The sequence below is a fragment of the Stenotrophomonas sp. PI_27 genome (assembly GCF_027854495.1).
GTDB classification, from domain to species: Bacteria; Pseudomonadota; Gammaproteobacteria; order Xanthomonadales; family Xanthomonadaceae; genus Stenotrophomonas; species Stenotrophomonas pavanii.
In genome coordinates this window covers 1-55,247 of record NZ_JAJNOF010000004.1, presented here as the reverse complement: position 1 = coordinate 55,247, position 55,247 = coordinate 1, and the positions used below count along the sequence as shown (strand labels likewise).

Sequence of the window (55,247 nt, the reverse complement as noted above, 5' to 3'; positions counted from 1 at the left end):
CATGGTCGGCACGTCCGCCTTCCGTGCGGCGCGGCGTCTGGCCGAAGCGCCTGCGCAGGTTCCCGCGGGCACCTTGAGCGCGCGCGAACGTGAAGTGCTGCGCTGGGTCGCGGCTGGGCGGCGCCAGGCGGACATCGCGGCCACACTGGGGCTGTCTGCGCGCACGGTGGAGAACCACCTGCGTCGAGCGCGGCAACGGCTGGGCGTGGCCACCACCGCGCAGGCGGTGCGCGCGGCCGGCCGCCGAGGCGAGATCGACGACTGAGCCCCGCGCGGTGGCCACCGTCATGCGCGCCGCGGCGTCAACGTACCGATGAAGTCGACCGGGATGGCAAAGCCCTCCAGCTGCATCCAGGGTGCTGGCACCTCCTGCACCGACAACTCGAAATCGCGGGTCACCAGCGCGCAGAACAGCAGCAGCTGGGCATGGCCGACCGCGCTGCCGATGCAGGCACGCGATGAGAATCCGAACGGGACATAGGCGCCCTTGTTGGCCTGGCGGCGCTCGGGCAACCAGCGATCCGGATCGAAGCTGTCCGGGTTCTGCCAGTACTCCGGCGAATGATGCTGGAAATAGGATGACAGCTCGTATGCCCCACCCTTGCGGATGCAGACACCCTCGATGTCGATATCGTGCGAGGCGGGACGATGCAGGGCGAACAGTCCCGGCCACAGCCGCAGAGTTTCCTTGACGAAACGCGACGTGCACGGCAGGGACTTGATCGGCAGTGCATACAGCTGCTCCAGGCTCAGCGCCGAGGTTTCCTCGCGAATGCGCGCATGCCAGTGCGGAAAACGGTGCATCGCGTAGAGCAGGCTGGCGGCAGTGATACCGGGCAGGCCCGACATGCCGGCCAGCACCATCGACACCAGATAGGCCACCCGGTCCACCCCGACCCGTTCTACCAGCGGCAGCAGCGATTGCAGGAAGTCCTCGCGCGGCGCGCTCTCCCGCGCACGACGCCGGATGTGCCGTGACACGGTGCGCGCCGCGCGGCGGGAAAGGTGGAAGTCGATGATCCGCCGCCAGAACGAGAAGTTCTGCAGCACGATGGCGTTGTAGCGGGTCTTCTGTTCGCCGATGAGGGCTTCGACGTCGGCGCGGCTGAGGCCATCGATCAGCAGCGGCAACAGCGACTGCGAGATCGTCCACCAGCTCAGTTCGCTGAGGTCATGCGCACGATCAGCACGCTGGGCGAGAAAGCCGTGCATGCGCGCGTAGAGATCGCGCATGTGCCCGGGGCTGGCCAGGCGTCCGGCCTGTTCGCTCAGCAGTCCACGCACCTCACGCCATGCGACCGGGTCGCGGGCACGGCGCAGGCCAAGATAGTCAATCAGCGAATCCGGTACCGTGTGCCGGTCGGTATTGGCCTTGTCGACCCTGACCGCCAGGGCCGGATCAAAGATGCCGACAACATCATTGTTGAAGCGCAGGACCGGCCCTTCGCGGCGCACGCGATCGAGCAGATCGTCGATGGAAACCACTTCCGCATCCGCTGCACGCTCATCCATGCCCTGCCCCCCGATGCCAGGGAAGATCATCGACCTTCCCTGGCGATGTCATCGAATATGTGGCGTCCTACCGGTCAGAAGATGTTCCAGTAGCGATACTTGGAACGGATGCACTGGGTGGAATTGTCCGAACGCAGGTTCAGCGACACCTGCAGGGCGCGAATCAATCGTGTCATGGCACAGCTCCTTGTGGTTCCGTTGTGGGTTTGCTGCTGCGATGCCGGGTTCAATGGCCGGCACGGCCGTTCTAGCACGCAGGCCCGGCCTGAAGGGTCAATGCGCCGTCAAGGCCAGGCTGAATACGCCCCATTCCCGACGGATGCCGCCAGCGCGTGCACAGCCATCCACCGGCAATCCGTGCGATGCTCCGTGAAACCGTTTTCATGGAATGGAGGGATTCCACGATGTTGTCGCGTTTCCGTCGCCCCGCGCTCTCTGCGCTGCTGGCGCTTGCCCTGCCTCTCACCAGCGCCTGGGCGGCTGCCCCCGCGCCGTTGAAGGTGATGTCGTTCAATGTGCGCACCCCGGCCGATACCGAGCCCGGCAAGCGCTGGCCTGACCGCCGCGACGCAATGGTGAAGGTCATCCTCGATGCGCACCCCGCAGTGATCGGCACCCAGGAACTGGTGCAGGAGCAGGCCGACTACCTGGCCGGGCACCTGCCCGGCTATCGCTGGTTCGGCGAGGGCCGCCGGGGGGGCAGCGGTGACGAGCACATGGGTGTGTTCTACGACAGCAATGTGCTGGCAATCGAGCAATCAGGCAACTTCTGGCTGTCCGACACACCGGACGTGCCGGGCAGCATCACCTGGGGCAACCTGTATCCGCGCATGGTGACCTGGGCGCTGTTCCGCCGCATCGACGACGGCCGCCGCTTCTACTTCATGAACACCCACCTGCCCTACCGCGACGAAGACGAACCGCGGCGGGTCAAGGGTGCCGAACTGATCGGCACGCGCGTGGCCAAGCTGCCGGCCGATCTGCCCGTCGTGCTGACCGGCGACTTCAACAGCGAACCCGGCGGCGACACCTACAAGGCGTTCACCCGCGTGCTGCAGGACACCCGTACCCAGGTGAAGGCCCCGCAGGGCCCGCGGCTGACCTTCCATGATTTCACCGGCAAGGCCACCGTGCAGCTGGACTGGGTGCTGGTGCGCGGCTTCCATGCGCGCAGCTTCCTGACCGACGACCGCCGCATCGATGGCGTGCTGCCGTCGGACCACTTCCCGCTGGTGGTCGAGCTGGACTGGCCCAAGCACTGAGCAGCCACGGCAGCCGCCGTTACAGCGGTGGCTGCCGCGACAGCAGGCGATACAGCGCCTGATGCTGGTCGCGCGCCTGGCAGATGCGGGCGCCGATCGCCAGGAACACGGCCACACCGATCAGGCCCAGCCCGAGCATCGAATCCTGCAGGCGCAGGAAACCGACCGCAGCGGCCATCGTCGCCAGCACCAGCAGCACCACGACCGCCACCGACAACCCGGCACCGGGTGGGCCCGGATCGCCGAACAACATCCGTTGGGTATCCCGCCATCCGTCCGCCATTGGTTGTCCTCCCAGGTGCCTGACCCACTAGTTACACGGCGGGACGCCGTTTCGGCAGAGTCAGAAACGTCACGGACGTGAAGATGTCCACGCCGGGCACCGCGCTACCCTGCCGCATCCCCCTGGACCGCGGAGCAGGACATGGCACACCAGAGCCGGCTGGCCGGATTCATCATCGACTGCCAGGACATGCCTGCCGACGAGGCTGCCCGCTTCTGGGCCGCCGCGCTGGGCCTGCAGGCGCAGGCGGCGCGTGCCGAAGACGGCGCCGAGTACGCCGACCTGCTGGGCGCGCCGGCAGGCTTGGACGTGGAGGTGCAACGTGTCGATCACCCGTCACGGGTGCACCTGGACATCGAGAGCGACGACATCGATGCCGAGGCCGACCGCCTGGAAAAACTCGGCGCCCGTCGCATCGGCTTCGTCAAACGCTGGTGGGTGATGGAAGCGCCCAGCGGCCATCGATTCTGCGTCGTGCACATGCGCGACCGCGCGGTGCCGGCCAACCAGTGGCCCTGAAAGAAGAAAGGGACGGAAGCCAGCGCTCCCGTCCCCCGGTTCTACTGCAGTTGCGCCACGCTGGGCGGCTGCGGTGATTGCCCCCAGCCCCCCAGTGCCTTGTAGACGCCCACCACGCTGACGTTGACTTCGGCCTCGGCCGCCGCCAGGGCATCGTCGGCAGCCAGCTGAGTGCGCTGCGCGTCGAGCAGGGTCAGGAAGTCCTCCGAGCCCTCGCGGTAGCGGATCTGTGCCAGCGATTCGGCACGCCGTGCCGCCTGCGCCTGCTCGACCACGATCGCCAACCGTGCCTGCTGCTTGGAATAGCGGGTCAGCGCGTTCTCGGTGTCCTCCAGGGCGAGCAGTACCGCCTGTTCGTACTGCGCGGCCACGCCTTCGGCTTCAGCCTTGCTGGCACGCAGGCGCGCACGCACGGTACCGAAATCGAACGCTGCCCAGCTCAGCGACGGGGTCAGCGACCAGGCCTTGTTGTTGCCGTTGACCAGGCCGCTGGCATCGCCCCCCAGGAAGCCGACGAAACCGGACAGCGACAGCCGCGGGAACAGATCGGCGGTGGCCACGCCCACGCGCGCGGTGGCGGCCGCCAGGCGCCGCTCGGCCACGCGCACGTCGGCGCGCTGGCGCAGCAGTTCGCGGGTGTCACCCAGCGGCAATGCCTTGGCGAAGGCCGGCACGTCGTGCGGCGCAAGCATGTCGGTCAGTACTTCCGGACGCTGTCCCAGCAGCACGGCCAGCCGGTTGCGCGACTGTGTCTCGGCCACTTCCAGCAGCGGGATGTCGGCCTCGATCGCCTTCAGGCGCGCGCGGCTGCTCTGCACGTCCAGCTCGCTGCCGGCGCCCAGTTCCCAACGCGCCTCGGTCAGCTTCTGCGTATCGCGCAGGTTCTCCAGCGTGTGCTGGGCCACGGCGATGCGCTTCTGCGTCCCACGCAGCTCGAAGTAGTTGCGTGCCACTTCGGCGGCGACCAGTACCTGCGCGTCGGCCAGGTTGGCCTGCTCGGCACCGAGGTCTGCACGCGCGGCTTCGGCGGCACGGCGCTTGCGGCCGAACAGATCCAGCTCCCAGCCGGCATCGAAGCCGAGCTGGTAGCTTTCACTGAACACCCGCTGCCCACCCAGCTGCGGATCGGGCTGCTTGCGGCGGTCGTAGCTGCCGCCTGCGGTGATGTGCGGGGCCTGGTCAAGGCGGCTTTCGACGAACACCGCGCGGGCCTGGCTGACGCGGGCCACGGCCACGCGCAGGTCCAGGTTGTCCGACAGGGCACCATGGACCAGCTGCTCCAGCACCGGATCATCGAACTGCGCCCACCAGCTGGCGACCGGCGAGGCCGTGCTGAAGACCGGCTGCTGTGCACCCTGCAGGACCACCGGTTCCTGCACCGGGGCCTTGTAGTTCGGGCCGACGCTGACACAGCCCGCCAGCACCAGGCTGGAGACGGCCATCGCCAACGTGCGGATCACCATGGCAGCACCTCGCCCAGGTAGGTGAAGCTGCCGCTGGCACCGGATTCACCGATCAGCGCCATTTCCACGCTGGAACGCGCGCCTTCGCTGATTTCGATCTCGCCGTTGCCGCCGTTCATGTCAGTCTTTACGTAACCCGGATGCACGGTGTTGACCTTGATCGGCGTGTTGCGCAGCTCATAGGCCAGGCTCAGGGTCCAGCTGTTCACTGCGGCCTTGGACGCGTTGTAGGCCGGAATCTTGAAGTCGTAGATGCCCGACGAAGGATCCGCGTGCAGGGTCTGCGAGCCGAGCATGCTGGACACATTGACGATGCGTCCGGACTTGGACTGCTTGACCAGCGGCAGGAATGCCTGGGTTACCGCGACCAGCGCATAGACGTTGGTGTCGAAGGTGCGCTTCCAGGTGTCCAGCGACTGCTCGGACGGCGCCTGCGCCGGGTTCTCGATCATGATGCCGGCATTGTTGACCAGGATGTCGAGGCGACCGTGGCGCTGGCGCACCTGCTCGACCGCTTCGGCGATGCTGGCCGCGTCGGTCACGTCCAGCTGCAGGGCTTCGACCGGCAGGCCTTCAGCCTGCAGCTTCAGGGCCAGCTCCACCGCGGTATCGCGCTTGCGACCGGCCAGCAGCGTGTGCACGCCGGCCTCTGCCAGCTGGCGCACGGTTTCCAGGCCGATGCCACGGGTGGCGCCGGTCACCAGCGCGATCTTGTTCTGATGGGTGTTCATGGATGCATGCCTTGTCTGTGGGGAGAGTGGCCGCCGGCCAACGACCGGCGGCGGAGTTCCGTATCAGTGGTGGATGGTCGGTTCGCCGTGCTGCACCAGCTGGCCGCCACCGTTGCGGGTAACCAGCTTGCGCAGCGCCACGTAGAACACCGGGGTGAGGAACAGGCCGAACAGGGTCACGCCCAGCATGCCGGCGAACACGGTAATGCCGGTCACCGAGCGCACCTCGGCGCCTGCACCGTGCGACAGCACCAGCGGTACGGTGCCGGCGATGAATGCGATGGAGGTCATCACGATCGGGCGCAGGCGCAGGCGGCAGGCTTCCAGCGCGGCTTCAACGATGCCCTTGCCGCCCATCTCCAGCTCTCTGGCGAATTCGACGATCAGGATCGCGTTCTTGCACGCCAGGCCCATCAGCACCACCAGGCCGACCTGCACGAACACGTTGTTGTCGCCGCCGGTCAACCACACGCCGAACAGCGCGGACAGCAGGGTCATCGGCACGATCAGGATCACCGCCAGCGGCAGCGACCAGCTTTCGTACAGCGCGGCCAGCACCAGGAAGGCCAGCATGATCGCCACCGGGAACACGATGAACGCGGCCTTGCCCTGCGTGGCCTGCTGGTAGCTCAGGTCGGTCCATTCGGTGGCCATGCCCACCGGCAGTACCTTGCCGGCGATCTCGGTCAGCTTGTTCATCGCCTCGGCCGACGACAGCAGGCGCGGATCGGCTTCACCGGCCAGGTCAGCGGCCGGATAGCCATTGAAGCGCAGCACCGGGTCCGGGCCGAAGGTCTGCTTGATGGTGACCATCGAACCGATCGGCACCATCTCGCCGCGGTCGTTGCGGGTACGCAGCTTGCCGATGTCCTCGACCGTCTCGCGGAACGGACCGTCAGCCTGGGCGATCACCTGCCAGGTACGGCCGAACTGGTTGAAGTCGTTGACGTAGGCCGAACCCAGGTAGGTCTGCAGGGTGTCGAACAGCTCGGTGAGCTGCACGCCCTGTGCCTTGGCCTTGACGCGGTCGACCTCGGCATCCAGCTGCGGCACGTTGGCCTGGTAGCTGGAAATCGGGAAGGCCATGCCCGGCGTCTGCGCCACGGTGCCCTGCATCGCCTGCACGGCGTTCTGCAGCGCGCCGTAACCCAGGTTGCCACGGTCCTCGATGAACATCTGGTAGCCGTTGCCGTTGCCCAGGCCGAGGATCGGCGGCGGCATCATCGCGAACGCGAAGCCTTCCTGCAGGCCGGCGATCTTCTGGTTGATCTCGGCGTTGATCTGCGCGGCGGTGCGGCCATGGCGCTCGGCGAACGGCTTGAGCGGGATGAACGCCACACCGGTGTTGGGCGTGTTGGTGAACTGCAGCGCGTTCAGACCGGGGAACGAGATGGTGTGGGCGACGCCATCGGTTTCCTGGGCGATCTTGGCGACCTTGCGCAGCATTTCATCGGTGCGTGCGATCGACGAACCTTCCGGCAGCTTCACACCCGCAATCAGGTACAGCTTGTCCTGGGTCGGGATGAAGCCCGGCGGCACCAGCTTGAAGATCACGCCCGTACCGACCAGCAGGATCGCGTAGACCACGAATACCGCGCCACGACGGCCGAGGATGCGAGCCACGCCACGCTCGTACTTCTCCGAGCTGGACTTGAAGAAGCGGTTGAACGGGCGGAACACCCAGCCGAACAGGCGGTCGATCAGGCGGCTCGGGCCGTCCTTCGGTGCGCCGTGGGCCTTCAGCAGGCGTGCGGCCAGGGCCGGCGACAGGGTCAGCGAGTTGATCGCCGAGATCACCGTGGAGATGGCGATGGTGACGGCGAACTGCTTGTAGAACTGGCCGGTGACCCCGGACAGGAACGCCATCGGCACGAACACGGCACACAGCACCAGCGCGATCGCCACGATCGGGCCGGACACTTCACGCATGGCCTGGTGGGCCGCAGCGGTGGGCGACAGGCCTTCTTCGATGTTGCGCTCGACGTTCTCCACCACCACGATCGCGTCGTCGACCACGATGCCGATCGCCAGCACCAGGCCGAACAGGCTCAGCGTGTTGATCGAGAAGCCCAGCAGGTACAGCGCGGCGAAGGTACCCACCACCGACACCGGCACCGCGATCAACGGGATGATCGACGCGCGCCAGGTCTGCAGGAACAGGATCACCACCAGCACCACCAGCGCGATCGCTTCCAGCAGCGTGGAGACCACGGCCTTGATCGAGTCACGCACGAAGATGGTGGTGTCATACACCGCTTCGTACTTCACATCGGCTGGCATGGTCTTCTGCATCTCGTCCATCGTCGAGATGACCTTGTCGCGGATTTCCAGCGCGTTGGCGCCCGGCGACTGGAAGATACCGATACCGACCGCGTTCTTGCCATCCAGCTGCGAGCGCAGGGTGTAGTCACCGGCACCCAGTTCAAGGCGGGCCACGTCGGCCAGGCGCACGATCTCGCCATCGGTGCCGCTCTTGAGCACGATGTCGCCGAATTCCTTTTCGGTCTTCAGCCGGCCCTGGGCGTTGATCAGGGTCAGGAACTTGCTGTCCGGCAGCGGTTCGGCGCCAAGCTGGCCGGCCGAGACCTGCACGTTCTGCTCGCGCATGGCGCGCACCACGTCGCTGGCGGTCAGGCCGCGCGAGGCCACCTTGTCCGGGTCCAGCCAGGCACGCATGGCGTAGTCGCCGCCACCGAAGATCTGCGCGTCACCCACGCCCGGAATGCGCGCCAGCGCATCCTTGACGTGCAGGCGGGCGTAGTTGCGCAGGTACAGGGTGTCGTACTTGCCTTGCGGCGAGGTCAGGTGCACCACCATCAGGAAGGTGGGCGACTGCTTCTGCGTGGTCACGCCCTGCCGGCGCACGTCCTCGGGCAGGCGTGCCTGGGCCTGGGCCACGCGGTTCTGCACCTTCACCGCCGCCGCGTCCGGGTCGGTGCCCGGGCGGAAGGTGACGGTCATCTGCAGCACGCCGTCCGAGCCGGCAACCGACTTCAGGTACATCATGCCTTCGACGCCGTTGATCGCCTCTTCAAGCGGCGTGGCGACGGTCTCGGCAATGACCTTGGGATTGGCGCCCGGATAGACCGTGCGCACGACCACCGACGGCGGCACCACTTCGGGGTACTCGCTGATCGGCAGGATCGGAATCGTGATCAGGCCTGCGGCGAAGATCACGATCGACAGCACCGCCGCGAAGATCGGCCTGTCGATGAAGAAACGGGAAAAGTCCATGGAGGAATTCCTGGGAAAGGCGTCCGGCGGGCAACAGCCACCCTGCCCCTCGCCGGGATGACGAAGGCAGGAAAGGCTGCCGCTGGCGCCGGCAGCTAAGCGGGGACGCGGATCAGGAGCCGGCGGATCAGTGGTTCAGCGCAGCGGTTGCATCGCGGCCCGGTGCCGGCGCCGACTGTGGCTGCATCGCCACGGTCTTGGCCTGCACCGGCATGCCCGGCATGAAGACCTTCTGCACGCCGTCGATGATCACCTTGTCACCGGCGGCAAGGCCGTGCTCGACGATACGCAGGCCATCGGCGGTGCGGCCGAGCTGGATGTCGCGGCGCTGGGCCTTGCCATCCTTGTCGACCACGTAGACGTACTTGCGGTCCTGGTCGGTCAGCACGGCCTTGTCATCGATCAGCATGGCCTGGAACTGGCCGCTGCCGAGCAGCTGCACGCGGGCGAACAGGCCCGGCGTGAACTGGCGGTCGGCGTTGTCCAGCAGCGCGCGGACGCGGATGGTGCCGGTGCTGCGGGCCACCTGGTTGTCGAGGAAGTCGACCTTGCCCGCATGCGGGTAGCCCTCTTCCCCGGACAGGCCGACCTTCACCGGCAGCGCGCTGTCACGCTCGCTCGGGCGCTCGCCCTTGCGTGCCATCTGTGCATAGCGCAGGAAGGTGCTTTCGTCGGCATCGAAGTAGACGAACACGGTATCCAGCGAGACCAGCGTGGTCAGCACGCTGGCGCTGTCGCCGGCAGTGACCAGGTTGCCGGCGGTGACCATCGCGCGGCCGGCGCGGCCGTCGATCGGTGCACGCACCTTGGTGAACTCCAGGTTGAGGCGGGCGGCATCCAGCGCCGCCTGCGCGGCCTGCACGGCGGCCCCGGACTGGTCGGCCGCGGCACGACGCTGTTCGGCGGTCTCGGTGGAGATCGCCTGCTGCTCGGACAACCGCTTGGCGCGCTCGGACTCGCTGCGCGCCAGCGTGGCCTGGGTGCGGGCGCGGGCCAGCTCGGCGGCGGCGCGATCGTACTCGGCCTGGTAGCTGCGCGCGTCGATGGTGAAGAGCACTTCGCCCTTCTTCACTTCCTGGCCTTCGACATAGTTGACCTTGTCGATGTAACCGGACACGCGCGGGCGCAGTTCAACGCTCTGCACCGCTTCGACGCGACCGCTGAACTCGTCCCATTGGCTGACCTGCTTGACCAGCACCGGTGCCGCGCTGACCTGCGGCGGCGGCGGCGCACCGGCTTCTTCGGCATGGCCGCCGCTGCAGGCCGCAAGCACGGCCGCGGCGAGGATCGACACGCCGGCCATCGCGATGCGATGGCCGAAACGATGTGGGGTGGTATTGGGGGAAGTCATGGCATGCATCCGTACGGAGGGGTGGTACAGCAATATGAGAACGTGTTGCAAAAATCAGCGGCGCATCCTGCGACCTCAACCGTGGTCGAGGTCAAGCAACACCTGCGGTATCGCGCCACGAAGGGGGAACGTCCAGGTGCAGCAGCCCGCGTGGCAGTTCGGCATCGCTGCTGTCACAGCGGACGATGGCGCGGTTGTCGCGGCAACCGTCGAGCAGCGAAACCACGCGACGGCCAACCAACAGCGAGCTCGGCCACTCGATGCAGGCGTTGGCGGCATTGGCCGGGGTGCACACCGGGCTGCAGACTTCCAGCATCTGCGCGCGCACGCCCAGTGCCTGCGCTTCCTGGTGGACCACCTGCGCGTACATGCGCAGCGCCGCAGTGGTGATCGAGGTCTCGCCGTAGCCGGCCCACGGCTTGGCGCTGGCCGGGCTGCCGATCATCACGTAACGCCGCGCATGCACGTTGTCCTGCAACAGCGGCAGCAGGTGGCGTACGGCGTGCACGTGCGGCATCAGATCGGCCTGCATCGCGCCCAGCAGTTCATCGCCGTTGCGGTCGATCACCCGGCCGCGGCGGTAGGGCCCGCCCATTGCCGCGATCACGGCAGCCAGGGGACGCGGGCGCTGCACGATGCGCCCGGCCAGCGCGCGGGCCGAGCCGTCGTCGCTGAGCGAGCCCAGCATCGTCTCCAGGCCCGGCTCATCGGCGAACTGTTCATGCAGTGCGGCCAGCCGGCCCGGATCGCGACCGACGACCAGCACCGGGCTGCCGGCTTCCAGCAATGCGCCGACCACGCCCTGGCCGACGGCACCGGTGCCGCCGAGGACCAGGACTTCGGGCGTCAGTATCCCATTCACGGGACATTTCCTCCCAAATCCGGGATAGTCCCAATCCGGCGCAGCCGGTCGCCCTTGTGCGGGACCAGGCGGAGGGCACCGCCACGCTGCTGACGCATGGGCGCGGTAAACTCACGGAAGTCCTTGTGCACCAAGGAACTGGGACGTGCTTCGACGGTCATCGCCAGGTCCAGGGCGTTCTGGCCGACGTGCCGGAAGCGGGCAAGAATGTTGCGCAGGCTCATGGCGAGGGGGCTCCATTTCACGAATGGCGCCACGATAGACCTCAAACCTTTACTTGATTAGTCCTGATTAAGGGGAATAATCATCCCGCACCCGGTCCAATCGTTCTGTCACGATTGTCCCATCCCCGACGTCCAGGATCCCCGACCATGTCCCACGATCTCAACGAGACACTGATCTTCGTCAAGGTGGTCGAGCAAGGCAGCTTCATTGCCGCTGCCAAATCGCTCGGCCTGCCCAAGACCACGGTCAGCCGCAAAGTGCAGGAACTGGAAACGCGCCTGGGCGCGCGCCTGCTGCACCGGACGACCCGGCGCCTCGGCCTGACCGAAGCCGGCTCGATCTACCACGAGCATTGCCAGCGCATCGCGCGCGAGCTTGAAGAAGCCGAGAGCGCGGTGAGCCAGCTGCAGTCCGGCCCACGCGGCTGGCTGCGCTTCACCGTGCCCTATTCGATCGGCATCACCTGGATCGCGCCGCTGCTGGGCCAGTTCCACGCGCAGTATCCGGAGATCCGCCTGGACATGCACATGGGCAACGAGAAGCTGGACCTGATTGCCGGCGAAGCAGATCTCGCGTTGCGCGTCGGTGCCCTGCCCGATTCCAACCTGGTCGCGCGCAAGCTTGGCAGCCTGCGCACGCAGGTGTTCGCCAGCCCGGCCTACATCGAACGCTATGGCGAGCCGCTGCATCCGGAAGAACTGCAGTTCCATCGCATCCTGGCAATGCGCAAGCCGTACCACACCGGCAACTCGCCGCGCTTCACCTGGCAGCTGGGCGAGAACGGCGGCGAGCTGCGCGACTTCCCGGTCACCCCGCTGATGACCGCCAACGACATGTCCGCATTGAACGGTGCATTGGTATGCGGCGAGGGCCTGCTGCTGACCGGCGACGTGATGGCCAAGCCGTTCGTTGAATCGGGCATGGTGCGTCGTGTACTGGCCGGCTGGACCGGCCCGGAAGTGGACTTCAACGCGGTGTTCGCCGGCGGTCGCCTGGTCTCGCCGAAGGTGCGTGCGTTCGTCGATTTCCTGGTCGAGAAGCTCAACTTCGACGCCAACTACATGCTGGCGCAGTGCCCGGGTGCGAAGCTGGCGCAGCAGCAGAAGGCGCAGGAAGACGCCGCGCTGGAAAGCAGCGGCAAGCGGATCCTGGAAAAGGTGGCCGCTTCGGCGGCGTAACCGGATCTTGTAGAGTCGAGCAGGACTCGACTCTACCGTTCGGACAGCACGTGCTCCACCAGCGCGCGCAGCTTCGGCTCGGCCTGCCGGCGGCTGGGGTAATACAGGAAAAAGCCCGCAAACCGCGGACAGTATGCTTCCAGCACCGGCACCAGTTCGCCGCGCTGCAGCCAAGGCCGCCAAGTCTCTTCCATGCCGATGGCCAGGCCCGCGCCGGCCAACGCCAGCCTGAGCATCACGCCCATGTCGTTGCTGGTGATTTCAGGCTGCACATCAACACTGAATTCCCGGCCGCGCTCCTCGAATTCCCAGCGATAGGGCGCTCTGCCGGGCGCGCTGCGCCAGCCGATGCAGCGATGCGCGCCCAGTTCGCGCGGATGGGTCGGCAGCACGTGCGCATCGCGATAGTCCGGCGAGCACACCACCAGCTGGCGCTGCCGCGCCGACACCGGGACCGCGACCATGTCCTGCGCAATGACCTCCCCTAGACGCACGCCGGCGTCGAAGCCCGCGCCGACGATGTCGAACGCCTCGTCGGTCACGGTGATGTCCAGCTGCAGCGCCGGGTAGCGTGCTGCGAACGTGGCCAACAGCGGGCCCGCCAGGAACGCTTCGGCGATGGAGGACACGGCAAGCCGCAGCTGCCCGGACACGGCGGCCTGGCGGCGCACGCTGGCCTCCAGCGCATTGCCCAGTTCCGCCAGCGCAGGGCTGACCGAGACCAACAGCGCCTGCCCGGCATCGGTGAGGCTGACGCTGCGCGTCGTGCGCAGCAGCAGGGCAACGCCCAGCGACTGCTCCAGCTTGGTGAGGGTCTGGCTGACCGCAGATCGAGTCACGCCGAGTTGCTGGGCCGCGGCGGTGAAGCTGCGACAGTCGGCCACCCGCTGGAACACGGCCAAAGCGTTGAGATCGACGGACATTGGTTAGCAATTCTGAACAAGGTAATCAGGAATCGCCATCTTATCGCGGCAGGGCGTGCCATCTACCGTGGCTGCACCGGGCACGCCCGGGCATTCCCTACCCCTTCAGAGACACCGCCATGAGCCTTTCCCGAACCATCCTGATCACCGGCGCCTCCAGCGGCATCGGTGCCGGCATCGCCCGCGCCCTCGCACAGCCGGGCGCGCGCCTGGTCCTCGGTGCCCGCCGCGTGGATCGCCTGCAGGCGCTTGCCGACGAACTGCGCCAACAGGGCGCCGAAGTGCGGGTCCACGCGCTCGACGTGACCCAGCGCGCGCAGGTCGATGCCTTCGTCGAAGCCGCGTTGCTGCATTTCGGCTCGATCGACGTGATCGTCAACAACGCCGGCGTGATGCCACTGTCCCTGATGGGCTCGCTGAAGGTGGAGGAATGGGACCGGATGATCGACGTGAACATCCGTGGCGTGCTGTACGGCATCGCTGCCGTGCTGCCCGGCATGATCGCCCAGCGCAGCGGCCAGATCATCAACATCGCCTCGGTCGGCGCACTGTCGGTGGTGCCGACCGCAGCGGTCTACTGCGCGACCAAGTATGCGGTGCGCGCGATTTCCGACGGCCTGCGCCAGGAGCACCGCGAACTGCGGGTGACCTGCATCCATCCTGGCGTGGTGGAAAGCGAACTGGCCGACAGCATCACCGATCCGGCTGCCGCCGAGATGATGGTCGGCTACCGCGCCATTGCGTTGCAGCCCGACGCGATCGGGCGCGCGGTGAGGTTTGCGATCGAGCAGCCGGACGATGTGGATGTGAATGAGATCGTGGTGCGGCCGACGGCGACGGTGTAACGAAGGTCTGGCCGAGTGGCCCTGGCAGAGTCGAGCCGTGGTCGACTCTGCAGGCGCCAGAAGCATGTGACGCTGCGGCCGAGTGTTCCAGTGTGTGCCGAGCAGCGCTCGGCACCTACAGAAAATGCCGCCCGCAAGGGCGGCATTTTCGTTCCGGCTGCGCCGGAACTGTAACGCTGCGCGTTACTGCTTGAGCGGAATCACGCGGATCTCGACGCGGCGGTTCTTGGCACGGCCAGCATCGGTGCTGTTGTCGGCGATCGGGTACGCCTTGCCGGCGCCCAGCGTTTCGATACGCACGCTCTGCACGCCCTGGCCGATCAGGTATTGCGCCACCGAGTCGGCGCGTTCCTTCGACAGGCGGTTGTTGACCGCGTCGCTGCCGATGCTGTCGGTGTGGCCCACTACTTCGATCATGGTCTGGTTGTACTCGCGCAGCGTACCGGCCACACCGTTGAGCGAGCCGTAGAACTGCGGCTTCAGGGTGGCCTTGCCGAAGTCGAAGGTGATGCCGTCCGGCAGGTTCAGCATTATGTTGTCGCCCTGGCGCTGGACATCGATGCCGGTATTGGCGGTGCGCTCGCGCAGGGCGCGTTCCTGGCGATCCTGGTACTGGCCAACGGCGGCGCCGCTGAGCGCGCCGATACCGGCGCCGATCAGCGCGTGCTGACGACGTTCGGTCGCACTGTCGCCGGTCAGCAGGCCGGCAGCCACGCCGATGGCGGTACCGATCAGCGCGTTGCGGCCGGTCCGGTTCTGCTGCTCGGTCGGGTTGCCGTACTGGTCACTCTGCACGTAGGAGCCGCCGGTGGCGCAGGCCGACAGGACGGCCGCACTCATCAGGGCCAGTGCGACGTTGCGGGTGGTGTTGCGGATCATGGAGTTCTCCTTGTTTTCCGGTCGGGCCGGCGGCTTGCGGGCGCAGAGAGAATAAACAGCCCGATGCGATGTCGGGATGATGATCGGTCACGGCGACAGGGCCGCGTTCAGCTAACTGACTGGATCAACCACGCGGCCCTTTACCCTGCTCCCGACTGGCGGTAGGCGGCCAGAGCGGCATCGCGGCCAGCAGCCAGATCCACCAGCGGGGTGCGCGGATAGCCCGGCGCGTGCGTGGCCAGCAGCTGCGGGTGCTGCCATGGCGCGAAGCGCGCCTTCACCGGCAACGCCGCCAGTTCGGGCACCCAGCGGCTGATGTAGCGGGCCTGCGGATCGAACTTCTCGGCCTGGGTGACCGGGTTGAACACCCGGAAGTACGGGGCCGCGTCGGCGCCGGTACCTGCCACCCACTGCCAGCCCATCGTGTTGTTGGCGAGGTCGGCATCGACCAGGGTGTCCCAGAACCAGCGCGCACCATGCAGCCAGTGGGCGCGCAGGTGCTTGCACAGGTAACTGGCCACGATCATCCGCACCCGGTTATGCATGTAGCCGGTGTGCCACAGCTCGCGCAGGCCGGCGTCGACGATCGGCACGCCGGTGTTGCCGCGCTGCCAGTGGAGCAGTTGCGCCGCGCTGGGCGTGGCCCAGGGGAAGCGGTCAAACCGTGGGTTGAGGTTGTCGGTTGGTGTCTTCGGGAAGTGATGCAGCAGGTGATAGGCGAAGTCGCGCCAGCCCAGTTGCCGCAGGTAGCCATCGATGTCGGCATCGGTGCCTGCAGTGCGCAGCCCCTCCAGCGCATGGGCGATGCGCCACGGCGCGATCTCGCCAAAGTGCAGATGGGGCGACAGCCGCGAGGTGCCCACGCGATCAGGCAGATCGCGCTGCTCGCGATAGCCACGCAACGCGCCGTCCTCGAACACCGACAGCGCGTCCAGCGCACCGGCCTCGCCCGGCTGCCAGTGCTTCCAGAAGCCGGCATCCCAGTCCAGGGTCGGTGCCAGCTGGAGATCCTCCAGCGCGAGGCCGTCCACCGTGTGCGCCGCCATTGCCTTCGGTGCGGGCTGCAGCGCCGGCAGGCGCCAGTGACTGAGCACGTTGCGCCAATACGGCGTAAATACCTTGTAGGGCTGGCCCTGCTGGGTGGCAATGTCCCAGGGTTCGAACAGCAGGCTGCCGTTGCAGCTCTGCGCGTCGATGCCCTGCTCGCGCAGCGTGCGCTTGATGGTGGCGTCGCGTGGCTGCGTGGCCGGCTCGTACTTGCGGTTCCAGTACACGACTTCGGCGCCAGCCTGCTCGATCAGGGCCTGCAGGGTCGGCAGGCTGTCACCGCTGCGCAGCACCAGCGCGGAACCGCGGGCGCGCAGGTCGGTATCCAATGCAGCCAGGGAACGGTGCCGCCACGCATCGGAGGCCGCACCCGGCGCCCATTCACCTTCTTCGTGGGGCGCATGGATGTAGACCGGCACCACATCGTGCCCCGCCTCCAATGCGGCCTGCAGGGCCGGATTGTCCTGCAGCCGCAGATCACGGCGGAACCATACCAACGCTACCGACACAGACACCGCCCCCGTTGTTGAAGGCGGACATGATAGCCAGGGGCAGTGAAGGAGATGCGCGCGCCAGGCCATCCCCGCATGGCATGGATCTACTTGCCGAAGCGCTGCATCGCCTCGCTGATCAGCGCACGCGCTTCAGCAGCATTGCCCCAGCCATTGAGCTGCACCGGGTTGCGCCCGGCCGGCAGGTCCTTGTAGACGCGGAAGAAGGCCTCGATGCGCTGCCGTTCGACCTCCGGCAGATCCGCCAGGTCGCGGATGCCGGCGTAGCTCGGGTCGACCTTGTCGGTCGGCACGCCGATGATCTTCTCATCATGCTCGCCGCCGTCGATCATCTTCAGGTAACCGATCGGCCGGAAGCGCACGATTACGCCCGGATGCAGCGGTTCGCGGGTCAGCACCAGCGCGTCCAGCGGATCGTTGTCACCGGCCAGGGTACGCGGCATCGAGCCGTAGTTGGCCGGATAGGCGACCGGCATGGACTGGAAGCGATCCACATGCACCAGGCCATCGTCCTTGATCTCGTACTTGGTGAAGCTGCCGGCCGGAATCTCCACCGCCAGATTCACTTCCTGCGGGGCCTGCTTCGGCTGGGCGACCAGGAAGGGATGCAGCACGGTATCGGCGGCGGCTACCGCACTGGCCAGCAACAGCAGGGACGCGCCGATGGCAGCCAATGGAATGATGCGACGGGGTGTGGTCATCAGTGTTTCCTCATTCCCAGCAGCGGTCGGCACGACCCTTGGCAGTCTGCGCACGCGGACAGTCGCGCGGTGCGATACGGCCTTCGCTCAGCTCCGTGCGCTGCTTGCCGCCCTTGGCGTCGCGGCGCAGTTCGAAGGCATCGTAGAGACGCCCGGTCACGGTGCGCGCCTCGTAGCGCAGGTGCTGCGGATCGATAGTCAGCACCTGGAACAGCTGGGTGTCCTCGGCTACCGGATCCATCGTCTTCCGTGCCTCGTCGGAAAGGCGATACTGCTTCGGCCCGGCCACGGTCACCACGTACTGTGGCGTCGCGGCCTGACCCTCGCCACGGCGGCCATAGGTGTGATCGTGGCCCTGCAGCACCAAATCGACGTTGTGGCGGCGTACCACCGGCAGCAGCACGTCACGCAGCGCGGCGTTCTCGCGCCCTTCGCGCGGCGAGTAGAACGGCTGGTGCAGCAACACGATGGTCCATGGCTGCGAATTGCCGGTCAGCACCTTGTCCAGCCACTGTGCCTGTGCCCTGGCGGTGCCCAGATCGAGTGCCGAGGTGCCATCGACCACGGCCACACGCACGCCCTGCGCATCGAACCAGTAGCTGGTCTGCTGCGCGGCGGGGGCGCCATTGCCCGGCAGCGCGAACGTGACCGGCCAGTGCCGGCCCAGCACGCGGCGCTCCTGCGGGGTGTCCTCGAATTCCTCGAAGTACTCATGGTTGCCGATCGCCGGGGCTACCAGCGTTTCCTGCGCCAGCCAGCCGGTGGCGGCAAACCACTCGCCCCATTCGCTGTCGTCCATGTTGTCGCCGCCGCTGACCAGATCACCGGCGAACAGGCTCATGCGCGCCTGCGGTGCAGCCTTCTGCGCGGCACGCACCACCCGGCTGACATGGCTGACGTTCTTGTTCTGGGTATCACCGAAGTACAGCAGGGTCAGCGGCTGGTCGGCCGCGGCCAGCGTGCGCAGCTGGTTCCACGCACTCCAGCTGCCATGCCCCTGCACGCGGTAGACATACAGGGTGCCCGGCTGCAGACCGCTGACGTCGGCGCGGTGATGATGCGACAGACCGTTCTCGGTCTGCAGCGCGCGGGTCGTCGCGCGTACCTGTCGGATGCCATCGATGGCGGGCGAATCACCGGCCAGGGCGATCTCCAGCAGGGGCGCCTGCACGCTGCCATCGGTACGCCAGGCCACGGCGAACCCGTGGCTGGGATCGGCCGCCGGCGAGGCGACGATGCGGTCCGGCACCGGCGTCGCTGCGTAGTGGTGGCTGCCGGTCGGCACCTGGGTGTTCGGTTCGGCCGCGGCCCACGACAGCGACGGCAACGCCAGCAGCAGCCCCAGCGCCAGCCTGCGCATCACGCACTGCCCGCTCATGCGCCACACTCCAGCGGCAATGCCAACTGCTTGGCGATGCTCTCCCAGTCGAAGGCCACCACGCCCTGATCGTCGTGCACGGCGTACAGCGCACCATGCGGGAAGCGCGCGCTGGGCTGCTGCATCATCCAGATGCCATCGGTGTTGGCCACGGTATTGCCCTGGAACGCGCCGACCGGTTTCAGCGTGTGCCGGTCGAACAGGTGGAACACGCTGCGCTGCTTGCCCTGTTCGGTGGTGATCCACCAGCCGTCCTTGCCACAGGCGCGCAGGGTCACGCCTTCGGCCTGTGCCTTGAACACGTCGCGGCCGAAGGTGGTGCCGGTGAAGCGGCCCGCCAGGGTGTAGACCTTGAACTCGCTGGCGTAGCGCTCGTCCTCCTCGGCAATCAGCAGGCGATCGTTCTCGGGGTCGCCCCAGATCGACTCGACCACGCGCAGCGCACCGGCCTCGGTGGTGTCACCGATGCTGGCGACAAGGTTCGCTTCGACCTTCGCGCCGTTGCGGGTCACGTGGTACTGGCGCACGCGCTTGTCCAGCTCGGCCAGCGGCGGCAGGATGTCACGCCCCTGCGCATCCTCGCCGTTGTCCCAGGAGTCGGTGACGTAGACGCTGTAGCCATCGGCACGGCGGTCGACCCACAGCCCGTACGGCTTGCGCAGATCGCCGGCAGCGAACGTCGCCAGCGGCGCGAGGTCCGGCAGGCTCAGCACCTGCACGCGGTGGTTGTCGCGCTCCACGATCCACAGCAGGTCGTCGGTCACCGCAATGCCGTTTGGGCGGTCGAACTGTCCCGGTCCGGTGCCGCTGCTACCGACGTCACGCAGGTGCCGGCCGGTGCTGCCGTCGTAGACCACCAGCTTGTCGGTGGCCTTGGCGGTGGCGATCAGCCACAGCGTGCCGTCCGGGGCGCGCCAGGCCGCCGGCGAGTCGATGTTGTCGGCCGGGGTCATCGGCGTGAGGAAGGCTTCGGCGAGGGTGGTCACCCCGCGCGCGCCACTTGCGGCCGGCGCGGCCGCTCCCGCAACCGGATCGTTGCCGCTGGCCGGCGTGCAGCCGGCGATCAGCGTGGCGGCCAGCGCCGCGGCCAGGACGGCACGGCTGCGCCCCATCACAGCGCCACCTTCAGGCCCAGCGCATAGGTGCGCCCATACTCTTCCATCTGCAGGGTGCGCGACCGCGTGCCCTGGTACAGCTCCAGCGGCTTGTCCAGCAGGTTCTGCGCCTCGAAGTACATGCTCACCCGCGGGGTGAACTTGTAATCCAGCGAGAAATCGAGCTGGGTGTTGGGTGCCACGTAGATGTCGAACGCGCGGCCCTTGCCGATGCTGTCCAGGTACTCGCTGCGGTATACCGCCGCCAGGCGCGTGCTCACGCCGTACTTCTCATAGCCGATGTGTGCGCTGTAGACATGCTTGGAGGCGCGCGGCAGGGTGAAGTCCTCGCCCGCACGGTCCTTGATACCGGCATCGAACGTGGTGTCCAGCCAGGTGCCACTGGCACCCACCAGCAGGCCATCCAGGCCGTCCGGCAGGAAGGCCAGCTGCTGCTGCCAGTTGAATTCCGCACCCCGCACGGTGGCGTTGCGACCATTGATCGGCTGGGTCACGTCGAATCCGCCGTAGGCCGGATCATTGGTCCGCACGGTTTCCACGATGTAGCCATCGATCGACTTGTGGAACAGGCCGAGCGACACGATGCCGCTGCTGCCGATGTACTTCTCCACCGACAGGTCGATGTTCTTCGACTCGTACGGGTCCAGTTCCGGATTGCCCAGGCGCACTTCCTCGTCACCGCGGCTGTAGCCCACGCGCGGCGAGACGTCGCCGAAGGACGGGCGCGATACGGTCTTGTTGGCCGAGGCGCGCAGCACCCAGTCATCGGCCGCGTCATAGCGCAGGTGCAGGCCCGGCAGCACGTTGGTGTAGCTGCTGTTGGCCACGCGCGGGGTGACGGTGAAGCTGCGGCCGTTGGCGGCCACGTCCACCTGGTTGCCGATCGCCTTGAAGCGGGTGTTCTCCACGCGCACGCCGCCGATGATGCGCAGCGCGCCCACGTCCCAGGTACCCATGGCATAACTGGCGAAGATGTCTTCGCTGGCCACGTAATCCTCTTCCAGCGACGTCATCGCATTGCCGCCGACATCCTGCGGACGGGCGCTGTACTGACTGCCGCTGGCCGCCCAGAACGCGCGCATCGCGGCCGAGTCCATGCCGTCCCCCATGTTGCCGTGGCGGTGCTCCGGCGAGGAAGTGGTCCAGCTCGACAGCGCCACCTTCGGGCCGACACGCAGTTCGCGCTCATCCACATTGACGTCGCGGTCGCGCCAGCGGCCCAGCAGACCGAACTTGATGCTGCTGCTGTCGCCGTCGAAGCGCACGTTGACCTGTGCGCTGTGCTCCTTGTCGTTCACCTGCTTGGGCGAGAGCACGAAGCGGTCGAACGCGTAGTTGCTGTTGTCCAGCCACTGCGGGTTGTCGAAGCTGTAGCTGGGCAGGCGGCTGCGCTGGTCCAGGGTGCCGTTGAAGACCTTGCCGTTGAGCTTGAAGCGCGCCTCCATCTCGTCGTTCACGCGCTCTTCTGTACGGGTATAGCCGATCCGGTAATCGACCACGGCGTGGGTCAGCCGGTTCTCGCCACCGAGGCTGGCCGCGAACGTGTTTTCCTTCTTGGTGCGGTAGCGCATGCGCTTGTCGATCGAATCCTTCGGCATGCCGTCCAGGCGGTACTGGTCGGTGCCGGTCTTGACCATCTTCGCGTCGTCGAAGTTGAAGATCACGCGCTGGCGGGTCTCCGCATCATCGAACTGGCTGTAAAGCGTGCGCAGGTAGTACTTGCTGTCTTCGTTCGGGTGCCAGTCGAGATTGAGGTTGGCGCCGATGCGCTTGCGTTCGATCTCATACTTGCGGTGCTGCAGGTTGATCGCGGTCACGTCACCGGGGGCGGCATCGTCCTCGCCGTCATATTCCACTTCGGTGTTGTCCGACTCGAACTTCCGCTTCTGGTAGTTCACGCCCAGCGCCACGCCGAAGGTATCGTTGAACACTTCGCTGTAGTTGAGCGCCGCCTTGGGGCTGGTCTCGCCGGACAACGGCTGGTGGCTGCCCTCGATCTTGCCACGCAGGCTGCGACCATCGCGGTCGAAGGCCGACGCCGATTCCACCAGCACGGCGCCACCGATGGCATCGCCGGGCATGTCCGGGGTGGGCGATTTGACCACGCGCAGGCGCTCGGTGGAGTCGGACGGGATCACGTCCAGAGGTGCGGCGCGACTGGAATCTTCCGGGGTGCCGACGGCAATGCCATCCACGCTGACGCTGTTGAGATTGGCGTCCAGGCCGCGGATGACCACGAAGCGGCCCTCGCCCTGGTCGCGGGTCACGCTGACACCCGGCAGGCGCTGCAGTGATTCGGCCACGTTCTTGTCCGGGTACTGGCCCAGGGCGTCCGAGGAAACGGCATCCTCGATGGCATCGCTGCTGCGCTTGAGGTCGACCGCGCGGATCTGCGACTCGAGCTGGGCGCGTACTTCGATGCGGTCCAGGTCGACCGCGTCGGCGGCCACGGCGCCGGTGGCGGCGACCGCCTGCTGCCCGGCCGCCTGCAGCGGTGCTGCGGCCCCCATCGCCAGGGTCAGGGTGATGGCAACGGCCAACGGAGTCTTGATATGCACTGGGAATCCCCATTCCTGTTAAGAATGGGTCTGCACGGTATGTCCGCAAGGTTGCATGGCCATGACATGCGCCTGCACATTTCGGGTCACGCCGCTGCGGGGCCGGTTTGGGATTCGACACGCCGATCCGGCAAAATGGCGTCCTCTCTCTCATTTCCCCCTTCCCCGACCATGAAGATCGTCGAAGTGCGCCACCCGCTGGTGCAGCACAAGATCGGCCTGATGCGCAATGCCGCGCTCAGCACCAAGGATTTCCGCGAACTGGCCAACGAGCTGGGTACGCTGCTGGCCTACGAGGCCACCGCCGACCTGGACACCGAGCCGCACACCCTGCCCGGCTGGGCCGGCCCGGTCACGGTGCAGCGCATTGCCGGCGCCAAGATCACCGTGGTGCCGATCCTGCGCGCCGGCCTGGGCATGCTCAGTGGCGTGCTGTCGCTGATCCCGGCCGCCCGTGTCAGCGTGGTGGGCCTGCAGCGCGATGAGGAAACCCTGCAGCCGGTGCCCTACTTCGAGCGCCTGACCGGGCGCCTGGAAGAGCGCGACGCGCTCATCCTGGACCCGATGCTGGCCACCGGCGGCACCCTGATCGCCACCATCGACATGCTCAAGCGCGCCGGCGCCCGCCGCATCAAGGGCATCTTCCTGGTGGCCGCGCCGGAAGGCATCGAGGCGGTCAAGGCCGTGCACCCGGACGTGGAGATCTACACCGCGGCCATCGATGCCCAGCTCAACGACAAGGGCTACATCCTGCCGGGCCTGGGCGACGCCGGTGACCGCATCTTCGGAACCCGCGTCGGATAATCCCGGTGAACGGGTCGGATCCCTCTCCGCAGGAGAGGGCTCTGACCCGCCATCCGCTCGCGGGCGCGCTTCGCCGCGGCACGTGAACGCCCGTGGACGCGGGCGTGGCCGACGCGTGATTCTTCACGTGGCCTTACCGGTCGGAAGCGAATGCTCCGCGCACCCGCCACCGCTTGGAGCATTCCGATGAAAGCCTCTTTCCTGCTGGCCGCCGTCCTGCTGGTTGGCCTGCCCCTGGCTGCCAACGCCACCACCCCGCAGCAGCAGCGCATGGCCGAATGTTCGGCCAAGAACAAGGGGCTGAAGGGTGATGCCTACAAGACCGCGCAGAGTTCCTGCCTCAGCGGCCACGCCGCCGAAACCAAGGCGGTCAATCCGCAGCAGGAACGCATGCGCAAGTGCAATGCCGACGCGGGTGCGAAGAAGCTGGCCGGTGATGCGCGCAAGACCTTCATGAGCAGCTGCCTGAAGTCGTCGTAGCGATCGCGTCCGATCGGAACGCCGCAAGGCGTGGATCGACACACCCATGGATGGCCGGGCACTGCCCGGCCATTTTATTACCCCAGGGCGCGCGCCTTCAGCTCGCCCTGCTCGTGCAGGGTCACGAACCGTCCCTTGTCATCCCGGCCCAGCTGCGCCAGCGCCACCTGCGGGTCGTGGGTGAAGAACAACCGCACGTTGCGCGCCAGCTTGTCTTCAAGGAACTGCCGCTTCTCGTCGATCAGCAGCTCGGCGTTGCGGTCGTAGCCCATGGTGATCGGCACGTGTACCCATGAGCGGCCCGGGATCAGGTCGGCACAGAACACCACGCCACCATGCGCACTTTCGCCAGCATGCGCGTGCCCGACGATCTCGGCCAGCATCAGACCCGGCGTATGCCCGTCGCTGTAACTGAAGCGTACGCTGCGGCCGAGCGCCTTCGAGTATTCGCCGTCGACCACTTCCAGGCGGCCACTGGCCTGCAGCAGGCCCGGCAGTTCCGGAATGAAGCTTGCGCGATCGCGCGGGTGTGGCTGCACGGCGCGCTGCCAGTGCTGCGCGCCGACCACATAGGTCGCGTTCGGGAACAGCAGCTCGGGATCACGGCCTTCGCTCCACGCCGCCAGCAGGCCGCCGGCATGGTCGAAGTGGAGGTGGCTGAGCACCACCACGTCGATATCCTCATGCTCGAAACCGGCTTCGCGCAGGGAATCGATCAGTACGTGCTGGCTTTCCTGCACCCCGTAGCGCTCACGCATGCGCGGGTCGAAGAACGCCCCGATACCGGTTTCAAACAGCACCGTCTTGCCTTCCAGCGGGCTGGCAAGCAGTGCACGGCAGGCCAGCTCGATACGATTGAGCTCGTCCGGTGCCGCCCATTTTTCCCACAACGCGCGCGGCGCGTTGCCGAACATCGCGCCGCCGTCGAGGCGCTGCGAGTTTCCACGAATAGACCAGAGTTTCATGCGTCGATTATCGGCGCCGGCTCGTTAAATAATCGCTAGACGGCAACAGAAAACCCCGCCGGCAAAGGCGGGGTTTCGGTATCAACCGGATTGCCGGCCAGTGGCCGGCACGGCCGGATCAGCGCGCCGGCACAACCTGGGCGCTGCCCACCGGGTTGCGGGGGTCGCTGCCGCCGAACAGCTTGTTCGCCTTGCGGTCCCATTCCACGGTCTGCAGGTTGCCCCACACGTGGCTGGAACCGCGGCCACCGGTGGCAACGTCGCCCGGCAGGTCGATCTTGTGACCCATGGCCTGCAGCTGCTTCACCGTCGCCGCGTCGAACGCATCGTCCTCGGCTTCGATCAGGTCCGGCAGCCACTGGTGGTGGTAGCGCGGCAGCGCGGCAACCTGCTGCGCGTCCAGGCCGTCGTCGTAGCCCAGGATGCCCAGCAGCACCATGGTGATGATGCGGCTGCCGCCCGGCGTGCCCAGCACCACCACCTTGTCGGCGTTCTCCATGAAGGTCGGGGTCATCGAGCTGAGCATGCGCTTGCCCGCCTTCGGTGCGTTGGCCTCGTAACCCATCACGCCGAACGCATTGGGCGTGCCCGGCTTCAGCGCGAAGTCGTCCATCTCGTTGTTCAGCAGCACGCCGGTGCCCTTGGGAATCAGGCCCGAGCCGTACAGCAGGTTGACGGTCTGGGTGGCGCCGACGCGGTTGCCATCGCGGTCGATGATCGAGAAGTGCGTGGTCTCGTCATCTTCCAGCGGCGTGGGGTTGCCGGACAGCAGGTCGCTGGGCGTGGCCTTCTCCGGGTGGATGGTGGCACGCAGGCCCTGCGCGTAGTCCTTGCTGGTCAGCACCTTCTGCGGGATCTGCACGAAGTCCGGATCGCCGAGGAAGAACGTGCGGTCACGGTACGCGCGGCGCATCGATTCCACCACCAGGTGGGTGCGGTGCGCCGGGTCCATCTTCCTGATGTCCCAGCCTTCCAGGATCTGCAGCATGCTGGCCAGCGCGATGCCACCGGACGACGGCGGCGGCGCGGTGGTGATCTTCCAGCCGTTGTAGTTGAACACGATCGGCTCGCGCTGCTTGACCCGATAGCCGGCCAGCTCTTCAGCGGTCCACTTGCCGCCGGCCTGCTTCACGCCGGCCAGCAGCAGCTTTCCGGTCTGGCCCTTGTAGAAGCCATCAAAGCCACCCGCAGCCAGGCGCTCCAGCGTCTGCGCCAGCTCCGGCTGCTTGAACAGGTCACCGGTGGCGATCGGCTTGCCGTTGCGCAGGTAGACCTCCCGCGTGCCGGGATAGCGCTCCATCACTTCACGCCGCGACGCGTAGCCCTTGGCCATGCGCTCGTACACCGGGAAGCCTTCGCGCGCGATGCGGATGGCCGGTTGCAGCGAGGCTGACAGCGGCAGCTTGCCGTGCTTGGCCGACAGTTCGACCAGCGCTGCGGGCAGGCCCGGGATGCCGGCCGACCAGGCGCCGTTGACCGAACGATCCCGGTCCAGGTTGCCCTGCTTGTCGAGGAAGGCCTGCGGGGTCGCGGCGGCCGGGGCCGTCTCGCGCGCATCCAGCATCACGTCCTTGCCGGTGGCCGCGTCGTGCAGCAGGAAGAAGCCGCCACCGCCCAGCCCGGAGCTGATCGGCTCGACCACCGCCAGCGTGGACGATACCGCCACCGCCGCGTCGAAGGCGTTGCCGCCCTGCGCCAGGATGTCGATGCCGGCCTGGGTGGCCAGCGCGTGGCCGCTGGCAATGGCCGCGCCATCGGGGCGTTCGGCACGGGCCGGGCCGTCGGCCCAGGCAACCGGGCTCAGCAGCAGGCCGAGCAGCAACAAGCGGCGGACGATCAGCGTCTTCATTCGGATGGGGGCTCCGCGTAGAGTTCGGGGTGATCGTGCTGAAGTTGGCGCAGCTTGGCCAGCAGCTGGTCTTCCGTTTCCACGATCTCCGGATCCGGGTCGATGCACTCGACCGGGCAGACGACCACGCACTGTGGTTCGTCGAAATGGCCCACGCACTCGGTGCAGCGGGCAGGGTCGATCACGTAGATGGTTTCACCCATCGAAATGGCCTGGTTCGGGCAGGCCGGCTCGCAGACGTCGCAGTTGACGCAGAGCTCGTTGATTTTCAGCGACATGGCGATACTCCTCGCCCGCGCCTTGGGACAAAGAACCGGCCAGCGCGGGCGCGCGGGCCGGTCAGGTCATCAGCGGCACCCTTGCGGGGCGCCGCCCGGGCCATGCCGGGGCATGGCCGCCATGGCTCGGTATTACTTGGCTTCGACGAAAATGTACTCGGCGCCGGTCGGCTGGATCGCCGCCTGCACGCGGGCGTTGTCGGCCGACTGGCCGATGAAGACGACGCGCACGCCCTTCATCGAATCCGGCGACACGTCCTTGAACACGGCCTGGATCATGTCAGCCATCTTGCCCGAGGCCGACGAACCGAAGGCCAGCATGTTGCCCGGCTGCACGCCACGGGCCACGGCCTGGGTCGCGCTCTCGGTCTGGCGCTCGTACTTGGCCTGGAAGTCCGGGTCCGATTCCGGCGACAGGTAGTACAGGAACGGGCTGTTGGTGATGTTGCCCATGTTCTGGATCGCCACTTCCTGCAGGTACTTCTTCCAGCCTGCATCGTCATCCTTGGCCGGAGCGACCAGGGCCTGCTTGGCTTCGTCGACCGGAGCGGCCTCTTCCTTCTTGCAGGCGGTGAAGGCCAGGGCCAACGAAGCGATCAGCATCGCGCGCATGGTGGTGTTCATGGGTTTCCTCCCGGAGTGGTGCGTGGTGGTGTACGTAATGGGGTGCGGATACAGCGGGGCTTACGACTGTGCCGCCTTCGCTTCGCGGACCTTGCGCAGGGCTTCGAGCACCGCGGCCGGCACGAAACCGGACACGTCGCCGCCCAGGCGCGCGATCTCGCGGACCAGCGAGGACGAAATGAAGCTGTGCTGCTCGGCCGGGGTCAGGAACAGGGTCTCGACCTCGGGGATCAGGTGGCGGTTCATGCTGGCCATCTGGAACTCGTACTCGAAGTCGGACACCGCGCGCAGGCCGCGCAGCAGCACCCCGCCCTGGACCGAACGTACGAAATGGGCCAGCAGCGTGTCGAAGCCGATGACCTCGACATTGCCGTGATGGGCCAGGGCGCCACGTGCCAGCTGCACGCGCTGTTCCAGCGGCAGCGCCGGGCCCTTCGACGGGCTTTGCGCCACGCCGACCACGACCTTTTCGAACAGCGGCGCAGCCCGGCTCACCAGGTCGATATGGCCGTTGGTGATCGGGTCGAACGTGCCGGGGTAGACGGCGATGCGGCGGTTGGCCACGGTCATGGGCGGTAGCAGATGTTCAGATGAGGTCAAAGTGTAGCAGTGGCGCGGCGGTACAGGGCAAAGCGCACCTCGCGGGTGCCGCCCTCCCGGTGCAGCAGCCAGTCCGGCGGCAGCACCGGCACGTGGCCGGCCGGCGATTCCAGGTACAGCCAGGCATCGGCGGCCAGGTGCCGCGGCAGCTGGGCCAGTACGTCCTGCCACAGGCCATCGGCAAACGGCGGGTCGATGAACACCAGGTCGGCCTGCTGCGCCGGCGCGCCCTGCAGCCAGCGCAGGGCGTCGGCCTGCACGACGGTGATCTGGTCCGCGGCCTGCAGCTTGGCCACGGCGGCGGCCAGGTTGCGTCCCAGCTGCGCATCGCGCTCGACCAGGGTGGCGCGGGCGGCGCCACGCGAGACCGCCTCCAGGCCGAGCGCACCGCTGCCGGCGAACAGGTCCAGCACCCTCGCACCACCCAGCTTGGGCATCAACCAGTTGAACAGGGTCTCGCGCACGCGGTCGCTGCTGGGCCGAAGGCCTGGCAGGGTCGGCACCGGTAGGCGGGTGTTGCGCCAGCGCCCGCCGATGATGCGGACCTGGCCGTCGTTGCCCCCACGGCCGCTCATCGGCGCCCCCGGCGGGGGGTGTTCGAGAAATTCAGCATGAGCGGGATTGTAGTTCGGCCGGGCTTTGCCCGGCACCCGCAGAGGCCGAAGCAACAGCCAGAGCAACGGCAAAAGCTGGTTTCCTGTGGGTAGGCGGGGTGGGCCAGGTTGTGGGGGACGCCGTAAACCCGTCCATGGGGGCTTGGCCGCGGCATCCATGCCGCGGACACCCCCACAACCTGACCCACCCCGCCTTCGACAGTTTCCTGCGATCTGTCGGAACAACTCTTGGGGTCAGATCCGTTTTCCTGCGGAAAACGGATCTGACCCCAGATTTATTTCGATATCTGACAGATGTGTCGACCAAGGTCGACACCTACCAACAGCCGAGTGAACCTGTCAGAGGCGGGGCGGTGTGGGTTGGCAGGACCGTTGGCGCCATGGATGGCGCCATCGAGCCCCCATGGATGGGTTCACGGCGTGTCCTGCCAACCCACACCGCCCCGCCATCCCACGGATAGCCCGCTGTTGCTGTTGCTGTTGCATCGGCCTCTGCAGGTGCAGGGCTGCAAGCCCTGCCGACCAACCCCTTGATTTCGGGACAATCACCCCTACCCCTTGGCGAGGCCGCACGCGCTGGCGCGGCATTGCAAACGGAGCCTTATCGATGACCGAGACGACCCAGACCGAAACCCTTGGCTTCCAGACCGAAGTCAAGCAGCTGCTGCAGCTGATGATCCACTCGCTGTACTCCAACAAGGAGATCTTCCTGCGCGAGCTGGTCTCCAATGCCGCCGACGCCGCCGACAAGCTGCGCTTCGAGGCCCTGACCCAGCCGGCCCTGCTGGAAGGCGACAGCGAGCTGCGCGTGCGCGTCAGCTTCGATCCCACCGCCCACACCATCACCATCGAAGACAACGGCATCGGCATGAGCCGCGCCGAGGCCATTACCCACCTGGGCACGATCGCCAAGTCCGGCACCGGCGACTTCCTGCGCCAGCTGTCCGGCGACCAGAAGAAGGATTCGCAGCTGATCGGCCAGTTCGGCGTCGGCTTCTACAGCGCCTTCATCGTTGCCGACGAGGTGGAAGTGACCTCGCGTCGCGCCGGGCTGCCTGCCGGCGAAGGCGTGCGCTGGACCTCGCGCGGCGAAGGCGATTTCGAGGTGGCCACCGTCGACAAGCCCGAGCGCGGCACCCGCATCGTGCTGCACCTGAAAGACGGCGAGCACGACTTCGCCGACGGCTGGCGCCTGCGCAGCATCCTCAAGAAGTACTCGGACCACATCGGCCTGCCGATCCAGATGCCGAAGGAAAGCGAAGAGGGCGCCGCCGTCGAGTGGGAGACCGTCAACCGCGCCAGCGCACTCTGGACCCGTCCGCGCACGGAGATCAGCGACGCCGAATACACCGAGTTCTACAAGCACGTGGCGCACGACCACAGCGACCCGTTGGCGTGGAGCCACAACAAGGTCGAAGGCAAGCTGGAGTACACCTCGCTGCTGTACGTGCCCGGGCGTGCGCCGTTCGACCTCTATCACCGCGATGCCCCCAAGGGCCTGAAACTGTACGTGCAGCGCGTGTTCGTGATGGACCAGGCCGAACAGTTCCTGCCGCTGTACCTGCGCTTCATCAAGGGCGTTGTCGATTCCAACGACCTGTCGCTGAACGTCTCGCGCGAAATCCTGCAGTCCGGCCCGGTCATCGATTCGATGAAATCGGCGCTGACCAAGCGTTCGCTGGACATGCTGGAGAAGCTGGCCACCGACAAGCCCGAGCAGTACGCCACGTTCTGGAAGGAATTCGGCCAGGTGCTGAAGGAAGGCCCGGCCGAGGACTACAACAACCGCGAGAAGGTGGCCGGGCTGCTGCGCTTCGCCTCCACCCGAGGCGACGGCGATGCGCAGACGGTGTCGCTGGCCGATTACCTCGGCCGCATGACCGAAGGCCAGGACAAGATCTACTACCTCACCGGCGAGAGCTACAGCCAGGTGCGCAACAGCCCGCACCTGGAAGTCTTCCGCAAGAAGGGCGTGGAAGTGCTGCTGCTGACCGACCGCATCGACGAATGGTTGATGGGCTACCTGACCGATTTCGACGGCAAGGGCTTCGTCGACATCGCACGTGGCGACCTCGACCTGGGCGCACTCGAAAGCGAAGCCGACAAGCAGCAGCAGGAAGCAGCGGCGAAGGAAAAGCAGGGCCTGGTCGAGCGCCTGAAGACGGTGCTCGGCGATGAGGTGGCCGAAGTGCGCGTTTCGCACCGCCTGACCGATTCGCCCGCGGTGCTGGCCATCGGCGAACAGGACCTGGGCCTGCAGATGCGTCAGATCCTCGAAGCCAGCGGGCAGAAGGTGCCGGAAAGCAAGCCGGTGCTGGAGATCAACCCGGGCCACCCGCTGATCGCCAAGCTCGACGCCGAAGCCGATGGCGCGCGCTTCGACGACCTCGGCCGGGTGCTGTTCGACCAGGCCGCGCTGGCCGCCGGTGACAGCCTGAAGGACCCGGGTGCCTATGTGGCCCGCCTGAACAAGCTGCTGCTGGAACTGTCGGCCTGATCGACAGGGTGGCGCCGGGCATGGCCCGGCCTACCCGGCGATGCTCGGGTAGCGGCCAACCTTGGTTGGCGCCCTCCAGGGGCGGCGGTTGGCGCCTGCCGAGAGGGTTCAGGCCTCGCGATCCAGCAGCGAACCCAGCGTCTGGTCCTGGCGGCGGATGACCGCGGCATTGGCGGCGAAGGCCACTACTTCGGCCTTGGCCGCCAGCAGATCGCCCAGGGGGGCGCCCGGATCGGGGGCGGTGCTGGTCACCGCCGTCGCCACCCCGCCCTGCGCCACCGCATTGCGCTGCAACTGCAGGCGCTGCGCATCGGGGGTGGCCAGGTTGGCCACGTTGTGCGCGGCTACCTGCATGCCCTGCTGGGCCGCGCGCATGCCACCCAGAGCGGTTCCCATCACGTTCTCCATGGCGGTCTCCGGGCCGCACGCCGCAGCCCTCCTGACCGGTTAACGGCCGGCACGCCGCGACCTTGAGTCCACATCGGCCCGACAGGCCCGAGTGGTAGCATATCCCCCTGATTTCAGCGCCTTTTGCCAATGCTCAGTTTTTTCCGCCGCAAGAAGCCCCAGGACGCCGCCACACCGGACGCGCCCAAGACCCAGCACTACTCGGCTGAAGAGCTGGCGGCGGCGTTCCCGTCAGCCGCCCCGGCCGAAGACGCGCCCACCACTGCGGTGGCCGAAGCCGTAGCACCGGTACCCGTGCCGGAACCGGCCCCCGTCGCGGTACCGGCGCCGGTCACCGAAGTGCCCGCCGTGCCGGCTGCGCAACCGGTCATCGCGGCCGAGGATGTCCAGGCCGAAGCGCTGGCCGCCGCCGCCGTGCTGGCCCCGCTGGCTCCGGTCGTTCCGGCCGCGGAGCCGGCCGCCCCGGCCGCCGATCTGCCGGCGCTGGTCGATGCCCCGCCCGCCCCGGCCGGCAAGCCCGGCTGGCGCGAACGCCTGCGCAACAGCGTCATCGCGCGCAGCTTCGGCGGCCTGTTCTCGCGCAATCCCAAGCTCGACGACGACCTGCTGGACGAGCTGGAGACCGCACTGATCACCGCCGACGTCGGCGTAGGTGCCACCACCGACCTGGTGGAAGGGCTGCGCAAGCGCATGAAGTCGCGCGAGTTCGCCGACGCCAATGCGCTGCTGGCTGCGCTGCGCGCCGAGCTGATCGCGATCCTGCAGCCGGTGGCCAGGCCACTGGTGATCGACCGTGCTGCCAAACCCTTCGTGGTGCTGACCGTCGGCGTCAATGGCGTCGGCAAGACCACCACCATCGGCAAGCTGGCCAAGCGCTTCAAGGACGACGGCCACAGCCTGATGCTGGCCGCCGGCGATACCTTCCGTGCCGCTGCCGTGGCCCAGCTGCAGGCCTGGGGCGAGCGCAATGGCGTGGCCGTGGTCGCGCAGGGGCAGAACGCCGATGCCGCGTCGGTGGCGTTCGACGCGCTGCAGGCCGGCAAGGCGCGCGGCACCTCGGTGCTGATCGCCGACACCGCCGGCCGCCTGCACACCCAGTCCGGCCTGATGAACGAGCTGGGCAAGATCCGCCGCGTGCTCGGCAAGATCGACCCCACCGCACCGCACGAAGTGCTGATGGTGATCGACGGCACCACCGGCCAGAACGCGCTGTCGCAGCTGCGCCAGTTCAATGCCGCAGTGAACGTGACCGGCCTGGTGGTGACCAAGCTGGACGGCACCGCCAAGGGCGGCGTGGTGTTCGCGCTGGCCCGCGAGTTCGGCATTCCGATCCGCTTTGCCGGCATCGGCGAGCGCCCGGAAGACCTGCGCGTGTTCGACCCGGAAGCCTTCGTCGATGCCCTGCTGCCCGAAGCGCTGGGCGCCTGATACACCGCGCCGCCACGCATGACGTGGCGCTACTGAGATCTGGTAGCGCCACCCCATGGGTGGCTGCCTCTCTGGAACACGCATGCCCCGCCAGCCGCACGCCAGCGCCGGATCCCCGCACACCGACGACTTCGTCGCCCGCCTGCTGCACTGGTTCGACGACCACGGCCGCCACGACCTGCCCTGGCAGCATCCGCGCAGTCCCTACCGGGTCTGGCTGTCGGAGATCATGCTGCAGCAGACCCAGGTTGCCACGGTCATCCCGTACTTCCTGCGGTTCCTGCAGCACTTCCCGGCCTTGCCCGACCTCGCCGCCGCCAGCAATGACGCGGTGATGGCGCAGTGGGCAGGGCTTGGCTACTACGCCCGCGCACGCAACCTGCATGCCGCCGCCAAGCGCTGCGTGGAACTGCACGACGGCGACCTGCCGCGCGATTTCGACGCGCTGCACGCGCTGCCCGGCATCGGTCGCAGCACTGCCGGCGCCATCCTCAGCCAGGCCTGGAACGATCCGTTCGCGATCCTCGACGGCAACGTCAAGCGCGTGCTCAGCCGCTACCACGGCATCGACGGCTTCCCGGGCCTGCCGGCCATCGAGAAGCAGCTATGGGCAATCGCCGAGGCGCACGTGGCGCAGGTGCCGGCCGGGCGCATGGCCGATTACACCCAGGCGCAGATGGATCTGGGCGCGACGGTGTGCAGCCGCGCCAGACCGGCCTGCGTGATCTGCCCGCTGCAGGACGCGTGCGTGGCGCGGCGCGAAGGCCGCACCGCTGAACTACCCACGCCCAAGCCGGGCAAAACGCTGCCCGAGCGCGAAGCGGTGGCCCTGCTGCTGCGCGACGCCCAGCAGCGCGTACTGCTGCAGAAGCGTCCGGACACCGGCATCTGGGCGCAGCTGTGGACGCTGCCGCAGGCCGAGGCCGGCAGCGTGCTGCAGGACTGGTTCGATGCGCACGTGGAAGGTTCGCTGGAAGACGCCGAGGCGCTGCCGGTGCTGCAGCACACCTTCAGCCACTACCGGCTGCATCTGCAGGTACTGTCACGGCAGGTAGACGGCCTGCGCGTGGAAGAACCCACGCTGCGCTGGGTCGCCGCCGACGAACTGCCTTCGCTGGGCCTGCCGGCACCGATCCGCAAGCTGCTCGACGGTGCCACGATCAGGACGCCGAAACGAAATTCCAAGAAACCCCGCAACCACGAGTGAGTGCCATGCCCCGAACCGTCTTCTGCCAGTACGAACAACGCGATGCCGAGGGCCTGGACTTCGTGCCCTACCCCGGCGAACTGGGCCAGCGCATCTTCAACAACATCGGCAAGCAGGCGTGGGCCGCGTGGCTTGCGCACCAGACCATGCTGATCAACGAAAACCGGCTGTCGCCGCGGACGCCGGAACATCGTGCGTTCCTTGAAGGCGAACTGGTCAAGTTCCTGTTCGAGAAGGACGCGGAAAAGCCGGCCGGCTTCGTTCCGGAAGCCTGACCCGCAGGTAGTGCCGGCCGCTGGCCGGCATCGCGCAGATGCCAAGTTGCCGGCCAGCGGGCGGCACTACCGCGCTAGTTCGTATTTTCCTCGCGCTCCTGCACCTGCGCCTGGCGCAGCTCCTGCTCGGAGGCACGCAGCGCCTTCACATCCAGCTTGCGGATGCTGTGGATGAAGCACGGCATGCGCGGGCCACCGGTCGGGTCACGCACCAGGACCTTGTCGAAGCGCGACGATACCCGGCCCATGCTGCTGGTGAGCCCGATGGCCGTGGCGTAGGGCAGGTCCGGGCACGGGCCGCTCAGTTCCAGCAGGTAGGCCTCGCTCGGCCGGGTCCACACCGCCAGCGCGCTGTCACCCAGTTCGGTCCAGCCATTGAGGCTGCCGAAGAACGGCATGTCATTCTGCGGCGCGCCAGCATGGGCGCGGTACAGGCCGAGCTTTTCGGTGCTGCTGAGCCGGCCGGTGGTCGCACAGGCGGCCAGCGCCAGACAGAGTCCGGCAATCAGGAGCGGGGTCTTCATGGCGATCTCCTCGGGGAACCTGCCGCGATCATGCGCCGGCCGACGTGCGGCCGGCGCGATGGCAGGTACACCCGTTCAGGCACCGGGAGGCGGCCGTTGCCGGGCGCTCAGACGTCGGCGTGGGCGAGCGCGTGCAGGCGGCCTTCGCGCAGCTCCAGCACCCGGTCCAGCCGCCGCGCAAGGCTGCGGTCGTGGGTGACCAGCACCAGGCTGGTGTGACGGGCACGGTTGAGTTCCAGCATCAGCTCGAACACGGTGCCCGCGGTGCGGTCATCCAGATTGCCGGTCGGCTCGTCGCCGAGCACGCAGGCCGGATGATTGACCAGCGCACGGGCCACTGCGGCACGCTGGCGTTCGCCGCCGGACAGCTCGCCGGGTTTGTGGTCCAGGCGATGGCCGAGGCCGACCGCTTCCAGCAGCGTGGTGGCCCGGCTGCTCGCTTCGGCCACGGCGGTGCCGGCCAGCAGCACCGGCATCATCACGTTTTCCAGCGCAGTGAATTCCGGCAACAGGTGGTGGAACTGGTAGACGAAGCCCAGCGCCTGGTTGCGCAGCAGGCCGCGCGCGGTATCCGACAGCGCCGACATGCGCTGGCCGGTCACGTAGACCTCGCCTGCGGTCGGAACATCCAGCCCGCCCAGCAGGTGCAGCAGCGTGCTTTTGCCGGCACCGGAGGCACCGATGATCGCCACCGTCTCGCCGGCGGTCACGGTCAGGTCCAGGCCATCGAACACCGGGGTCTGCATGCGCCCTTCGGCGTAGGTCTTGCCCAGTGCTTCGGCGCGGATCACTTCATCGCCACGGTTGAAGACCTTATTCATAACGCAGGGCCTCCGCCGGCTGGGTGCGTGCTGCCCGCCAGGCGGGATACAGGGTGGCCAGGAAGCTCATCAGCAGCGCGACCACGGTGATCGCCACCACGTCGCCGGTCTGCATGTCGGTCGGCAGGCCGGTGATGTAGTACACATCCTCCGGCAACAGCTTGACGTTGAACACGCGCTCGATGGCGCCCAGGATGCGCTCCAGGTTGAGAGTCAGCGTGATGCCGCCGATCAGGCCGGCCAGCGTGCCGAAGATGCCGATCAGCGAACCCTGCACCATGAACACCTGCATCACCCCGCCCGGGGTCAGGCCGAGGGTGCGCAGGATGGCGATGTCGGCCTGCTTGTCGGTCACCAGCATCACCTGCGAGGACACCAGGTTGAAGGCACCCATGGCGATGATCAGCGACAGCAGGATGCCCATCACCACCTTCTCCATGCGCAGCGAGTGGTAGAGGTTGGCGTTCTGCTGGGTCCAGTCACTCACGCGGTAGGCCCCCCCCAGGCTCTGCGCCAGGTCCACGCCCACTTCCAGCGAACGGTCCATGTCGTGCAGTTTCAACCGCACGCCGGTGGCACCATCGCTGCGCAGCACGCGCTCCAGGTCCTGCATGTTGGCGAAGCCGACGCCCCGGTCGACCTCGTTGTAGCCGGCCTCGAAGATGCCACTGACGGTGAAGCGTTTCATCCGTGGCACCGCACCGGCAGGCGTGCCCTGCACTTCGGCAAATGTCACCAGCACCTGGTCACCGACATCGACGCCGAGCCAGATCGCCAGTTCCTTGCCCAGCAGCAGGTTGAAGCTGCCCGGCGTCAGGCTGGCATAGCTGCCCTTGGTGACCTTCTTGTCGATCACCGATACCTTCGGCTCCAACGCCGGATCGATGCCCTGGATGATCGCACCCTGCACGCGCGGGCCGCTGATCATCGACTGGATCTCGATGTAAGGCGCGGCACCGGCCACGCGCGGATCCTTGCGGGCCACGTCGACCACGCGCATCCAGTCCGGCATCGGCTCGCCGTCGCGGCTGATGGTGGTGTGCGCGGTCATCTGCAGCAGGCGGCTGCGGATTTCCTTCTGGAATCCGCTCATCACCGCCAGCGTGGTGATCAGCACCGTAACGCCGAGCGCGATGCCCAGGATCGATGCCATCGAGATGAAGGAGATGAAGCCGTTGCGGCGCTTGGCGCGCAGGTAGCGCAGGCCGATGGCGACGGGAATGGGTTTGAACATGCAGGCACGCCGGTCAATTCAGCTTATGGTGCCATTGACCGGGCCCGACGGGAAACGCTGCGTGCGGCCACGGCCAGTCGCAGTTCACGTCGCTGCCCGGAATCGAGCACATCGGGCCAGAACAACAGGCGCTGGCGCCTGCCGCCCTCACGCCAGAGCAACACCAGCCAGGGGCCGCGCACGATCAGCCGCGGCGCATCGATGCCCTGCCCGCCCACCTGCAATGGCTCCGGAGGCAAGGGCAGAAGCAGCTGCGTGCGTGGCCTGCGCTGGCGCCAGGCCAGTTCGGCCAACCCGGCGCCCCAGGCCAGCAACAGCGCGGGCATCAGCAGTTGCGGCGGCAGATCCGATGCGCGCAGCAGCCAGGGCGCGGCCAGCAACACCGCCAGCTGGGCGGCGGCCTGCAGCCGCGAGGGGCGCCACTCAAGGCTTGAGGGCGAGGATCTTCTGCATGAGGGGGATCGCGTGCGCATGCGGGCAGGCCTCGTAGCCCATGAACCAGCGCCACAACTTATCGTCCTCGCAGTCGAGCAGGAACAGGAAAACTTCGCGTTCTTCGGTCGGCGCAGTGCTCCACTCCCGGTCCAGGTAGCGGCCGAACAGCTGGTCCAGTTCGCGCATGCCGCGTCGGCAGCGCCAGCGCAGCTTCTTCAGCAGAACATCTTCTTCCATCGTGTTTCTCCAGATACAGCAAAGCCACGCATGGCGTGGCTCTACTGGGGTGGCACAGCCACGCGTCGCGTGGCTCTACCAGATACCGCCGGGCCTGATCAGGCGCGGCGTTCCATCATCAGCTTCTTGATCTCGGCGATCGCCAGCGCCGGGTTCAGGCCCTTCGGGCAGGTCCGGGCGCAGTTCATGATGGTGTGGCAGCGGTACAGCTTGAACGGGTCTTCCAGATCGTCCAGGCGCGCACCGGTGTCCTCATCACGCGAGTCGATGATCCAGCGGTAGGCCTGCAGCAGGATCGCCGGGCCCAGGTAACGCTCGCCGTTCCACCAGTAGCTCGGGCAGCTGGTCGAGCAGCAGGCGCACAGGATGCACTCGTACAGGCCGTCCAGCTTCTTGCGGTCTTCCGGCGACTGCAGGCGCTCGCGGTCCGGCGGTGCCGGGGTCTGGGTACGGATCCACGGCTTGATCGACGCGTACTGCGCGTAGAAATGGGTCAGGTCCGGAACCAGGTCCTTGACCACGTTCATGTGCGGCAGCGGGTAGATCGGCACTTCCTTCTTGCCACAGTCCGAGATGGCTCGGGTGCAGGCCAGGGTGTTGGTGCCGTCGATGTTCATCGCGCACGAACCACAGATACCCTCGCGGCACGAGCGGCGGAAGGTCAGGGTCGGGTCGATCTCGTTCTTGATCTTGATCAGGGCGTCCAGGACCATCGGGCCACAGGCATCCAGATCGACTTCATAGGTATCGGTGCGCGGGTTGCTGTCGTCGTCCGGACTCCAGCGGTAGATCTTGAAGGTGCGCACGTTCTTGCCGCCGTTCTTGACGGGGAAGTGCTTGCCCTTCGTGATCTTGGAATTCTTGGGGAGTGAAAACTCGGCCATGGCTGCTCTCGTTGGCTCAGGCGGCCCGCGCCCGTGGGCGCGGATTGCATGGTAGGCGGGGTCGGATCAGTACACGCGCGGCTTCGGCGGCACCACGGACACGTCGTCGGTCAACGTGTACATGTGCACCGGACGGTAGTCGAAGCTGCACTTGCCCTTCTCGTCGACGCTGACCAGGGTGTGCTTCTGCCAGTTGACGTCGTCGCGGTCCGGATAGTCCTCGTGCGCATGCGCACCACGGCTTTCCTTGCGCTGTTCGGCCGAGTTGATCGTCGCCACCGCGTTGAGCAGCAGGTTGTTCAGCTCGTAGGTCTCGATCAGGTCCGAATTCCACACCAGCGAACGGTCGGAGACCTTCACGTCCTGGAACGAGTCGAAGATCTTGTCCATCTTCTCGCAGCCTTCCTTCAGCGTCTGGCTGGTGCGGAAGACCGCCGCGTCGGCCTGCATGGTGCGCTGCATGCGATCGCGGATGACCGAGGTCGGGGTATCGCCGTTGGCGTGGCGCAGCTTGTCCAGCAGGCCCAGCGCCTTGTCGCAGGCATCGGCCGGCAGCGGCTTGTGCGATGCGCCCGGCTTGATGGTCTCGGCGCAGCGGTTGGCCACCGCACGCCCGAACACCACCAGGTCCAGCAGCGAGTTCGAGCCCAGGCGGTTGGCACCGTGCACGGACACGCAGGCCGCTTCGCCGATGGCGTACAGGCCCGGCACGACCGCGTTGTCGTTGTCACCGACCTTCTGCACCACTTCACCGTGGTAGTTGGTCGGGATGCCGCCCATGTTGTAGTGCACGGTCGGGATCACCGGGATCGGCTGCTTGTGCACGTCGACGCCGGCGAAGATGCGGGCGCTTTCGGCAATGCCCGGCAGCTTCTCGTCGATCACGCCCGGGCCCAGGTGGGTCAGGTCGAGCAGGATGTGGTCCTTGTGCTCGCCGACGCCGCGGCCTTCGCGGATCTCGATGGTCATCGAACGGCTGACCACGTCGCGCGACGCCAGGTCCTTGTAATGCGGTGCGTAGCGCTCCATGAAGCGCTCGCCGCTGCTGTTGCGCAGGATGCCGCCTTCACCGCGGACACCCTCGGTGATCAGGCAGCCGGCGCCGTAGATGCCGGTCGGGTGGAACTGCACGAACTCCATGTCCTGCATGGCGATGCCGGCACGCATGGCCAGGCCGCCACCGTCGCCGGTGCAGGTGTGCGCCGAGGTGGCGCTGAAGTACGCACGGCCGTAACCACCGGTGGCCAGCACCACGCCCTGGGCGCGGAACAGGTGCAGGGTGCCGTCGGACATGTCCAGGGCCAGCACGCCGCGGCAGGCGCCTTCCTCGTCGAAGATCAGGTCGAGCGCGAAGTACTCGATCATGAAGCGCGCGTCGTGCTTCAGCGACTGCTGGTACAGCGTGTGCAGCATCGCGTGGCCGGTACGGTCGGCCGCCGCGCAGGTACGCTGCGCCGCCGGGCCTTCGCCGTACTTGGTGGTCATGCCACCGAACGGGCGCTGGTAGATCTTGCCTTCGGCAGTGCGCGAGAACGGCACGCCGTAGTGTTCGAGTTCGATGATGGCCGGGATGGCCTCACGGCACATGTACTCGATGGCATCCTGGTCGCCCAGCCAGTCCGACCCCTTGATGGTGTCGAAGAAGTGGTAGCGCCAGTCGTCCTCGCCCATGTTGCCGAGTGCGGCCGAAATACCGCCCTGGGCTGCAACGGTGTGCGAACGGGTCGGGAAGACCTTGGTCAGGCACACGGTCTGCAGGCCCTTGGCGGCCAGGCCGAACGTGGCGCGCAGGCCGGCACCGCCGGCGCCGACCACGACCATGTCGTACTTGTGTTCGGTGATCTTGTAAGCGGACATCTAATCTGGATTCCTGTGTAGGTGCCTGGGCTCAGGCAACGCCGAGGGCGATGCGGCCCACCGCAAACACACTGACGATCATGCCGAGCACGGCGACGAACTTCACCGCGGTCTGCAGCACCAGGGCCAGCAGCGATTCGTGGATGTAGTCTTCCAGCACGACCTGCATGCCGAGCTGCGCGTGCCAGAACATGGCGATCAGCAGGCCGATCAGCGGCACCGCGTTCCACGGCTTGGCCACGGCGGCGGCGGCGGTCGCGTAGTCAGAGCCGAGCAGGCCCAGCACGAAGACCAGGAACCAGATGCCCAGCACCACCAGTGCGGCGGCGGTCAGGCGCTGGTGCACGAAGTGCTCGGTGCCGGTCTTGGCCGAGCCCAGGCCGCGCACGTTCTTCAACGGGGTACGGAACTTGCTCACGCGGCACCTCCGAACATCACATAGGCCCACACCAGCAGGGTGATCACCAGGCTGCCGATGACCGACAGCCAGCTGCTGCGGATGAAGGCGGGGATGCTGAAACCAATGGCGAAGTCCTGCACGACGTGGCGGATGCCATTGCACAGGTGATAGGCGAACGACCATGTCCACGCGAACAGGAACACGCGGCCATACCAGGCCCCGGCATGGCCGGTGAAGCAGTTCCAGGACTCGGGCCCCATCATCAGGGCCAGCAGGCCGGCAGCGATGATGAGGGCACCAACAGACAGAAAGATGCCAGTGGCTCGATGCAGGATCGAGGTGGCCATCTGAATCTGCCAGCGATACACCTGAAGGTGCGGGGAAAGTGGGCGTTGTCTGGTCGCCATTCGCTGGGCTCGTTGTCTCGGCTGGGCGGCACGCGGCCGCGTTGGCTCAATGCTGATCAGAAATCGATGCAGCGTCCGTTTTTCTCCCAATCGCCATACCGCACCGGATCAAGTCCGCCGCGGCCGCCGAATTCCTCCGCCTTTTCCTGTTCCACGGGCACGGGTGCCGCAGGGACCAGCGGGGCTTCAGATTCGTCGTCGGGAGTGGGGGTTGTTTGGCCTATCATGTTCGGTCTCGCAACGCACAAATTTTAGACCTCGTTCACGTGCCTGACAACCTGCCCCCTGCTTTCGTCGGATATCCGCGCCTGCCCGGCCACCAGCTGCTGAGCCTGCAGGGCCCGGATGCGGCCGTCTTCGCCCACGCCCAGTTCAGCAGCGATGTCACCGCGCTGCCCCTGCTGCACTGGCAGTGGAGCGCCTGGCTGAGTGCCAAGGGCCGCACCCTGGCGGTGTTCCAGCTGCTCCGGCTGGCCGACGATCACGTGATGCTGGTGCTGGCCGACGGCGATGCCGATGCGATTGCGTCGCAACTGCAGCGCTTCGTGTTCCGGCGCAAGCTGAAGGTGCTGCCGCGCGGCGACCTGGCAGTGGCCGGTGCGTTCACCGCGCCCGAGGCCGCCAGCGGCGCTGCGATCGCGCACGCCGGTGATGGCTGGGAACTGGACCTGGGCAGCGACGCCCTGCCGCGCACGCTGCGCATTGCCGCCGCTGATGCCTTCTCGACCGGCGGCGACGCCGACGAGGCCGCCTTTGCCCTGGCCTGGCGCCAGGCCGACCTGCGCTACGGCCTGCCGCGGCTGGAACACAGCCAGCGCGAAGTGTGGACCCCGCAGCAGCTCGGGCTGGACCGGCTGAACGGCTACAGCGTGAAGAAGGGCTGCTACCCGGGGCAGGAAATCGTCGCCCGCACCCATTTCCTCGGCAAGGCCAAGCGTGCAGTGCAGCTGCTGCATACCGCTGCCCCGGCACAGGCGGGCGATGGCGTGCAGCAGGACGGCGCGGCCCTCGGCACGATCGCCAGCGTAGCCGGCGAACTGGCCCTGGCGGTGCTGCCACTGGAGGCTGGCGACGCCGAGCTGCAGGTGGGTGATGCCCTTGCGCAGCGCGTGCCGTTGCTGGATGGCCTGGCCCGCTGAAGCAGTCGGGGACCTGCACGGGTGAGTGCAGGAATGGTAGTGCCGGCCGCTGGCCGGCAACCATGCGGGGTTGAGGTTGGCGGCCAGCGGCCGGCACTACCCCTTACAGGCGCTCGCCGGTTTCCGCGTTGAAGAAGTGCAGGCCCTGCGGGTGGATGGCCACCCGGATGTCTTCGCCCACGCCCGGCAGCGACTGCGGCGCCACGCGCATGGTCAGCGCGTGCTGGCCACTGCTCATGTTGACGAAGATCTCGTTGCCGACCGGTTCGATACCTTCAATGCGCGCGATGAACGCGTGCGCGTCATCGGCAGCAGCAGGCTGCAGGTGCTCCGGTCGCACGCCCACCGCGATCGGCTTCTGCAGCCAGGCTGGATCGATCGTGGCCTGTCCCAGCGGCGCGCGCCATTCGCCGTCGACCACGGTCACGCCGCCGGCATCGCCCTGCAGCGTGCCGCGCAGCACGTTCATCGCCGGGCTGCCAAGGAAACCGGCCACGAACAGGTTGGCCGGGCGGTCGTACAGCGCCATCGGCGTATCGATCTGCTGGATGATGCCGTCCTTCAGCACCACGATGCGCTGGCCCAGGGTCATCGCCTCGACCTGGTCGTGGGTCACGTAGATCATGGTGGTGCCCAGCTTGCGGTGCAGCTGCGCGATTTCGGTGCGCACGCTGTGGCGCAGCTTGGCATCGAGGTTGGACAGCGGCTCGTCGAGCAGGAACACCGCCGGCTCGCGCACCAGCGCACGACCCAGCGCCACGCGCTGGCGCTGGCCACCGGACATCGCCTTGGGCAGCTTGTCCATCATCTCGGTCAGGCCCAGCGTCTGCGCCGCCTCGGCAATGCGCCTGTCGATGGTCGCCTTGTCATGTCCGCGCAGCTTCAGGCCGAAGGCCAGGTTCTCGGCCACGGTCATGTGCGGGTACAGCGCGTAGCTCTGGAACACCATGGCGATGTCGCGATCCTTCGGCGCCACGTCGTTGACCACGCGATCGCCGATGGTCAGCGTGCCACCGCTGATCTCTTCCAGGCCGGCCACCATCCGCAGCAGCGTCGACTTGCCACAGCCGGACGGACCGACCAGCACCATCAGTTCGCCATCGGCGACCTCGAAGGTGGCGTCCTTCACCGCGACCTGGCCGTTGTCATAGACCTTGCGCACACCCTGCAACTGCACTTTTGCCATATCACCTATCCGGTCCGCCCGAAGCCGGGCTGTCTTTTGGGACTGCCTCGGCCCTCCCGATGGCAGTGATGATTGCGCGCTTGCCGCATGACGGCGAGCACTGCAATCGAATACAGTTGCCCATTCTGCCATGTAAACGTTTTCACGTGGCACTATCCGATGATCGGTGCGCACCGATCTGCGTCGGCGGTTGAACGAAGGTTCCGCCGAGGTGGTGGTTTCGAATGGAACGGTCTTCCAGTGCACCGGAGAACGCGCCCGACGAACCTCGGACAGGCAGTTGCGCGGATGTCCCCCGAACCCAGCCATGAAGCGATTGACAACGATGTCACCCGGATCTGAAACTCGAGCGATGCACGACACCCTCTTCCTGTTCGGTGCCACAGGTGATCTGGCCCAGCGCTACCTGTTCCCTTCGCTGCTTCGCCTGCTTGGCGACGGCCTGCTGCCGGAGGACTTCCGCATCCGTGCGCTGGCCCTGTCCGGGCATGACACCGAAGCCTTCCATGACATCCTGCGGCCGCGCCTGCAGCAGGCCATGCCGATGGCCACGCAGGACGACATCGGCGCCCTGCTGCGCCGCATCGACTACCGCTCGGTGGACCTGCGCGACGTCGACTCGGTCGCCGCCGCAGTCGCCGACCTGGTGCACCGCAAGTGCGTCAGCTACCTGGCCATTCCGCCGGGCCTGTACATCTCCACCTGCGAAGGCCTGGCCAAGGGCGGCGCGCTCGCCGCGCCGGCACGGCTGATGCTGGAGAAGCCGATCGGGAGCGACAGCGAGAGCGCCGAGGAGATCATCAGCACCATCGGCCAGTGGATCGACGAGGACCGCGTGTTCCGCCTCGATCACTACCTGGGCAAGGCCGCGGTGCAGAACCTGATCGCGCTGCGCTTCGGCAACACGCTGCTGGAAGCGGTATGGAACCGCAACTACATCGAATCGGTGCACATCCTGGTGGCCGAGAGCGAGGGCGTGGACGGCCGTGACGCGTATTACGCGCGCTCCGGCGCGCTGCGCGACATGGTGCAGAGCCACATCCTGCAGCTGCTGTGCATGGTCGCGATGGAACCGCCCGCCTCGCTGGAAGCCGACCGCATCCGCGACGAGAAGGTCAAGGTGCTGCGCGCCCTGCGCCCGCTCGATGCCAGGCACGCCGCGCGTGACAGCATCCGCGGCCGCTACACCGCCGGCACCATCAACGGCCAGCCGGCGCAGGCCTACCAGCCGCCGGAAGGCAGCGACGTGGAAACCTTCGCCGGCGTCACCGCGCACATCGACAACTGGCGCTGGAGCGGCGTGCCGTTCCACCTGGTCACCGGCAAGCGCCTGCCCGAGCGCACCACCCGCGTGGTGGTCACGCTGAAGCCGGTCACCCACTGGCTGTTCGAGCGCCCGCAGCGCGCGCAGGCCGCACCGAACCGCCTGGTGTTCCAGCTGCAGCCGCAGGAGAACATCGAACTGGGCCTGATGAGCAGCCTGGCCGGCCCGGAATGGGGCGCGCTGGAACTGCATCCGCTGGAACTGGAACTGTCGGTGCCGACCGGCCTGCACCGCCGCATCGCCTACGAACGCCTGTTCCTGGACGCCTTCAACGGCAACCACACGCTGTTCGTGCGCGACGACGAAGTGCGTGCCGCGTGGGCGTGGATCGACAGCGTCGCCGACGCCTGGAAGGAGGCCAAGCTGCCGCTGGAACCCTATCCCGCCGGCCAGTGGGGCCCGAGCAATGCGGGCGAGTTCCTGCCGCAGGACGTGGACGCGCCGGACAGCGGAGCGTCGGCATGAGTGCCACCTCGCAGCCGGTGCTGGTTGCCGACATCGGCGGCACCAACGCCCGCTTCGCCCTGGCCGACACCTCGCAGGACGCGCCGCTGCGGAAGGACAGCATCCGCGAATACGCGGTGGCGGAGTTCCCATCGCTCGGTGACGCGGCGCGCCACCACCTGGAACAGATCGGCGCCAGCGCAAGCCGCGGGGTGTTCGCCGTGGCCGGGCGCGTCGATGGCGACGAAGCGCGCATCACCAACCATCCGTGGGTGATCTCGCGCAGCCGTACCGCCGCGATGCTCGGTTTCGACGAGCTGCACCTGATCAACGATTTCGCCGCGCAGGCGATGGCGATTTCGCTGCTTCAGCCCGACGACGTGGTCCAGGTCGGCGGGGCTGCCTGGGTACCGGGCAAGCCCGGCCAGCCACGCAACTACGCGGTGATCGGTCCCGGTACCGGGCTCGGCGTCGGCGGCCTGATCATGCGCCACGGCCGTTGCTATCCGCTGGAAACCGAAGGCGGCCATGTCAGCTTCCCGCCGGGAACCCCGGAAGAGATCCGCATCCTGGAGATCCTGTCCGAGCAGTTCGGCCGCGTCTCCAACGAGCGCCTGATCTGTGGCCCCGGCCTGGTCAACATCCATCGCGCGGTGTGCGAGATGGCCGGCATCGACCCCGGCCAGCTGCAGCCGGTGGACGTGACGGCCCGCGCCCTGCACGGTGATCCCCAGGCCATGCGCACCGTGGATGTGTTCTGTGCCGTGTTCGGTGCCATCGCCGGCGACCTGGTGTTGACCCAGGGTGCGTGGGATGGCGTGTTCCTGACCGGCGGCCTGACCCCGAAGATGCTCGATTCGCTGCAGCACTCGGGATTCCGCCAGCGCTTCGAGCACAAGGGTCGGTTCTCTTCGATCATGGCGCGGGTTCCTTCGCTGGCCGTGATGCATCCGCATGCCGGGTTGCTGGGCGCCGCTGCCTATGCCGCCGACGCCGAACGTGACGCACCAGGAGTTGCCGCATGACCCCTACCCTCCACGACGACCGCATCGAGTTCATCCCGCACGGCGATGCCGATGGCTGGATCGAGGCGGTGGCCGCCGAGATGGCGCAGACGCTCAACCACGACATCAACGAGGTGGGGCGCGCCCGCATCCTGCTGTCCGGCGGCACCACGCCGGCGCCGGTCTACCAGGCGCTGGCCGAGCTGGACGTGCACTGGGACCGGGTGGAAGTGAGCCTGGCCGACGAACGCTGGCTGTCGCCACAGGATCGCGACAGCAACGCCTGGCTGGTGCGCGAAAACCTGCTCAAGCGTGCCGAGGGCGCCCACTTCGATCCGCTGGTGCGGATCGGCAAGCCGCTGCCCGAATGCGTATACACCGCCAACCTGCAGGCCCAGCACAGCCAGCCGCCGAGCCTGGTGGCACTGGGCATGGGCAACGACGGCCACACCGCCTCGCTGTTCCCGGGCTCGAAGGACCTGGCCCGCGCACTGGAAAGCACCCTGCCCTATGCCGCGCTGGACGCCACCGGCTGCCCCGGGGCGAACCAGTGGCCACTGCGCATCACCCTGACCCCGCATGGCCTGCGCCAGTGCCGCCAGCGCCTGCTGCTGCTGCGGGGAAAGCAGAAGCTGCAGGTGCTGCGCCAGGCGCTGGACAGCAACGACGCCCAGCAGTACCCGATCCTCAATGCGATCAACCTGGACGGCGCGCGCCTGCGCGTCCACTGGGCTGATTGACGTCGGCGGCGGTGCCCTGCCGCCGCTTGCCTCTCGCCACCTCGAACGCCGGTAGCCAATGAGCCTCCATCCGCAACTGCAAGCCATCACTGAGCGCGTCATCCGCCGCAGCGCCGCCTCGCGCGCCGCCTACCTGGCCGCGATCGACGCCTCGCTGCGTGACGGCCCGTTCCGCAGCCGCCTGAGCTGCGGCAACCTCGCCCACGGGTTCGCCGCCTGTGGCGGCACCGACAAGAGCCGCCTGCGCGGCGGGGTGACACCGAACCTCGGCATCATCACCGCCTACAACGACATGCTGTCGGCGCACCAGCCGTTCGAGACCTATCCCGAACAGATCCGTGAGATCGCCCGCGAGCTGGGCGCCACCGCGCAGGTGGCCGGCGGCGTGCCGGCGATGTGCGACGGCGTTACCCAGGGCCGCGGCGGCATGGAACTGTCGCTGTTCTCGCGCGATGTGATCGCGCAGGCCACCGCGATCGGGCTCAGCCACGACATGTTCGACAGCACCGTCTACCTCGGTGTCTGCGACAAGATCGTGCCGGGCCTGCTGATCGGTGCGCTGGCCTTCGGCCACCTGCCGGCGGTGTTCGTACCGGCCGGCCCGATGACCCCGGGCATCCCCAACAAGCAGAAGGCCGAGGTACGCGAGCGCTACGCCGCAGGTGAAGCCACCCGCGAAGAGCTGCTGGAAGCGGAATCCGCGTCGTACCACGGCGCCGGCACCTGCACCTTCTATGGCACGGCCAACTCCAATCAGGTGCTGCTGGAGGCGATGGGCGTGCAGCTGCCAGGGGCGTCGTTCGTCAATCCGGGCACGCCGCTGCGCGATGCGCTGACCCGCGAAGCCACCGAGCGCGCGCTGGAGATCACCGCGCTGGGCGACGACTTCCGCCCGCTGGGCCGGATCATCGACGAGCGCGCGATCATCAATGCGGTCATCGCGCTGATGGCCACCGGTGGTTCGACCAACCACACCATCCACTGGATCGCGGTGGCGCGAGCGGCCGGCATCGTACTGACCTGGGATGACTTCGACGAACTGTCGCAGCTGATCCCGCTGCTGGCCCGCGTCTATCCGAACGGCGAGGCCGACGTGAACCGCTTCGCGGCCGCCGGCGGCCCGGCGTTCGTGTTCGGCGAGCTGATCAAGGCGGGCCTGATGCACGGTGACCTGGTCAGCGTCGCGCGTGGCGGCATGGCCGACTATGCGCGCGAGCCGCAACTGCGCGACGGCCAGCTGGTCTATCTGCCGGGCCTGGAACGCAGCGCCGATGACGAGGTGGTGCGCGGCGTCGACAACCCGTTCGAGCACCAGGGTGGCCTGCGGTTGCTGCGCGGCAACCTGGGCAAGTCGCTGATCAAGCTGTCGGCGGTGAAGCCGCAGTACCGCACGATCGAGGCACCGGCGGTGGTGGTCGATGCGCCGCAGGTGCTGAACAAGCTGCATGCCGGTGGCCTGCTGCCGCAGGACTTCGTGGCGGTGGTGCGCTACCAGGGGCCGCGCGCCAACGGCATGCCGGAGCTGCATTCGCTGGCGCCGCTGCTGGGGCTGCTGCAGAACCAGGGCCGGCGCGTGGCGCTGGTCACCGACGGCCGCCTGTCTGGCGCCTCGGGCAAGATCCCGGCGGCCATCCACGTGACGCCGGAAGCCGCGCGCGGCGGTCCGCTGGCCAAGGTCCGCGAGGGCGACATGATCCGCCTCGATGGCGAAGCCGGCACCCTGGAGGTGCTGGTGGATGCGGCGGAGTGGGCGGCACGGCCACTGGCACCGAACACTGCGCCGGCGGCACATGACCTGGGCCGCAATCTGTTCGCGGTCAACCGGCGCGTGGTGGGGCCGGCCGACCAGGGCGCGATTTCGATTTCGTGCGGTCCGGCGGCGGCCGATGGCGGGCCGTGGGAATACGACGCGGAGTACGAGCTGGGGCACGATGCCGCAGCGGCGGCGGCGCCGCATGAGGCAAAGGACGCGTGAGGGTTGGAGAGCGTTGCGGGCGTGCGTGGGCGGCAAGTGTCCTGGTTGAGGCGGCGGCCAGCCCCCACCAGGACACGCCGTGAACCCATCCATGGGGGCTCGGTCGCGCCATCCATGGCGCGAACGGTCCTGGCGGGGGCTAGCCGCCGCCTCCGGACGGTTTCATGGCGCCCTCGCGCCGCGAAGTGATCACTGAAAATCAAATTCGGAAGCAAAGGCAGAAGCAGAGCTATGGGTATCGAACAACATCAGGTGAAGGCGGCGGAGCTGTTGCATGCGGCGGGCATCCTGCCGGTGGTGACGGTTCATACGCTAGACCAGGCGCGTGCGGTCAGTGCGGCGTTGCTGGAAGGTGGCCTGCCGGCGATCGAGTTGACGCTGCGTACGCCGGTGGCGATGGACGCGCTGGCGATGCTCAAGCGCGAGCTGCCGGACGTGGTGGTGGGTGCCGGTACGGTGCTGACCGTGGAGCAGATGCAGCAGTCGATCGATGCAGGTGCAGACTTCCTGGTGACCCCGGGTACGCCGCCGGCCTTGGCCGATGCGCTGGCGGCTGCACCGCTGCCGGTGGTGCCGGGTGCGGCCACGCCGACCGAACTGCTGTCGCTGTATGCGCGCGGCTTCCGCGTGTGCAAGCTGTTCCCGGCCACCGCCGTGGGCGGGCTGGCGATGATCAAGGGACTGGCCGGCCCGGTGGCGGACCTCAAGCTGTGCCCGACCGGCGGCATCACCGAGAACACCGCCGCCGAGTACCTCGAGCAGAAGAACGTCGTCTGCATCGGGGGTTCGTGGATGGTGCCGGGCAACTGGATCGCCGACGGCCAGTGGGACAAGGTGCGCGCCAGCGCTGCCGACGCCGCGAAGATCATCAAGCGCGTACGCGGCCACTGACATGAAGATCGGGGTCAGAGCCCTTTCCCGCCGGGAAAGGGATCCGACCCCAGGCTGCGAGCGCGCGCAGCGCGCGACCCGCTCCTGCTCTTCCTTCTTCGTTCCGCGGTGGCGGCGCACGGAACCTGTCCGTGGCCCTGCGGAGGGATTGCGCAGGGGCGTAAGCGCCATGGATGGCGCGCCCGAGCCTCCAGGGATGGATTCACGGCGTCCCCTGCGCGGTCCCTCCGCAGGGCCAACCCCACAAATCCAACCACACCACCACCGCGAGGGGCTCAGCCGTTGGCCGAAACCCTTACAACGGCCGTGCCGGATCCACCAGGCCGTACTGGCTGGCCATGCGCGCCAGTGCGATGTTGTCGTGGATCCCCATCTTCTCGAACAGTCGCGCCTTGTGCGTGTTCACCGTCTTCGCACTCAGGCTCAGGCGCCGCGCGATGTCTTCCTGGCGCAAGCCCTGGGTCAGCAGCAATGCAACCTCCAGTTCGCGCGGCGACAGGTTGTCGAACGGCGAACCGTTGCCCTCCACGGTCGACAGGGCCAGGTTCTGCGCGATGCTGGTGCCCAGGTAGCGCCGGCCCATGGCCACATCGCGCACCGCGCGCAGCAGCTCCTGTGCATCGCAGCCCTTGCCGATGTAGCCCGCAGCGCCCGCTTCCAGCAGACGCTTCGGCAGCGGACCGTCTTCCAGCACCGACACGATCACCACGCGGGTGTTGCGATGGCTGCGGACGATACGCTCGGTCACCTCCATGCCACTCACGCCGGGCAGGTGCAGGTCGCACAGCACCACGTCAGGCAGCAGCTGGCGGACGTCACGCAGCGCGTCTTCGCCGGTCTCGGCTTCGCCCACCACCTCGATGTCGGTCTCCCCCGACAGGATCATCTTCATCCCGGTCCGGACCAGCGCGTGGTCATCCACCAGGTAGACTCGAATCGTCATCCACGTACCTCTTCGAATGCGGCCATTGCAGGTCAAGCTAGGCAGGGCGCCGATACCCCTGCAAGCGCGTTCGGGAAGCGAACCGGGCATTCTGCCTTGCGCATCACAGTACCGCGCGTTGTGCTTGTCCCCTGTCTTGCAGAACCTGCAGTAACGAAACAACTGATCTATTACGTAGACGCCCCGGAGGGGTCATCCACGTCAATCCCCCTGTGGTGATGCTTCGCTGGCCGTCGCTGGCGGCGAATCGTGACGTCGCCAAGGATGCCGGCGACTGAACATGACCAGATAGCACCCTACCACCCAAACCAGCGCCGCACACCATCCGGCCAGGATGTCCGAGGGGTAATGGACCCCCAGATAGACCCGGGAGACGCTGACCAGCAGGCTGAACGCGGGCGCCAGCAGCAGCACCGGCCAGCGCCAGCGGGTGTTCCAGGCCAGCAGCACCAGGGTCGCAGCCAGGGTCATCGAGCCCATCGCATGGCCGCTGGGGAAGCTGAACGTCGATTCGGGCGCGATCGATTCCCACAGGCTGGGCCGTTCGCGCTGGAAGAACTGCTTGCTGCCCATGTTCAGCAGCGCCGAACCCACGAAGCTGACCGCCACGAACGTGGCCTCCCGCCACCGCCGGCAGGCCAGCAGCACGCCGATGATCAGCACGTCGGCCGGAATCAGGAACCATTCGTAGCCCAGCCTGGAAATGAGCACGAAAAAGCGGTCCAGCAGCGGCGAATGCAGGCCATGCATCTGCCACAGCAGCGGCGCATCGAAATGGAACGATTCAAACTCGTGGACTTCGTCGGCCAGGGCGACGAAGCCGGCCAGCGGCAGCAGCACGCCACCGAACAGCAGCACCAGGCGCCACGCATTGCGCGCCATCCAGTGGCGGAAGCCGGAGGCGGACTCCGGCGCGGCGAGGATCGCAGGCTTATCCGGCGCTTCGGACATACGTGCGTTCGACGTAATCGTCGATCAGGGCGACGAACTCCTGGGCGATGTTGTCGCCGCGCAGGGTCACCTTCTTCTCGCCATCGACGAACACCGGCGCCGCCGGCGTTTCACCCGTGCCCGGCAGCGAGATGCCGATGTTGGCATGGCGCGACTCGCCCGGCCCGTTGACGATGCAGCCCATCACCGCCAGGGTCATGTTCTCCGCCCCCGGATGATGGACCTTCCACAGCGGCATCTTCTCGCGCACGTGGTTCTGCACCACCTTGGCCAGTTCCTGGAAGAACTCGGAGGTGGTGCGGCCGCAACCGGGGCAGGCGGTGACCAACGGCGTGAAGGCGCGCTGGCCCGTGGTCTGCAGCAGTTCCTGGGCGACGATCACCTCCTGCGTGCGCGACTGGCCCGGCTCCGGGGTCAGCGAGATGCGGATGGTGTCGCCGATGCCTTCCTGCAGCAGCACGCCCAGCGCCGCCGACGAGGCGACGATGCCCTTGCTGCCGATACCGGCTTCGGTCAGGCCCAGGTGCAGGGCGAAGTCGGAGCGCTGGGCCAGGTCGCGGTACACCGCGATCAGTTCCTGCACGCCGCTGACCTTGGCCGACAGCACGATGCGGTCGCGCGGCAGGCCCAGCTCCACCGCCTGCTCGGCCGAATCCAGCGCCGAACGGATCAGCGCCTCGCGCAGCACGCGACCGGCATCCCAGGGCTGCGCGCGCAGGTTGTTCTCGTCCATCAGCTTCGCTGCCAGGGCCTGGTCCAGCGACCCCCAGTTGGCGCCGATGCGTACCGGCTTGTTGTAGCGGATCGCGAACTCGATCAACTGGGCGAACTGCAGGTCCTTCTTCTTGCCGAAGCCGACGTTGCCCGGGTTGATGCGGTACTTGGCCAGCGCCTCGGCACACGCCGGTTCGGCGGTCAGCAGCTGGTGGCCGTTGTAATGGAAGTCACCGATCAACGGCACATCGATGCCCATCATCGCCAGCTTGTCGACGATGCGCGGGATCGCCGCAGCCGCTTCCACGGTATTGACGGTCAACCGCACCATCTCCGAGCCGGCACGCCACAACTCGGCCACCTGCTTCACGCTGGAGGCCACGTCGGAGGTATCGGTGTTGGTCATCGACTGCACCACCACCGGCTTGCCTCCGCCTACAGTGACCCCGCCGATCTGGACGGCATGGGTCTGGCGACGGGGCCAGGCGGTGGCATCGGAAGGGGGAGTCGGGCGGGTGACGGCGTCGTGCATGCGGGCATTCTAGCGCCCGGCCCTGCATTCCGGGTGACTCGCATTCAGCCGGCGGCACGGCTGCGGCCGATTGTCGCAGGCACGTGCACGCCTGAACGCATACGATGGGCACGCATGACCGGTCCCGACGCCCCGTTTCTCCGCACCCTGTGCAGCCTGCGCTGGCTTGCCGTAGGTGGCCAGGCCGCCACCATCCTGGTCGCCACCTGGGTGCTGGGCCTGCCGTTGCCGCAGCAGCCGTTGTGGGCCGGTGTGGCCGTGCTTGCCCTGTTCAACATCTACACCCAGCTGCGCCCGGAAGCGGCCGACACCGCGCCGCTGACCGCATTCGGCCACATCCTGGTGGACGTGATCATCCTGACCTGGATGGTGGGCTGGAGTGGCGGCATGGCCAACCCGTTCAGTTCGCTGTTCCTGATCCTGATCGCGCTGGCGGCGTTCGCCCTGCCCCTGCGCTGGGCACTGGCGGTCGCCCTGGCCTGCCTGCTCGGTTACGCCGCCAGCGGCATCTTCGGCCAGCCGCTGCCGGACGGCTATTTCCGCGCGCAGGACCTCAACCGCTGGGGCGTGGTCGCCAACTTCCTGATCTCCGCTGCGGTGGTGCTGACCTTCTCCACCCGGCTGGCGCTGGCGCTGCGCCAGCGCGAACTGGAACTGTCGGCGCTGCGCGAGCGCTTCGCGCGCAACGAGGGCATCGTCGCCCTGGCCACCCATGCCGCCTCGGTGGCACATGAACTGAACACGCCACTGGCGACCATGACCCTGCTCGCCGATGACGTCGCCGAGCGCAGCGAAGAGCCGGAAGTGCGCGAGGACATGGAAACCCTGCGCGAGCTGCTGGTGCAGTGCCGCGAGCGCGTGCTGGCACTGGCTGCGCCGGCGTCGACCGATGCACCGGGTCGCAGCCACTCCAGCGCCCAGCAGGTGCTGGAGCAATGGCGCCTGGTGCGGCCCACCATCGACCTGCATCGCAACGACGATGCGCCGCTGCGGCTGCCACTCGACCCGGGCGTGGGCCACCTGCTGATGGTCCTGCTCAACAATGCCGCCGATGCCGGCGAACAGGCCGGCCGGCCGCGCGTGGACCTGGACCTGCGCATCGAAGGCGACGACCTGATCGGCGAAGTACGCGATTACGGCCATGGCTTCGACGCCCGTGCCGCCGTGCTGCCGGGCCGGCTGTTCGGCAGCAGCAAGAGTGAGGGCATGGGCGTCGGCCTGGCCCTGTCCCATGCCACCATCGAACGCCTCGACGGCGAGATGTGGATGCGCCCGGCCCAGGGGGCCGGCAGCCGCGTCGGCTTCCGCCTGCCGCTGGCCCCACGCGAGGACACCCCATGAGCCTTCATCCCTCCCCCCAGGGCCTGCTGGTCGACGACGACGAGCTGTACCTGCGCACCCTGCAACGCAGCCTGGCCCGCAAGGGGCTTGAAACGCAGACCGCACAGGATGCGGCCAGCGCGCTGGCGCTCGCGCGCCAGCATCCGCCGGCGTTCGCGCTGATCGACCTGAAACTGGGCAGCGACTCGGGCCTGGCGCTGATCCAGCCGCTGCGCGCCCTGCGAGCCGACATGCGCATCCTGCTGGTGACCGGTTACGCCAGCATCGCCACCGCGGTGGAGGCGATCAAGCTGGGTGCGGATGATTACCTGCCGAAACCGGCCACGGTGCCGATGATCCTGCGCGCGCTGGGCGAAGAGGATGACGGCCCGGCCGACGATGGCGAAATGGAAGTGCCGGACGCGATGACGCCGATCAGCCGCCTGCAGTGGGAACACATCCAGCAGGCGATGCACGAAACCGGCGGCAATGTCTCGGCCGCCGCGCGCCTGCTCGGCATGCACCGGCGTTCGCTGCAGCGCAAGCTGGCCAAGCGGCCCAGTCCGGAACGCGACCCGAGCAGGTGAGGCGGTAGTGCCGGCCGCTGGCCGGCAGCCTCATGAACGATTGAAGCATCACCTGGATGCCGGCCAGCGGCCGGCATTACCAGAGCATCAC

The 55,247-nt window shown here is 67.4% G+C and carries 55 protein-coding genes (1 of these 55 running past the window's edge); 19 read left to right on the top strand and 36 right to left on the bottom strand.

Going from position 1 to position 55,247, the window contains the following annotated elements; all coding sequences use genetic code 11:
• On the top strand, positions 1-265 hold the 3' portion of the coding sequence (locus LRM18_RS06335; RefSeq protein WP_270952621.1) for a PA1136 family autoinducer-binding transcriptional regulator. The gene continues 440 nt to the left of window position 1, outside the view; 265 of the gene's 705 nt are visible here — the last part of the coding sequence; its start codon lies off the left edge, out of view; it ends in the stop codon at positions 263-265.
• Positions 266-285: 20 nt separating this feature from the next.
• Here the strand turns inward: LRM18_RS06335 and LRM18_RS06330 are convergent, their stop codons facing one another.
• The gene (locus LRM18_RS06330; RefSeq protein WP_223224848.1) at positions 286-1,542 is read right to left on the bottom strand and encodes a cytochrome P450; all 1,257 of its coding nucleotides are present in this window, start codon (positions 1,540-1,542) and stop codon (positions 286-288) included.
• Between the two features lie 374 nt (positions 1,543-1,916).
• Here LRM18_RS06330 and LRM18_RS06325 point away from each other — a divergent pair, with 374 nt between their 5' ends.
• Entirely contained in the window at positions 1,917-2,774 is an 858-nt protein-coding gene (locus LRM18_RS06325; protein WP_053504708.1) for an endonuclease/exonuclease/phosphatase family protein, read from the top strand.
• Between the two features lie 19 nt (positions 2,775-2,793).
• Here LRM18_RS06325 and LRM18_RS06320 read toward each other — a convergent pair whose 3' ends face one another.
• The gene (locus tag LRM18_RS06320; RefSeq protein WP_049470327.1) at positions 2,794-3,057 is read right to left on the bottom strand and encodes a hypothetical protein; all 264 of its coding nucleotides are present in this window, start codon (positions 3,055-3,057) and stop codon (positions 2,794-2,796) included.
• A 141-nt stretch (positions 3,058-3,198) separates the two neighbouring features.
• Here LRM18_RS06320 and LRM18_RS06315 point away from each other — a divergent pair, with 141 nt between their 5' ends.
• Positions 3,199-3,576 carry a VOC family protein gene (locus tag LRM18_RS06315; protein WP_182068596.1) on the top strand — a complete coding sequence of 126 codons (378 nt, stop codon included), beginning with the start codon at positions 3,199-3,201 and terminating at the stop codon, positions 3,574-3,576.
• Positions 3,577-3,617: 41 nt separating this feature from the next.
• Here the strand turns inward: LRM18_RS06315 and LRM18_RS06310 are convergent, their stop codons facing one another.
• From LRM18_RS06310 to LRM18_RS06285, 6 genes are all read right to left on the bottom strand, one after another.
• On the bottom strand, positions 3,618-5,039 hold the full coding sequence (locus tag LRM18_RS06310) for an efflux transporter outer membrane subunit (RefSeq protein WP_049470332.1): 1,422 nt from the start codon (positions 5,037-5,039) through the stop codon (positions 3,618-3,620).
• Positions 5,033-5,770: an SDR family oxidoreductase gene (locus LRM18_RS06305; protein ID WP_049470334.1), complete on the bottom strand. Its 738-nt coding sequence runs from the start codon at positions 5,768-5,770 to the stop codon at positions 5,033-5,035. The genes LRM18_RS06310 and LRM18_RS06305 overlap by 7 nt, the downstream gene beginning before the upstream one ends.
• A gap of 63 nt (positions 5,771-5,833) precedes the next feature.
• Positions 5,834-9,004, bottom strand: coding sequence for a multidrug efflux RND transporter permease subunit (locus LRM18_RS06300; RefSeq protein WP_057493810.1), 3,171 nt, complete (start codon positions 9,002-9,004; stop codon positions 5,834-5,836).
• Between the two features lie 127 nt (positions 9,005-9,131).
• Entirely contained in the window at positions 9,132-10,355 is a 1,224-nt protein-coding gene (locus LRM18_RS06295) for an efflux RND transporter periplasmic adaptor subunit (RefSeq protein WP_270952614.1), read from the bottom strand.
• Positions 10,356-10,446: 91 nt separating this feature from the next.
• Entirely contained in the window at positions 10,447-11,217 is a 771-nt protein-coding gene (locus LRM18_RS06290; protein WP_049470344.1) for an SDR family oxidoreductase, read from the bottom strand.
• Positions 11,214-11,441, bottom strand: coding sequence for a hypothetical protein (locus LRM18_RS06285; RefSeq protein ID WP_049470347.1), 228 nt, complete (start codon positions 11,439-11,441; stop codon positions 11,214-11,216). Before LRM18_RS06285 ends, LRM18_RS06290 begins: the two co-directional genes overlap by 4 nt.
• Positions 11,442-11,588: 147 nt before the next feature.
• Between LRM18_RS06285 and LRM18_RS06280 the strand changes: the two genes are divergently transcribed.
• On the top strand, positions 11,589-12,620 hold the full coding sequence (locus LRM18_RS06280) for a LysR family transcriptional regulator (RefSeq protein ID WP_005416157.1): 1,032 nt from the start codon (positions 11,589-11,591) through the stop codon (positions 12,618-12,620).
• 32 nt (positions 12,621-12,652) lie between these two features.
• Here LRM18_RS06280 and LRM18_RS06275 read toward each other — a convergent pair whose 3' ends face one another.
• Positions 12,653-13,543 carry a LysR family transcriptional regulator gene (locus LRM18_RS06275; protein ID WP_049470353.1) on the bottom strand — a complete coding sequence of 297 codons (891 nt, stop codon included), beginning with the start codon at positions 13,541-13,543 and terminating at the stop codon, positions 12,653-12,655.
• A 119-nt stretch (positions 13,544-13,662) separates the two neighbouring features.
• Here LRM18_RS06275 and LRM18_RS06270 point away from each other — a divergent pair, with 119 nt between their 5' ends.
• Complete coding sequence (locus tag LRM18_RS06270) at positions 13,663-14,388, top strand: SDR family oxidoreductase (RefSeq protein WP_064238198.1); 726 nt, start codon at positions 13,663-13,665, stop codon at positions 14,386-14,388.
• A gap of 183 nt (positions 14,389-14,571) precedes the next feature.
• On the opposite strand, the gene LRM18_RS06265 is transcribed toward LRM18_RS06270, so the two are convergent.
• From LRM18_RS06265 to LRM18_RS06240, 6 genes are all read right to left on the bottom strand, one after another.
• A complete protein-coding gene (locus LRM18_RS06265; RefSeq protein WP_005416156.1) occupies positions 14,572-15,267 on the bottom strand; it encodes an OmpA family lipoprotein in 696 nt (231 codons plus the stop codon).
• 140 nt (positions 15,268-15,407) lie between these two features.
• Positions 15,408-16,823 carry a deoxyribodipyrimidine photo-lyase gene (locus LRM18_RS06260; protein ID WP_270953129.1) on the bottom strand — a complete coding sequence of 472 codons (1,416 nt, stop codon included), beginning with the start codon at positions 16,821-16,823 and terminating at the stop codon, positions 15,408-15,410.
• Positions 16,824-16,912: 89 nt separating this feature from the next.
• Complete coding sequence (locus LRM18_RS06255) at positions 16,913-17,527, bottom strand: inorganic diphosphatase (RefSeq protein WP_049470361.1); 615 nt, start codon at positions 17,525-17,527, stop codon at positions 16,913-16,915.
• Between the two features lie 10 nt (positions 17,528-17,537).
• A complete protein-coding gene (locus tag LRM18_RS06250) occupies positions 17,538-18,887 on the bottom strand; it encodes a metallophosphoesterase family protein (protein WP_223224854.1) in 1,350 nt (449 codons plus the stop codon).
• Between the two features lie 14 nt (positions 18,888-18,901).
• Positions 18,902-20,017: a phytase gene (locus tag LRM18_RS06245; RefSeq protein WP_270952605.1), complete on the bottom strand. Its 1,116-nt coding sequence runs from the start codon at positions 20,015-20,017 to the stop codon at positions 18,902-18,904.
• On the bottom strand, positions 20,017-22,578 hold the full coding sequence (locus LRM18_RS06240; RefSeq protein ID WP_064238189.1) for a TonB-dependent receptor: 2,562 nt from the start codon (positions 22,576-22,578) through the stop codon (positions 20,017-20,019). The genes LRM18_RS06245 and LRM18_RS06240 overlap by 1 nt, the downstream gene beginning before the upstream one ends.
• Positions 22,579-22,749: 171 nt before the next feature.
• On the opposite strand from LRM18_RS06240, the gene upp reads away from it, so the two are divergent.
• Positions 22,750-23,382, top strand: a complete 633-nt coding sequence (upp, locus tag LRM18_RS06235) for a uracil phosphoribosyltransferase (RefSeq protein WP_005409099.1) — start codon at positions 22,750-22,752, stop codon at positions 23,380-23,382.
• 186 nt (positions 23,383-23,568) lie between these two features.
• On the top strand, positions 23,569-23,862 hold the full coding sequence (locus LRM18_RS06230) for a PsiF family protein (protein ID WP_046430010.1): 294 nt from the start codon (positions 23,569-23,571) through the stop codon (positions 23,860-23,862).
• 77 nt (positions 23,863-23,939) lie between these two features.
• On the opposite strand, the gene LRM18_RS06225 is transcribed toward LRM18_RS06230, so the two are convergent.
• From LRM18_RS06225 to rsmD, 6 genes are all read right to left on the bottom strand, one after another.
• Complete coding sequence (locus tag LRM18_RS06225) at positions 23,940-24,827, bottom strand: MBL fold metallo-hydrolase (RefSeq protein ID WP_049470373.1); 888 nt, start codon at positions 24,825-24,827, stop codon at positions 23,940-23,942.
• Positions 24,828-24,945: 118 nt separating this feature from the next.
• On the bottom strand, positions 24,946-26,676 hold the full coding sequence (gene ggt, locus LRM18_RS06220) for a gamma-glutamyltransferase (RefSeq protein WP_150827231.1): 1,731 nt from the start codon (positions 26,674-26,676) through the stop codon (positions 24,946-24,948).
• The gene (locus LRM18_RS06215; protein ID WP_010484376.1) at positions 26,673-26,954 is read right to left on the bottom strand and encodes a YfhL family 4Fe-4S dicluster ferredoxin; all 282 of its coding nucleotides are present in this window, start codon (positions 26,952-26,954) and stop codon (positions 26,673-26,675) included. Before LRM18_RS06215 ends, ggt begins: the two co-directional genes overlap by 4 nt.
• 132 nt (positions 26,955-27,086) lie before the next feature.
• Positions 27,087-27,578 (bottom strand): hypothetical protein, encoded by a 492-nt coding sequence (locus LRM18_RS06210; RefSeq protein WP_005409092.1) that lies wholly within the window; start codon positions 27,576-27,578, stop codon positions 27,087-27,089.
• A gap of 60 nt (positions 27,579-27,638) precedes the next feature.
• The gene (gene coaD / locus LRM18_RS06205) at positions 27,639-28,148 is read right to left on the bottom strand and encodes a pantetheine-phosphate adenylyltransferase (RefSeq protein ID WP_005416145.1); all 510 of its coding nucleotides are present in this window, start codon (positions 28,146-28,148) and stop codon (positions 27,639-27,641) included.
• 26 nt (positions 28,149-28,174) lie between these two features.
• A complete protein-coding gene (rsmD, locus tag LRM18_RS06200; RefSeq protein ID WP_270952576.1) occupies positions 28,175-28,753 on the bottom strand; it encodes a 16S rRNA (guanine(966)-N(2))-methyltransferase RsmD in 579 nt (192 codons plus the stop codon).
• A gap of 646 nt (positions 28,754-29,399) precedes the next feature.
• On the opposite strand from rsmD, the gene htpG reads away from it, so the two are divergent.
• A complete protein-coding gene (htpG, locus tag LRM18_RS06195) occupies positions 29,400-31,289 on the top strand; it encodes a molecular chaperone HtpG (RefSeq protein ID WP_270952574.1) in 1,890 nt (629 codons plus the stop codon).
• A gap of 108 nt (positions 31,290-31,397) precedes the next feature.
• On the opposite strand, the gene LRM18_RS06190 is transcribed toward htpG, so the two are convergent.
• Positions 31,398-31,697, bottom strand: a complete 300-nt coding sequence (locus tag LRM18_RS06190) for a hypothetical protein (protein WP_270952572.1) — start codon at positions 31,695-31,697, stop codon at positions 31,398-31,400.
• 129 nt (positions 31,698-31,826) lie between these two features.
• Here LRM18_RS06190 and ftsY point away from each other — a divergent pair, with 129 nt between their 5' ends.
• From ftsY to LRM18_RS06175, 3 genes are all read left to right on the top strand, one after another.
• Positions 31,827-33,125, top strand: coding sequence for a signal recognition particle-docking protein FtsY (ftsY, locus tag LRM18_RS06185; RefSeq protein ID WP_103282933.1), 1,299 nt, complete (start codon positions 31,827-31,829; stop codon positions 33,123-33,125).
• An 82-nt stretch (positions 33,126-33,207) separates the two neighbouring features.
• Entirely contained in the window at positions 33,208-34,332 is a 1,125-nt protein-coding gene (gene mutY, locus LRM18_RS06180) for an A/G-specific adenine glycosylase (RefSeq protein ID WP_270952569.1), read from the top strand.
• A 5-nt stretch (positions 34,333-34,337) separates the two neighbouring features.
• Positions 34,338-34,607 (top strand): oxidative damage protection protein, encoded by a 270-nt coding sequence (locus LRM18_RS06175; protein WP_019661206.1) that lies wholly within the window; start codon positions 34,338-34,340, stop codon positions 34,605-34,607.
• A 74-nt stretch (positions 34,608-34,681) separates the two neighbouring features.
• On the opposite strand, the gene LRM18_RS06170 is transcribed toward LRM18_RS06175, so the two are convergent.
• The 10 genes from LRM18_RS06170 to LRM18_RS06125 all read right to left on the bottom strand — a co-directional run bounded on the left by LRM18_RS06170 (position 34,682) and on the right by LRM18_RS06125 (position 41,633).
• Positions 34,682-35,131 carry a DUF6491 family protein gene (locus tag LRM18_RS06170; RefSeq protein ID WP_049468738.1) on the bottom strand — a complete coding sequence of 150 codons (450 nt, stop codon included), beginning with the start codon at positions 35,129-35,131 and terminating at the stop codon, positions 34,682-34,684.
• 107 nt (positions 35,132-35,238) lie between these two features.
• Positions 35,239-35,952 (bottom strand): lipoprotein-releasing ABC transporter ATP-binding protein LolD, encoded by a 714-nt coding sequence (gene lolD / locus LRM18_RS06165; protein WP_049407617.1) that lies wholly within the window; start codon positions 35,950-35,952, stop codon positions 35,239-35,241.
• Positions 35,945-37,186, bottom strand: a complete 1,242-nt coding sequence (locus LRM18_RS06160) for a lipoprotein-releasing ABC transporter permease subunit (protein WP_049468740.1) — start codon at positions 37,184-37,186, stop codon at positions 35,945-35,947. Before LRM18_RS06160 ends, lolD begins: the two co-directional genes overlap by 8 nt.
• A 23-nt stretch (positions 37,187-37,209) precedes the next feature.
• The gene (locus tag LRM18_RS06155) at positions 37,210-37,659 is read right to left on the bottom strand and encodes a hypothetical protein (protein ID WP_336297079.1); all 450 of its coding nucleotides are present in this window, start codon (positions 37,657-37,659) and stop codon (positions 37,210-37,212) included.
• Positions 37,610-37,858: a succinate dehydrogenase assembly factor 2 gene (locus LRM18_RS06150; RefSeq protein WP_004153155.1), complete on the bottom strand. Its 249-nt coding sequence runs from the start codon at positions 37,856-37,858 to the stop codon at positions 37,610-37,612. The genes LRM18_RS06155 and LRM18_RS06150 overlap by 50 nt, the downstream gene beginning before the upstream one ends.
• A gap of 98 nt (positions 37,859-37,956) precedes the next feature.
• The gene (locus tag LRM18_RS06145) at positions 37,957-38,742 is read right to left on the bottom strand and encodes a succinate dehydrogenase iron-sulfur subunit (RefSeq protein ID WP_005409079.1); all 786 of its coding nucleotides are present in this window, start codon (positions 38,740-38,742) and stop codon (positions 37,957-37,959) included.
• Positions 38,743-38,808: 66 nt separating this feature from the next.
• The gene (gene sdhA / locus LRM18_RS06140; RefSeq protein ID WP_053463388.1) at positions 38,809-40,599 is read right to left on the bottom strand and encodes a succinate dehydrogenase flavoprotein subunit; all 1,791 of its coding nucleotides are present in this window, start codon (positions 40,597-40,599) and stop codon (positions 38,809-38,811) included.
• Between the two features lie 31 nt (positions 40,600-40,630).
• The gene (gene sdhD, locus LRM18_RS06135; RefSeq protein WP_005409077.1) at positions 40,631-41,017 is read right to left on the bottom strand and encodes a succinate dehydrogenase, hydrophobic membrane anchor protein; all 387 of its coding nucleotides are present in this window, start codon (positions 41,015-41,017) and stop codon (positions 40,631-40,633) included.
• Positions 41,014-41,406: a succinate dehydrogenase, cytochrome b556 subunit gene (gene sdhC / locus LRM18_RS06130; protein WP_005416132.1), complete on the bottom strand. Its 393-nt coding sequence runs from the start codon at positions 41,404-41,406 to the stop codon at positions 41,014-41,016. Before sdhC ends, sdhD begins: the two co-directional genes overlap by 4 nt.
• Before the next feature lie 56 nt (positions 41,407-41,462).
• A complete protein-coding gene (locus LRM18_RS06125; protein ID WP_005409075.1) occupies positions 41,463-41,633 on the bottom strand; it encodes a DUF1674 domain-containing protein in 171 nt (56 codons plus the stop codon).
• Between the two features lie 39 nt (positions 41,634-41,672).
• Between LRM18_RS06125 and LRM18_RS06120 the strand changes: the two genes are divergently transcribed.
• Entirely contained in the window at positions 41,673-42,545 is an 873-nt protein-coding gene (locus LRM18_RS06120; protein WP_270952469.1) for a folate-binding protein, read from the top strand.
• A gap of 103 nt (positions 42,546-42,648) precedes the next feature.
• On the opposite strand, the gene ugpC is transcribed toward LRM18_RS06120, so the two are convergent.
• Complete coding sequence (gene ugpC, locus LRM18_RS06115; RefSeq protein ID WP_049468752.1) at positions 42,649-43,731, bottom strand: sn-glycerol-3-phosphate ABC transporter ATP-binding protein UgpC; 1,083 nt, start codon at positions 43,729-43,731, stop codon at positions 42,649-42,651.
• A gap of 352 nt (positions 43,732-44,083) precedes the next feature.
• Between ugpC and zwf the strand changes: the two genes are divergently transcribed.
• The 5 genes from zwf to eda all read left to right on the top strand — a co-directional run bounded on the left by zwf (position 44,084) and on the right by eda (position 50,109).
• The gene (gene zwf / locus LRM18_RS06110; protein WP_206632491.1) at positions 44,084-45,520 is read left to right on the top strand and encodes a glucose-6-phosphate dehydrogenase; all 1,437 of its coding nucleotides are present in this window, start codon (positions 44,084-44,086) and stop codon (positions 45,518-45,520) included.
• Complete coding sequence (gene glk / locus LRM18_RS06105; protein WP_049468755.1) at positions 45,517-46,524, top strand: glucokinase; 1,008 nt, start codon at positions 45,517-45,519, stop codon at positions 46,522-46,524. The genes zwf and glk overlap by 4 nt, the downstream gene beginning before the upstream one ends.
• Positions 46,521-47,243: a 6-phosphogluconolactonase gene (pgl, locus tag LRM18_RS06100; RefSeq protein ID WP_049468757.1), complete on the top strand. Its 723-nt coding sequence runs from the start codon at positions 46,521-46,523 to the stop codon at positions 47,241-47,243. The genes glk and pgl overlap by 4 nt, the downstream gene beginning before the upstream one ends.
• Positions 47,244-47,301: 58 nt before the next feature.
• The gene (edd, locus tag LRM18_RS06095; protein WP_053463391.1) at positions 47,302-49,218 is read left to right on the top strand and encodes a phosphogluconate dehydratase; all 1,917 of its coding nucleotides are present in this window, start codon (positions 47,302-47,304) and stop codon (positions 49,216-49,218) included.
• A 231-nt stretch (positions 49,219-49,449) separates the two neighbouring features.
• Complete coding sequence (gene eda / locus LRM18_RS06090; protein ID WP_049468761.1) at positions 49,450-50,109, top strand: bifunctional 4-hydroxy-2-oxoglutarate aldolase/2-dehydro-3-deoxy-phosphogluconate aldolase; 660 nt, start codon at positions 49,450-49,452, stop codon at positions 50,107-50,109.
• 295 nt (positions 50,110-50,404) lie between these two features.
• On the opposite strand, the gene LRM18_RS06085 is transcribed toward eda, so the two are convergent.
• The 3 genes from LRM18_RS06085 to ispG all read right to left on the bottom strand — a co-directional run bounded on the left by LRM18_RS06085 (position 50,405) and on the right by ispG (position 53,249).
• The gene (locus LRM18_RS06085; protein WP_053506275.1) at positions 50,405-51,052 is read right to left on the bottom strand and encodes a response regulator; all 648 of its coding nucleotides are present in this window, start codon (positions 51,050-51,052) and stop codon (positions 50,405-50,407) included.
• A 201-nt stretch (positions 51,053-51,253) separates the two neighbouring features.
• Positions 51,254-52,003, bottom strand: a complete 750-nt coding sequence (locus tag LRM18_RS06080; RefSeq protein WP_049468765.1) for a phosphatase PAP2 family protein — start codon at positions 52,001-52,003, stop codon at positions 51,254-51,256.
• Entirely contained in the window at positions 51,984-53,249 is a 1,266-nt protein-coding gene (gene ispG, locus LRM18_RS06075) for a flavodoxin-dependent (E)-4-hydroxy-3-methylbut-2-enyl-diphosphate synthase (protein ID WP_049468766.1), read from the bottom strand. Before ispG ends, LRM18_RS06080 begins: the two co-directional genes overlap by 20 nt.
• A gap of 114 nt (positions 53,250-53,363) precedes the next feature.
• Between ispG and LRM18_RS06070 the strand changes: the two genes are divergently transcribed.
• Positions 53,364-54,590, top strand: coding sequence for an ATP-binding protein (locus LRM18_RS06070; RefSeq protein WP_074726107.1), 1,227 nt, complete (start codon positions 53,364-53,366; stop codon positions 54,588-54,590).
• Positions 54,587-55,156: a response regulator transcription factor gene (locus tag LRM18_RS06065; RefSeq protein ID WP_049468770.1), complete on the top strand. Its 570-nt coding sequence runs from the start codon at positions 54,587-54,589 to the stop codon at positions 55,154-55,156. The genes LRM18_RS06070 and LRM18_RS06065 overlap by 4 nt, the downstream gene beginning before the upstream one ends.
• Positions 55,157-55,247: the final 91 nt, after the last annotated feature.

Excerpts from the sequence above, each read along its gene's own strand:
- htpG (WP_270952574.1), top strand. The coding sequence starts at position 29,400 with ATGACCGAGACGACCCAGACCGAAACCCTTGGCTTCCAGACCGAAGTC.
- edd (WP_053463391.1), top strand. The coding sequence starts at position 47,302 with ATGAGCCTCCATCCGCAACTGCAAGCCATCACTGAGCGCGTCATCCGC.
- LRM18_RS06305 (WP_049470334.1), bottom strand. The coding sequence starts at position 5,770 with ATGAACACCCATCAGAACAAGATCGCGCTGGTGACCGGCGCCACCCGT.
- LRM18_RS06325 (WP_053504708.1), top strand. The coding sequence starts at position 1,917 with ATGTTGTCGCGTTTCCGTCGCCCCGCGCTCTCTGCGCTGCTGGCGCTT.
- LRM18_RS06125 (WP_005409075.1), bottom strand. The coding sequence starts at position 41,633 with ATGATAGGCCAAACAACCCCCACTCCCGACGACGAATCTGAAGCCCCG.
- rsmD (WP_270952576.1), bottom strand. The coding sequence starts at position 28,753 with ATGAGCGGCCGTGGGGGCAACGACGGCCAGGTCCGCATCATCGGCGGG.
- pgl (WP_049468757.1), top strand. The coding sequence starts at position 46,521 with ATGACCCCTACCCTCCACGACGACCGCATCGAGTTCATCCCGCACGGC.
- LRM18_RS06160 (WP_049468740.1), bottom strand. The coding sequence starts at position 37,186 with ATGTTCAAACCCATTCCCGTCGCCATCGGCCTGCGCTACCTGCGCGCC.
- upp (WP_005409099.1), top strand. The coding sequence starts at position 22,750 with ATGAAGATCGTCGAAGTGCGCCACCCGCTGGTGCAGCACAAGATCGGC.
- LRM18_RS06210 (WP_005409092.1), bottom strand. The coding sequence starts at position 27,578 with ATGAACACCACCATGCGCGCGATGCTGATCGCTTCGTTGGCCCTGGCC.
- zwf (WP_206632491.1), top strand. The coding sequence starts at position 44,084 with ATGCACGACACCCTCTTCCTGTTCGGTGCCACAGGTGATCTGGCCCAG.
- ugpC (WP_049468752.1), bottom strand. The coding sequence starts at position 43,731 with ATGGCAAAAGTGCAGTTGCAGGGTGTGCGCAAGGTCTATGACAACGGC.
- LRM18_RS06225 (WP_049470373.1), bottom strand. The coding sequence starts at position 24,827 with ATGAAACTCTGGTCTATTCGTGGAAACTCGCAGCGCCTCGACGGCGGC.
- LRM18_RS06080 (WP_049468765.1), bottom strand. The coding sequence starts at position 52,003 with ATGTCCGAAGCGCCGGATAAGCCTGCGATCCTCGCCGCGCCGGAGTCC.
- LRM18_RS06215 (WP_010484376.1), bottom strand. The coding sequence starts at position 26,954 with ATGTCGCTGAAAATCAACGAGCTCTGCGTCAACTGCGACGTCTGCGAG.
- ftsY (WP_103282933.1), top strand. The coding sequence starts at position 31,827 with ATGCTCAGTTTTTTCCGCCGCAAGAAGCCCCAGGACGCCGCCACACCG.
- sdhA (WP_053463388.1), bottom strand. The coding sequence starts at position 40,599 with ATGTCCGCTTACAAGATCACCGAACACAAGTACGACATGGTCGTGGTC.
- LRM18_RS06285 (WP_049470347.1), bottom strand. The coding sequence starts at position 11,441 with ATGAGCCTGCGCAACATTCTTGCCCGCTTCCGGCACGTCGGCCAGAAC.
- sdhC (WP_005416132.1), bottom strand. The coding sequence starts at position 41,406 with ATGGCGACCAGACAACGCCCACTTTCCCCGCACCTTCAGGTGTATCGC.
- LRM18_RS06175 (WP_019661206.1), top strand. The coding sequence starts at position 34,338 with ATGCCCCGAACCGTCTTCTGCCAGTACGAACAACGCGATGCCGAGGGC.
- LRM18_RS06270 (WP_064238198.1), top strand. The coding sequence starts at position 13,663 with ATGAGCCTTTCCCGAACCATCCTGATCACCGGCGCCTCCAGCGGCATC.
- ggt (WP_150827231.1), bottom strand. The coding sequence starts at position 26,676 with ATGAAGACGCTGATCGTCCGCCGCTTGTTGCTGCTCGGCCTGCTGCTG.
- LRM18_RS06265 (WP_005416156.1), bottom strand. The coding sequence starts at position 15,267 with ATGATCCGCAACACCACCCGCAACGTCGCACTGGCCCTGATGAGTGCG.
- eda (WP_049468761.1), top strand. The coding sequence starts at position 49,450 with ATGGGTATCGAACAACATCAGGTGAAGGCGGCGGAGCTGTTGCATGCG.
- LRM18_RS06300 (WP_057493810.1), bottom strand. The coding sequence starts at position 9,004 with ATGGACTTTTCCCGTTTCTTCATCGACAGGCCGATCTTCGCGGCGGTG.
- LRM18_RS06330 (WP_223224848.1), bottom strand. The coding sequence starts at position 1,542 with ATGATCTTCCCTGGCATCGGGGGGCAGGGCATGGATGAGCGTGCAGCG.
- LRM18_RS06320 (WP_049470327.1), bottom strand. The coding sequence starts at position 3,057 with ATGGCGGACGGATGGCGGGATACCCAACGGATGTTGTTCGGCGATCCG.
- LRM18_RS06190 (WP_270952572.1), bottom strand. The coding sequence starts at position 31,697 with ATGGAGAACGTGATGGGAACCGCTCTGGGTGGCATGCGCGCGGCCCAG.
- LRM18_RS06250 (WP_223224854.1), bottom strand. The coding sequence starts at position 18,887 with ATGCGCAGGCTGGCGCTGGGGCTGCTGCTGGCGTTGCCGTCGCTGTCG.
- mutY (WP_270952569.1), top strand. The coding sequence starts at position 33,208 with ATGCCCCGCCAGCCGCACGCCAGCGCCGGATCCCCGCACACCGACGAC.
- LRM18_RS06310 (WP_049470332.1), bottom strand. The coding sequence starts at position 5,039 with ATGGTGATCCGCACGTTGGCGATGGCCGTCTCCAGCCTGGTGCTGGCG.
- LRM18_RS06245 (WP_270952605.1), bottom strand. The coding sequence starts at position 20,017 with ATGGGGCGCAGCCGTGCCGTCCTGGCCGCGGCGCTGGCCGCCACGCTG.
- LRM18_RS06280 (WP_005416157.1), top strand. The coding sequence starts at position 11,589 with ATGTCCCACGATCTCAACGAGACACTGATCTTCGTCAAGGTGGTCGAG.
- LRM18_RS06085 (WP_053506275.1), bottom strand. The coding sequence starts at position 51,052 with ATGACGATTCGAGTCTACCTGGTGGATGACCACGCGCTGGTCCGGACC.
- LRM18_RS06275 (WP_049470353.1), bottom strand. The coding sequence starts at position 13,543 with ATGTCCGTCGATCTCAACGCTTTGGCCGTGTTCCAGCGGGTGGCCGAC.
- LRM18_RS06065 (WP_049468770.1), top strand. The coding sequence starts at position 54,587 with ATGAGCCTTCATCCCTCCCCCCAGGGCCTGCTGGTCGACGACGACGAG.
- glk (WP_049468755.1), top strand. The coding sequence starts at position 45,517 with ATGAGTGCCACCTCGCAGCCGGTGCTGGTTGCCGACATCGGCGGCACC.
- LRM18_RS06155 (WP_336297079.1), bottom strand. The coding sequence starts at position 37,659 with ATGCGCACGCGATCCCCCTCATGCAGAAGATCCTCGCCCTCAAGCCTT.
- ispG (WP_049468766.1), bottom strand. The coding sequence starts at position 53,249 with ATGCACGACGCCGTCACCCGCCCGACTCCCCCTTCCGATGCCACCGCC.
- LRM18_RS06070 (WP_074726107.1), top strand. The coding sequence starts at position 53,364 with ATGACCGGTCCCGACGCCCCGTTTCTCCGCACCCTGTGCAGCCTGCGC.
- LRM18_RS06295 (WP_270952614.1), bottom strand. The coding sequence starts at position 10,355 with ATGACTTCCCCCAATACCACCCCACATCGTTTCGGCCATCGCATCGCG.
- LRM18_RS06145 (WP_005409079.1), bottom strand. The coding sequence starts at position 38,742 with ATGGCCGAGTTTTCACTCCCCAAGAATTCCAAGATCACGAAGGGCAAG.
- coaD (WP_005416145.1), bottom strand. The coding sequence starts at position 28,148 with ATGACCGTGGCCAACCGCCGCATCGCCGTCTACCCCGGCACGTTCGAC.
- LRM18_RS06315 (WP_182068596.1), top strand. The coding sequence starts at position 3,199 with ATGGCACACCAGAGCCGGCTGGCCGGATTCATCATCGACTGCCAGGAC.
- LRM18_RS06230 (WP_046430010.1), top strand. The coding sequence starts at position 23,569 with ATGAAAGCCTCTTTCCTGCTGGCCGCCGTCCTGCTGGTTGGCCTGCCC.
- LRM18_RS06150 (WP_004153155.1), bottom strand. The coding sequence starts at position 37,858 with ATGGAAGAAGATGTTCTGCTGAAGAAGCTGCGCTGGCGCTGCCGACGC.
- LRM18_RS06170 (WP_049468738.1), bottom strand. The coding sequence starts at position 35,131 with ATGAAGACCCCGCTCCTGATTGCCGGACTCTGTCTGGCGCTGGCCGCC.
- lolD (WP_049407617.1), bottom strand. The coding sequence starts at position 35,952 with ATGAATAAGGTCTTCAACCGTGGCGATGAAGTGATCCGCGCCGAAGCA.
- LRM18_RS06255 (WP_049470361.1), bottom strand. The coding sequence starts at position 17,527 with ATGACCACACCCCGTCGCATCATTCCATTGGCTGCCATCGGCGCGTCC.